This window comes from Aequitasia blattaphilus (assembly GCF_024721305.1).
GTDB classification, from domain to species: Bacteria; Bacillota; Clostridia; order Lachnospirales; family Lachnospiraceae; genus Aequitasia; species Aequitasia blattaphila.
In genome coordinates this window covers 1-57,671 of record NZ_JAMXOD010000005.1, presented here as the reverse complement: position 1 = coordinate 57,671, position 57,671 = coordinate 1, and the positions used below count along the sequence as shown (strand labels likewise).

Sequence of the window (57,671 nt, the reverse complement as noted above, 5' to 3'; positions counted from 1 at the left end):
GAGTAGGACCTGCTTGATTGCCAAGACCGTATCCAGCGTAACAGTTGATAAGAGTGAACACAGAAGCTCTGGAGGAACAAGTAAGCTTAGCATTTGTGGAACAGGTCTTGCTTATGGTGTGAGTGCAGCAGTCTTTCTAGAGGGAAATGCCACACCAATTACATCGATGTTAGGTGGTGATACATCCCAAACCGCCACCTATACTTTTCCGGCCAATGTGACAGCTGCTGATCAGATTTATACAATAAAAGTTTCTGTGGATGGAGGTACAACCTATCTCGATACTCCGACTGCAGAAGTGACGGTACATAGCGCTGTTTCACCTACGCTTATTGTGGATTTGCCAGAATCAATTACGACAAAGGCTACGGATTCTCAGATTACCCTTTCAGTTGTGGCAGAAGGTGACTATGCACTGAACTATCAATGGTACAAGAACGGAGCGCCTGTAGAGGGAGCAACAGAGAATCGTTTGGTTTTGCCGAAAGGAGAGGAGGGCAGTTCTTACTATGTGGTAGTAACAGACTCTGTGACGAGTCTTTCTGTTCAGAGTAAGACCTGCGCTGTACAGTGGGAAAAGGAAAAAGAAGAAAATGCAGACTCAAAGTCAAATAAGGAAGCAAAAGGAAATCCAAAAACAGGAGATAATAGCAATCTTAAAACAGGAGATAATAGCAATCCAAGAACAGGAGACAGTAGAAATTCTACTATAGGGCTATTGATTTTTCTGCTCTGTGTTACTTTGATTGTGTGGGTAATGATTATTAAGAGAAAAACTTTAAAATAACGAATACAAAAAATGATTACCAGATGTTCGCATAATTAATTATACCCCAAAAATCGCTCAGACCTCATGGCCTGGGCGATTTTTATGAATTTTTATGCGACTCCTGCATGATCCATAGGAACGTCATGATGTGCTGCAGTTCTATCGGCAGGCTTTTTATAATTTTTGAATACCAGGCTTCCTACAAAACCAGCCAAAAGACCGCCGAGAACAGCCAAGCCAATAGCTATTAATACTTTAACCGGAGGGTTGAAAGCAAAGGGAGCTAAAAGGCCAGGGATTGGAGAAGCTGTACCTGGTGCATTGTTAATAATTCCAAGACCAGCTGCCGCCATACCAGAAAGTCCGCCGCCAAAGAAATTGGAAGCATAAATTGGAATTGGATTGGATGTAATAATATCCGCTTGTGTTAAAGGCTCAAGCATGACTGCAAGGGTATTGCTCTTATCTCCAAGCTTTAAACGATGGAAAATCATACCATTTGTAAAGGAACCACCGACACAGGCAATTGCTGCAATTCCCATAGCAAGGCCATCCAGACCAAGCATGGCTGTAAGAGCCATTGAACTAAGGGGAGAGGTACAAATCATCTTCATGATACCTCCTAATAATAATCCCATTACAAGAGGAGATTGTTCCGTTGCTGCAGTAATCGTTGTACCAATTTGGGCAAGGACCACATCCACACCTGGATTTACAAAGATAACAATTAAACGGGCAATTGGTGCGATTAGTAAAGCGCCGCCAATAATATCCAGGCCTGTTGGTAGCTTTTTCTCAATCAGAGGTGCTAAAAATCCTACGACGTATCCTGCAATAAATCCAGGCAAAATGCCATAGCCCCCAACTGCAACACCTGCAACAACGGCCAATACGGGATTTGCCCCCATAGAAATGGGAACTAAGATTGCAGCTGCGACACCACCCAAACTGCCGCTGGTTGCGCCTAGTTCCTGAAAGAATTTGATTCCCAGCAAATCACCAGAAATATATTTATGCACCGCTTCAACAAGAAAAGTTGCAACGGCAGCATTTGCCATACCACTCATGGCCAGCTGGCCTTTCGGCATTTTTAAGCTGAAAAGTGAAAATGCAGAAAGTGCCAATAGTAACAAACCTACTCCAGATACGATAGTTAACATAAAACTACTCCTTTCGACATACCAATGTTATGTAGTACATCATATATCCGGAGTTTCAAAAAGTTTCAAAAAACTACAAAACAAGACGGGAATAATTAAAAATTTTGGCAATAAAGCACTAAAGAATTGATGAAGTTCCTGATTTTCACATTCCCTCTTGTAGTACTTATTCCTTTGATAAAGTCCATTTCCTTTCGAATCTGTTCAAAGCTAAAGAGGGTACTGGCATATTCAATAAAATATTCATTGGAATAATCCTCAAGGCCCAAATGAGCTAAATTAATCATGCCATTTGTAGCAGCTCTTCGGATTCGCTGCTCCATAGATTTGGGAGAATCACTTAAAATTTTACAGACCTCGTTTAAAGGAATTTCCCCAAGAGTAAGATTGTTTTTTAATAGGTAGTAGACAATTTCCTGAATATCTTTGCTTCCAACGTCACCAAAAATTCCTAATTTTTGCAAAATCCCTTTTAAGTAATCGGAAATTTCGGTATCTTGATTCTCGCGTGTAACGGGAGCGGAGATATTAATGCCGGAATCAAAGAGCCCCTTCATTTTTTTATAGGTATCCATAATCGTAATGTTTTTACCGATATTTTGAATCACCGCCTCTACTTCAACTGCATTGATCGGTTTTTGAATGAAAAACTCAATACCTTGTTCATACGCCTTGGCAATCATATCCTTAGAAGAAACTTGAGAAAGCATAATAATAGAAGGAGAAAGACGTTCCTCTTTCATTTTTTTGATAAAAGTAATACCGTCCATTTCAGGCATTAATAAATCCACGAAGACGATGTCAGGATCTATTTCACGAATATCTTCGAGAGCATCTACAGGAGAAACACTGGTCCCAACAACACTCCCTAACTTCCTGCTGATAATAATCTGTTTCAGCAAAAATAATACATTTTTATCATCATCTAACAAATAAAATTTCATTTAAACAACCTCCCCAACATCTAAAGAAACAAAAAATTCGGTTCCATTGGAATCACTTTTTACTTTGATTTCTCCTTTGAAATCTTTTTCAATCATATCTTGGACGAGAGACAGACCCAGTCCACGATTCACTTCCCCAGTTGCATAATTTATCTTTGTAGAAAATCCCGGCAGGAAAATAGCATCAATAGTGTCTGCCGGAATACCAATTCCATCATCAGAAACACGAAAGGTATAAAAGCCATTTTCCATGTGCTCTTCAACATGCATTGTGACGATTTTTCCAGGTGCAGCCTCCAGGGCATTAACCAGCAGATTCCGAAAGACGGAAAGAAGAAGATAATGTTTACTTGTATAGAAATTTTCTTCTATATTTAAAGTCACAATAAGCTCTTTGTTAAGCTCATCAGCGAAGGTCTTAACACTGTCCTTGATAAGAAACAGGATGTCTTTAATATACATGCCATCAGCCTCTTCTTCTGTCTTCAACACGACGGAAAGACCACGTAATATCAATAAATATTCCTTTTTGATTTCATGGATATCTTTGCTTACACTAAGAGCCATGGCAGCAAGTTTATTATCTTTGTCTGTGGTTTTTAAGGTTTCATAAAGCTGGTAAGAAGTTGACATGGTATGTTCGATGAGTTCCGTGTTTTTTTTGAGCCAAACCAGCTCCTCATTCAGCCGGGCAATAAAAATTAAAATTCGCTTATATCTATCCTCATGTTCTTGTTTTAACAAAAGAATTTTATAATATTCGATTAGCTTTAAAACAGAGATTGATACAAAGGTCCGCAAAAAAGCGACAAATAAAATACCTAAATGTGTTTCACGATTAAACATGTTACTTCCCATACGGATTAAAAGCTCTATACTGTTTGCTCCATAATCAATAAAAATGATAGGTAGAAAAGCAAAAAGAGAGGGAGCTTTCCGTTCTTTTTGCAGCCGGTGAAACAGAACAAAAAGAATTCCGTAGGTGAGGTAAAAGAATATTTCCGGGACATAAGCCCAACAGGAAAAAGCATCTTGGCTATAAAAGACAAGATGAACGATTATGCGCAGAAAAAACAGGCCTATTCCGGTTAATGCAAAGAGTAAAAAATTGTAAAGTGGCTGCATGGTATAAATAAAAATAAGAATTAAAATGACAGAGACAGAGATCTGGAAATCACTGTCAAAAAAGCGCATACTAATGAGCCCGCTAAATATAGACAATAATGCTAATAAAAAGGTCTTTTTGAGTTTACTATTCATTGCGATTGAATCCCCCCTAGTCTATATATACTATATTTAAAGTGGTTTCGCAAAGCTTTTTATTATTGACAGTGAAAAATAAGTGAGCTATGATGATAAAACTTATCTGAGAGAACAATTCTTTGGTGTTTCACCAATTATCCCAACAAATAAAAAAAGAAAGAAGGTGTGCTATGGCATTTGGCAAAGTGCTTTCTGCTTGTATTGATGGAATGCAGGTTCATTTAGTGCAGGTGGAGGTAGATATTAGCAATGGGCTTCCGCTATTTGAAATCATTGGTTGCCTTTCATCAGAGGTAAAGGAAGCGACCAAAAGAGTACGTACTGCGCTGCGAAATACGGGCATATATATGCCGGCAAAGCATGTGGTAGCAAACTTGTCACCAGGAACAATACGTAAAAGAGGGAGTTCCTTTGATCTTCCTGTTGCCATTGGAATTTTACAGGCTATGGAGCAGGTGAAGAAAGAAGAGAAAACCCTTTATGCAGGGGAATTAAGTTTGGATGGTAAAGTGAATGGAATCCCAGGAATTTTATCCATTGTAATGGAAGGAAAAAAGAAGGGTATCAAGAAGTATGTTATTCCAAGTGAAAATTATCGTGAGGCGGCACTGGTAAAAGGTGTCGAGATAGTGCCTGTTGAATTTTTATCTGAGATTATTATGGAAAATACCCCCCGATTGAAGACTGGAAGAGAAAGGAAAATCAAAGGAAATACGCGAAAATCCACGGTTGATTTCGGGGAGATAAAGGGACAGGAGGGGGCGAAACGGGCAATGGAAATTGCAGTAAGTGGTGGTCACAATATTTTAATGATTGGACCGCCGGGAAGCGGAAAAACCCTGATTTCCAGAGGAGTTCCGGGGATACTTCCACCTATGAATCAGGAGGAAATGCTAGAGGTGACAAAGATTTATAGTCTTGCAAAACTAATTAATCCAATGGCACCTCTTATTCAGGAGCGTCCTTTCCGAAAAGTGCATCATAATGTGACAAAAGCGGGGCTGATTGGGGGAGGAATGACTCCTAGCCCGGGAGAAATTACGCTATCCCATAAAGGCGTACTTTTTCTTGATGAATTATCTGAGTTTAAAAGGGGAGTATTAGAAGCTCTGCGAGAACCAATGGATGACCGGTCAATTAGCATTTTAAGAAGACAGACAGTGTATCATTTTCCGGCTGAATTCATTCTTGTGGGAGCATGTAATCCTTGCCCCTGCGGGTATTATCCAGATGTAGAGAGATGCAGTTGTAATGCTTATGAAAGAGAGCAATATCAGGCCAGAATTTCCAAGCCTCTTTTGGATCGCATTGATTTGTGTATTGAGACACCGAAAATCACTTTTGAAGAAATTCAATCGGAAAAACAGGCAGAGAGTTCAAAAGACATACAAGAGCGTGTAGTAAAAACAAGAAAAATTCAGGAGAGACGGTTTGAGAAGGAAAACATAGGAGTAAATGGAGAAATGAATATCAGTCAAATCAAAAAATATATCAACCTTCAGCCTGAAGATAAACCCTTAATGGAAAAAGCTTTTTTGCGACTGGGATTAACAGCTCGGAGTTATCATAAAGTCTTAAAGGTGGCTCGGACGATTGCAGATATGGAGGGACAAAAAGAAGTTGAATCCAGACATCTTAAAGAAGCCTTGGGATACCGCATCAGGTAGGAAAGGAGAAGTCAGTGTTATGAGTGAAGAATATGAAATCTGGCTTGCGGGAATTCGTCATTTAGGTGGAAAAAAGAAAAAACTGTTAAGGGAAAAATTGGGCTCTGCCCGAGAAGTATATAATATAGAAGAAACACAAATTGAGAAGGTTCCTTTTTTAACTGAAAATGAAAAAGAAGTATTAAAAATCGAGAAAAAGAGAGATATAAAAAGGATTAATGAAGAGATGAATGAAAAGGAAATTAATTTCCTTCCCTACTATAGTAAGAACTATCCCAAGAAGCTAAAAGAAATCTATAGTCCTCCCTATGCCCTTTATTATAAAGGGAGTTTGGATTTAGAGGCTGTATCTGTTGGGATTGTAGGAAGCAGAGCACCAACTCCTTATGGAGAGGGTGTGGCGCTAGAAGTGGCAGAGGCACTAGGAAAAGCAGGGGTGACAATTGTAAGCGGAATGGCAAGGGGAATTGACAGCATTGCTCATAGGGGAGCATTGAATGCAGGTGGATTGACCTATGGAATCCTGGGGTGTGGAGTCGATATTTGTTATCCCAGAGAACACAGAGGAATCTATTCGGACTTAATAAAATGTGGTGGAGTTCTATCGGAGTACCCACCTAATACGAAACCCTTCAAAAGCCATTTTCCGGCGCGAAATCGGATTATCAGTGGACTCTGCGATTCTGTTTTTGTAGTGGAAGCCCGTAAGAGGAGCGGCTCCCTTATTACGGCGGATATGGCATTGGAACAAGGGAGAGAGGTATATGCTTTGCCGGGACCAATTACAAGTCCTTTAAGTGAGGGGTGTAATAACCTGATTCAAGAAGGTGCAAATATCTTTTTGTCCGTAGAAAAACTCATGGAAGAAATGAAGATAAATGGTAAAATTTCAGATGGAAATAGTAAACAAAATAAAAAAACACTTGAAAGGACGGAATTTTTGTTGTATAGTTGTCTCGATTTCTTTCCCAAAAATCTCGAAGAATTAGTAAAAGTGACGAAGTTGGATATTGGAGAGGTTTTAAAGGGGTTGATTGAACTCGAATTAGAGGGAATTGTAAAAGAGATATCGAAGAATTATTATGTGAAGATTAAAGAAATATAAATGTACTTGAGAGGAGTTTTTAAATGGCACGTTATTTAGTAATCGTAGAATCACCAACAAAGGTTAAGACGATTAAAAAATTTTTGGGGAGTAACTATGTAGTTACCGCATCCAATGGACACGTTCGGGATTTGCCGAAAAGTCAGCTGGGTGTTGATGTAGAGAATGATTATGAACCCAAATATATTACAATCAGAGGGAAAGGAGAATTGTTGGCGAAGCTTCGAAAGGAAGCAAAAAAAGCGGACAAGATATTTCTCGCAACTGACCCTGACCGGGAAGGAGAAGCAATTTCCTGGCACCTGACAAAGGCTTTAAAAATTGAAGATAAAGATGTATATCGAATTAGCTTTAATGAGATTACCAAAAATGCCGTAAAAGCATCTCTTAAGAATCCGAGAGCTCTTGATATGAATTTGGTAGATGCCCAACAGGCAAGAAGAGTTTTAGACCGAGTGGTGGGATATAAAATCAGTCCCCTTTTGTGGGCAAAGGTGAAAAGAGGATTGAGTGCAGGTCGTGTTCAGTCTGTTACCCTTCGCATTATCGCAGACCGGGAAGAGGAAATAAATAGTTTTATACCGGAAGAGTATTGGTCTCTGGATGTTAATTTAAAAGTAGAAAAAGAAAAAAAACTGTTGAATGCAAAGTACTACGGTAAAGGAAGCAAAAAAGCAGTGATTCGCTCCAAAGAGGAGTTGGATGAGATTCTAAAAGAAATAGGCAGGAAGAAATTTCTTGTAGAGGAAGTGAAAACCTCCGAACGTATTAAAAGAGCACCACTTCCATTTACAACCTCTACCTTACAACAGGAGGCAGCAAAGGCATTAAATTTTGCAACTGCAAAAACAATGCGGGTTGCACAGCAGCTCTATGAAGGTATTGATATTAAAGGGAATGGAACCGTGGGTTTGATTACCTATCTTCGTACCGATTCAACGAGAGTATCAGAGGAAGCCGATCAGAGCGTAAGAGATTACATTGCGGCTCAGTATGGTAAAGAATACGTAACAGATGAAGATAAAAACAAAAGCAAGAAGAAAAACATACAAGATGCTCATGAGGCGATACGTCCATCAGACGTAGCGCGCTCTCCAATTGCAGTAAAAGAATCTTTATCAAGAGATCAGTTTCGTTTGTATCAGCTGATTTGGAGAAGATTTGTTGCAAGCCGTATGGAACCTACAAAATATGAAACAAAGTCTGTGCGTATTGGAGCGGGCGAACACAAATTTACTGCTTCAAGTTCGAAAATTGTTTTCGAAGGATTTAAGTCTGTTTATCAGGAAGCAGAGGAGGAAAAGGAAATTTCCAATGTGGTGGTAAATCATATTTCAAAGGATTCAAAACTTACAAAAGAAGACTTTGAAACGGAGCAGCATTTTACATCACCACCGGCACATTATACAGAAGCTTCTTTGGTTAAGACTTTGGAAGAATTGGGGATTGGACGTCCCAGTACTTATGCTCCGACAATTTCGACGATAATTGCCAGACGGTATGTAACCAAGGAAAAAAAGAATATTTATCTCACAGAAATTGGAGAAGTAGTAAATGGGATTATGAAACATTCTTTTCCATCGATTGTTGATGTGAATTTTACGGCTAACATGGAAAGTCTTCTGGACGGTGTAGAGGAAGGAAAAGTACGTTGGAAAACAATTATTGAAAACTTCTATCCGGATTTAGATGCCTCTGTAAAAACAGCAGAAGAAGAGCTGGAAGAAGTGAAAATTGAAGATGAGGTTACGGAAGAAGTCTGCGAACTTTGCGGAAAAAATCTAGTGATTAAATACGGTCCTCACGGTAAATTTCTGGCGTGTCCAGGATTTCCTGAGTGTAGAAATACGAAACCTTATCTGGAGAAAATTGGTGTTCCATGCCCGATTTGTGGAAAAGAAGTGGTAATTCGAAAAACCAAAAAGGGAAGGAAATATTTTGGGTGTGAAGACAATCCAGAGTGTGAATTTATGTCATGGCAGAAGCCATCTACAACAAAATGTGATGTATGTGGAAGCTATATGGTAGAAAAGGGAAATAAACTCATGTGCACAAATAAACAATGTGGACATATTCTGACTAAAACGCAATAATTATAAATATTTTGTAAATTAAATTGAATGTTAAGTAATTGTATGATAATATACATTCATGAGATGGAGGAACAAAGATGAGTGTGCAATTATTAGACAAAACCAGGAAAATAAACAAATTATTACACAATAACAATTCCAGCAAAGTCGTATTTAATGATATCTGTAAGGTGCTGACAGAGATACTTCATTCTAATGTTTTAGTTGTCAGTAAAAAGGGAAAAGTTCTGGGGATTAGTCAGTCTGAACTTGTACCAACCATCGATGAGTTCATCGGAAGCGACGTAGGAAGTTATATTGATGAGCTTCTGAATGAAAGATTGTTAAGCGTGCTATCCACAAAAGAAAATGTGAATTTGGAAACTCTTGGATTTAGTTCTGATTTGATAGCAGGTTATTTCGCAATTATTACACCAATTAATATTGCAGGAGAACGCTTAGGGACTCTCTTCCTGTATAAGAAAGATCAAACCTATACAATTGATGATATTATATTAAGTGAGTATGGAACCACCGTCGTCGGTCTTGAAATGCTTCGTTCAGTGAATGAAGAGAGCGCAGAAGAGGATCGAAAAGAACATATTGTTCAATCAGCAATTAGTACACTTTCTTATTCAGAACTGGAAGCGATTATCCATATATTTGATGAACTAAAGGGTACAGAAGGAATTCTGGTAGCAAGTAAAATCGCAGATCGGGTTGGAATTACAAGGTCTGTTATTGTGAATGCGCTTCGAAAGTTTGAAAGTGCAGGTGTGATTGAATCCCGGTCTTCAGGAATGAAGGGAACGTATATAAAGGTTATGAACGATCACGCATTTGTGGAGCTGGAAAAAATTAAGGCAGATCGAAGATAGTCAAAGATTTAGGGGATTGCTATTTACAGCAACGCCCCTTTTTTAAAGGAGTTGATTTGATGTTTGAAGGACAGCCGGTGGATTTAAGGATGACGGAAATGATCCTGGAAGAGGGATTTTTTGACGACACTACATACCATGGTGAAGTCTATAGCTATGATGAAAAAAAAGAAGTGATGTATATTGAAGTGAAAGAGGTATTGCCATTATTTTCCCTGGATGCCGTTTACGAGTGCAGCGTTGTAAATGATGAAGGTCAAATACAAGTTTGTGAAGGGGAAATTGAAGAGCGGTTTTGGAGTAAAGACAAAAATTTTATTCTGTTTTTAGTACAAAAAGGGTTTTACAAAAATTGTTGACAAAATATGGAGAGAGTGCTATTTTATATCTATGGGATTTAGCACTCTCTTTTTGTGAGTGCTAACAAAAAGTAAAAGGAGGAATTAATAATGAGATTAGAACCATTAAATGACAGAGTGATTTTAAAAGCTCTTATGGCAGAAGAGACTACAAAATCAGGAATTGTACTTCCAGGTCAGGAAAAGGAAAAACAACAACAGGCAGAGGTAGTTGCTGTAGGACCAGGCGGAATGGTTGACGGCAAGGAAGTAAAGATGCAGGTACAGGTAGGAGAAAAGGTTATTTATTCGAAGTATGCTGGAACAACAGTAGAGTTAGATGATGAAGAATATACTATTGTAAGACAAGACGACATTCTTGCAATAATAAAATAATAATTGATAAGTTGGAGGTAAAGAATCATGGCAAAAGAAATTAAACATGCAGCAGAGGCAAGAGCTGCTTTAGAAGCTGGGGTTAACACCCTTGCAGACACCGTACGTGTTACATTGGGACCAAAAGGAAGAAACGTTGTGCTGGATAAGTCATTTGGTGCACCTCTTATTACAAATGATGGTGTAACAATTGCAAAAGAAATTGAGTTAGAGGATGCATTTGAAAACATGGGAGCTCAGTTGATTAAAGAAGTTGCGTCAAAGACAAATGATGTGGCTGGAGACGGAACAACTACAGCAACTGTTTTAGCTCAGGCAATGGTTCATGATGGAATGAAGAACTTAGCTGCAGGAGCAAATCCAATTATCCTGAGAAAAGGAATGAAGAAAGCAACAGATGTAGCAGTAGATGCAATCGAAAAAATGTCCAGCAAAATCAATTCTAAGGATCAAATTGCAAATGTAGCAGCAATTTCTGCTGGAGATTTAGAAGTTGGTGAAATGGTAGCAGATGCAATGGATAAGGTTTCCAACGATGGTGTTATTACAATCGAAGAATCCAAAACAATGCATACAGAGTTAGATTTAGTTGAAGGTATGCAGTTTGACAGAGGATACGTATCTGCATACATGGCAACCGATATGGACAAGATGGAAGCGAACTTAGAAGAGCCATACATCTTAATTACAGATAAAAAGATTTCTAATATTCAGGAGATTCTTCCATTACTAGAGCAAATTGTTCAATCTGGTTCCAGACTTTTAATTATTGCAGAAGATATTGAGGGAGAAGCTCTTACGACATTGATTGTGAATAAATTACGTGGAACATTTAATGTTGTTGCTGTTAAAGCACCTGGATATGGAGACAGAAGAAAAGAAATGCTTCAAGACATTGCAATTCTTACAGGTGGACAGGTTATTTCTGATGAATTGGGAATGGACTTAAAAGAAACAACAATTGAGCAATTAGGTAGAGCGAAATCAGTAAAAGTTCAAAAAGAAAATACGGTTATTGTTGATGGTGTTGGAGATAAGAGTGCAATTGAAGATCGTGTTGCTCAGATTAAAAAACAAATTGAAGAGACTACATCAGATTTTGACAAAGAAAAACTTCAGGAAAGACTTGCAAAACTTGCAGGTGGAGTTGCCGTTATCCGTGTAGGAGCAGCAACAGAAACTGAAATGAAAGAAGCAAAGCTTCGTATGGAAGATGCTCTTAATGCAACAAGAGCAGCAGTAGAAGAAGGAATTATTGCAGGTGGTGGTTCAGCATATATTCATGCAGCGAAGGAAGTTGAAAAATTCGCAGAAGAATTAGAAGGAGACCAAAAGACCGGAGCAAAAGTTGTACTGAAAGCATTAGAAGCTCCTCTTTTCCACATTGCTGCAAATGCAGGACTGAAAGGCGAAGTTATTATTAACAAAGTGAAAGAATCAGAAGTGGGAATTGGCTTTGATGCCCTTACTGAGCAGTATGTAGATATGGTAAAAGAAGGTATTTTAGATCCAGCAAAAGTAACAAGAAGTGCATTACAAAATGCAACCAGTGTTGCATCTACCTTGTTAACCACAGAATCTGTTGTAGCGGATATAAAAGAAAACGAACCTATGATGGCACCTCCAGGAGGCGGAATGGGTATGATGTAATACCCATTGACAAATCAAAAAAAATTTTGTATGATAGCGTTTAAAACATATGAGATTTGAATTTGAAAGTGAGGAACTGTAATGGGAAAGATTATAGGAGAAGGCATTACCTTTGATGACGTTTTATTGGTGCCGGCATATTCTCAGGTTATTCCAAACCAAGTGAATTTAGCCACACAATTAACGAAGAAAATTAAACTGAACATACCAATGATGAGTGCGGGAATGGATACCGTAACCGAGCATAGAATGGCAATTGCCATGGCTAGGCAAGGTGGAATTGGTATTATCCATAAAAATATGGATATTGAGTCTCAGGCAGATGAAGTAGATAAGGTAAAGAGGTCTGAAAATGGTGTTATCACCGATCCCTTCTTTCTTTCGCCAGAGCATACTTTAGAAGATGCCAATAACCTGATGGCAAAGTTTCGTATTTCAGGAGTACCGATAACAGAAGGAAAAAAGCTTGTCGGCATTATTACAAATCGTGATTTGAAATTTGAAGAAGATTTTACTAAGAAGATCAAAGAGAGTATGACATCGGAAGGGTTGATTACTGCTCAGGAAGGAATTACTTTAAACGAAGCCAAGAAGATTCTGGCAAAGGCAAGAAAAGAAAAACTTCCAATAGTAGATAAGGATTTCAACTTAAAAGGTCTTATTACAATTAAGGATATTGAAAAGCAAATCAAATACCCTCTTTCAGCTAAAGATGAGCAAGGGCGACTTCTTTGCGGAGCTGCGGTAGGGATTACAGCAAACATTATGGATCGGGTGAAGGCTTTAGTGGAAGCAAAAGTAGATGTAGTTGTTCTGGATTCTGCCCATGGTCATTCAGATAATGTAATTAAAACTGTAAAGATGATAAAAGAAACATATCCGGAATTACAGGTTGTTGCTGGAAATGTTGCAACAAAAGCAGGTACCGAAGCTCTTATTAAAGCGGGAGCTGATGCTGTTAAAGTTGGAATTGGACCAGGTTCGATTTGTACAACACGTATTGTGGCAGGAATTGGTGTTCCTCAGGTTACTGCCGTTATGAATGCATACGAAATTGCAGATAAATACGGAGTGCCAGTTATTGCCGACGGAGGAATTAAGTACTCTGGAGATATGACGAAGGCAATTGCAGCCGGAGCCAATGTTTGTATGATGGGAAGTATTTTTGCAGGATGCGATGAAAGTCCAGGAACCTTTGAATTATATCAAGGTAGAAAATACAAGGTATACAGAGGTATGGGTTCAATCGCAGCAATGGAAAACGGCAGTAAAGACCGTTATTTCCAATCGGATGCAAAGAAACTGGTACCAGAAGGTGTGGAAGGCCGTGTTGCTTATAAGGGTTCTGTAGAGGATACTGTATTCCAACTGATAGGTGGTTTAAGAGCTGGTATGGGATATTGTGGTACAGCCACAGTAGAAGAATTGAAAAAGAATGGTGAATTTACAAAAATATCAGCAGCATCTTTAAAAGAAAGTCATCCTCATGATATTCATATAACAAAGGAAGCACCAAACTATACGGTGGATGAATAAAATTATTGCCCCTCACAGAAATGTGAGGGGTCTTTTTATGAAAAAATCAAAAAAATTAAGATTGTCACAAGAGGATGTCTAAATTTTAACGAAATAGAGGCTCTGTTGAACACAAAAACGAAAAAATGGCGGAGAAATCACATTAAGACAAAAAAAGTATGGAGTAAAGAGTAATGACTTGAAAAAAATCGAATAAAAACGTATTATATAGATATTAAATATAGTTATTGTTTGTGTCTATAAGAGAGAAGGAGGGTAACATGGCTGTATTAGAAAAAATAGTAAGTGTAGTAAATGGATTTTTGTGGGATTATTTGTTGATTTTCTTACTGGTAGGAACTGGTATCTGGTTTACATTTAATCTGAAATTCATTCAGGTAAGAAAGTTTACGGAAGGTTTTAAACGTACTTTTGGTGGTATGTTTAAGAAGCAAGGTGACGCTGGGAAAGATGGAATGAGCTCTTTTCAGGCCTTGGCAACAGCAATTGCAGCACAGGTAGGTACTGGAAATATTGCAGGTGCCGCAACAGCGATTGCAGTGGGTGGTCCAGGTGCGATTTTTTGGATGTGGATTAGTGCATTTTTTGGAATGGCAACGATTTATGCGGAAGCAACAATGGCTCAGAAGTATAAAAATGTTGACCAGGAGGGAAATGTTACAGGTGGACCAGTTTTCTACATTAAGGCAGCATTCAAAGGCGGAATTGGTAAGGTATTGGCAGCAATTTTTGCGGTATTAATCATTTTTGCACTAGGATTTATGGGAAATGCAGTACAGTCTAATTCAATTGGCGCGGCTTTTGAGACAGCTTTTGGTATTAGTCCAGTTATTATTGGTATTGTTGTTGCAGTCCTGGCTTTTATTGTATTTGCAGGTGGAATAAAGAGAATCGCGAAAGTAACAGAGCTTTTGGTGCCAATAATGGCGTTGTTCTACATCCTGGGCTGCTTGATTGTTATCATCGCTAATATTACAAATCTGCCACACGTTTTTTATGCTATCGTAGTAGGGGCATTTAAACCAGCGTCAATTGCTGGAGGTGTAGCAGGTGCTACCATTAAGATGGCAGTGCAAAAGGGTGTTGCCAGAGGATTGTTTTCTAATGAAGCTGGTATGGGTTCTACACCACATGCTCATGCGATTGCAAAGGTGAAGCACCCTGCAGAGCAAGGATACGTAGCTATGATGGGCGTATTTATTGATACATTTGTTGTTTTGAACTTAACAGCTTTCGTAATTATTATTACAGGAGTCTTGACTCCAGATGGCAGCTTAACAGGAACGGCATTATCTCAAGCAGCATTCTCATCAGTGTTCGGAAAAATGGGTGAAGTGTTCTTGGCGATTTGTTTGTTTTTCTTCGCGTTTTCCACGATTATCGGATGGTATTTCTTTGGAGAGGCAAATGTGAAGTACCTTTTTGGAGTAAAGGCGGTTAAGGTTTATGCTTTCCTTGTATGTGCGTGTATCGTAGTTGGATCAGCACTTAAGGTAGATCTTGTTTGGAATATGGCAGATTGCTTTAATGGTTTGATGGTTATACCAAACTTACTAGGTCTATTAGCCCTAACAGGAATGGTTAAAAAAATAGATAAGGAATCAAATTCTTTACCGAAGCTATAAAAAATAAGAATGAATAATGAAAGACAGGATTCGAAAAAAAGGAATCCTGTCTTTTTTCATAAAATATTCTAGATTTCCACATAAATATTACATGGACTAAGGGCAAATTAAAGGGTATTATGAGGGGGAACAAATAAATGGAGGTGGCAAACCTATGACGAAAGAACAGATGATAGAAAAATTTGAAGAAATGTATGGTAGTGGAGGCGATATAAAGGTTTATTTTGCTCCTGGAAGAGTCAATCTAATCGGTGAGCATACAGATTATAATGGCGGACACGTATTTCCATGTGCACTCACTCTGGGAACTTACGGAGCAATCCGTAAACGAGAAGATAAAACAATACAGTTTTATTCTTTAAACATACCCAATAAAGGTGTTATAAAAGTAGATTTAGAGAATATAGCACCGAGTGAAGCGGATGGATGGACGGATTATCCCAAGGGAGTATTTTGGACCTACCAAGAGAGAGGTTACAAAATTGACCAGGGAATGGATGTGTTAATCTATGGAGATATACCGAATGGATCAGGCTTATCATCTTCTGCATCTTTAGAGGTGCTTATGGGACTGATTATTCGTGATTCTTACGGATTTGCAGATGTTTCCATGGTGGATGTGGCCTTGATTGGACAGTACTCAGAGAATAATTTTAACAAGATGAATTGTGGAATTATGGATCAGTTTGCTTCAGCAATGGGAAAAAAAGATCATGCCATTTTTTTAGATACGAATACTTTAGAGTATGAGTATGCTCCTGTTAATCTGCCAGATGAAAAAATTGTTATTACAAATAGCAAGGTGAAACATTCCTTGGTGGATTCTGCATACAATGACAGAAGAAGTGACTGTGAAAAGGCTGTGGAGGAATTGCAAAAAGCAGTGAAAATAAAGTCTTTAGGTGAACTATCGATTGAAGAGTTTGAAAAAGTGAAATCAGTCATTACAGATGATACCGTAAGGAAAAGAGCAAAACACGCAGTATATGAAAACCAAAGAACGATTCAGGCAGAAGAGGCTTTGAAAAAGGGAGAAATCGCAAAGTTTGGCAAATTAATGTATGAGTCTCATGAGTCTCTTCGAAAGGATTACGAAGTGTCTGCTGAGGAGATTGATTATCTGGTTGACTTATCAAAAGACTTATCAGGAGTAATAGGATCACGAATTACTGGTGGTGGTTTTGGTGGATGTACCGTGAGTATTGTAAAAAATGACACAGTAGATACATTTATTCAAGAAATTGGTGCAAAATATAAAGAACGGTTTGGACTTGAGGCAGAGTTTTACGTTGTTGATATTGGAGACGGAGCGAGACAATTATGGTAAGCAGAAAAATTGATAAGCTGGTTGAATATGGAATTCAAAGTGGATTAACTCCAAAAAACGAAGCAATCTATACAAGAAATTTACTTCTGGATCTTCTTCAAGAGGATTTTTATGAAGAAACAGAGGGTGAGGCTGGGACGGATTCCGATTTGAATTTAGAATATATCTTAAAAGAGCTCTTAGATGAGGCAGTTGAAAAGGGGATTATAGAAGATACTATTACTCAGCGGGATTTATTTGATACAAAACTTATGAATACATTGCTTCCAAGGCCAAATCAAGTAATTGAAAAATTCTGGAATCAGTATCAGATTGCACCGAAGGAAGCAACCGATTACTATTATCAATTCAGTCAGGACAGCGATTATATTCGGAGATATCGTGTGTCGAAGGATTTGAAATGGAAAGTAAATACGGAGTATGGTGAAATTGATATAACCATTAATCTTTCAAAACCAGAGAAGGATCCAAAGGCAATTGCAGCTGCAAAAAAGGCAACAGTGAATACGTATCCAAAGTGCTTGCTTTGTATGGAAAATGAAGGGTATGCGGGAAGAATTGACCACCCGGCAAGAGAGAATCATCGTGTTATTCCGTTACAAATGAACTCCTCATTATGGGGGCTTCAATATTCTCCTTATGTGTATTATAATGAACACTGTATTGTTTTTAATGGCAAGCATCAGCCAATGAAAATTGAAAGAGATACTTTTGTAAAGCTCTTGGACTTTGTCAAACAGTTTCCCCACTACTTCCTGGGTTCAAATGCGGATCTTCCCATTGTAGGAGGCTCTATTTTGAGCCATGATCACTTTCAGGGAGGTCATTACGAGTTTGCTATGGCAAAAGCACCAATCAGCAGGAAAGTGGAAATAGAGGGTTATGAAGACGTATCAGCAGGTATTGTAAAATGGCCCCTGTCTGTTCTGCGTATTTCAAGTAAAAATCCAGAGCGTCTTATTGAGATGGCAAATCATGTTTTGGAGACATGGATAGAATATAAAGATGAAGAGGCTTTTATCTTTCCCTATACGAAAGAAGAACGCCACAATACAATTACTCCCATTGCAAGGTATGTGAATGATGCTTATGAGCTGGATTTGGTTTTACGTAATAATATTACCACAGAGGAAAGTCCCTTGGGAGTCTATCATCCCAGAAATAAATATCATCACATTAAGAAGGAAAACATTGGGCTCATCGAGGTTATGGGACTTGCGGTATTGCCATCCAGATTAAAAACAGAGATGGAACTTTTGGAAGGATATATTCTGGAAGGAAAAAGCATAGAAGAAATGCGTGAAAATAAAATTTTAGAAAAACATGCAGATTGGGTAAGTGAATTTCTGCCAAACTATGATACAATAACGAAAGATAACATTTCAGAAATATTACAAGAAGAAATTGGACAAGTATTTAAAGGTGTACTTGAGGACGCAGGGGTATTTAAGCAAAACAAAGAAGGAGAGACTGCTTTTCTTCGGTTTATCGCAGAGTTGTAGAGGAGTGAAGTATGATTACATTAAAGAATCAGCATGGTTTAGAAGTAACATTAAGTGAATTTGGAGGAACTTTGGTTAATCTATTAGTACCGGATGGAAATGGAAAGAAGATTGATGTGGTGCTAGGATACGATAGTGATGCAGAGTATGAAAAAGGAGGCACCTTTTTCGGTGCCATTGTAGGAAGAGTTGCAAATAGAATTGCAGGTGGAAAATTTTCATTGAATCAGAAAGAGTATACGCTTGACCAAAACGATCATGAAAATAACCTTCACAGTGGTATGAATTTTTACAGTAAAAGAAAATGGAACGTAAAAGAAGCAGATGAAAATCGAGTTACTTTTACTTTGTTTAGTCCAGATAAAGACCAAGGATATCCAGGAAATGTAGAAATATCAGTTACTTATGAGTTGACACCGGAGAATGAACTTTTGATTTCCTATGGCGCAGCCCCAGATGAGGATACGTTAATAAACATGACAAACCATAGCTATTTCAATCTTTCCGGGCATGATGGGGGAAGTGTATTAGAACAAAAGGTGTGGATTGATGCAGATGGTTTTACACCAACGAATGAAGATCTGATTCCAACAGGAGAAATCAGAAGTGTAGAGAATACGCCAATGGATTTCCGTAAAGAGAAGAAAATCGGGAAAGAGATTAATGAAGATTACGAACCGCTGAATATTGCTGGCGGCTATGATCATAACTGGGTATTAAACGGAAGTGGATACCGTAAGGTGGCATATCTTTATGCCGAGGATACAAATGTAAAAATGGAAGTGTATACAGATCTTCCAGGAATGCAGTTCTATACAGGGAACTTTATTGAGAAGGAAAATGGGAAAAATGGTGCAGTCTACAAAAAGCGTCATGGATTATGCTTTGAGACTCAGTATTTCCCTGATGCAGTGAATCAAGAAGCTTTTCAGTCACCAATCACAAAGAAAGGTGCTACCTATCAGACGAAGACGGGATATAAATTTTACTTTTAATGACAAATATGAAAAAAAACAAACCGAAGCAAACAAAAAAAGATTCTATGCAAGCCCTAATTAAAGTAGGGCTTTGTTTGCTTTGTGTATTAATGCTCTTTTTATTCATCTATCAAAGAATGAAAACGGAAAGAGAAGAAGAAGCAAAGGAAATTGATGCATCGAAACCAGCAATGACTGTTGCCCTATTGGATGTAAACCCGTACTCAAGACCAGGTATTGAGGTGACCGAAATTAAAAATGTTGTGATTCATTATACGGCAAATCCAGGGTCTACAGCTATGAATAATCGTGACTATTTTCAAGGCTTGAAAGACACTCATACAACCCAGGCAAGCAGTAATTTTGTGGTGGGATTAGAAGGAGAGATTGTTCAATGTGTTCCGACTTGGGAGGTTGCTTACGCATCAAACGACCGTAATATAGACAGTGTTTCCATTGAATTTTGTCATCCGGATGAAACGGGAAAACCGAAGGAAGCAACTTATGATTCATTGGTTCAGCTCTGTGGGTGGCTTTGTAGAAAATTTGATTTGACAGCAGAGGAAATCATTCGACATTATGACGTAACTGGAAAAAATTGTCCGAAGTATTTTGTGGAAGATGAAAAGGCATTTGTGGATTTTAAGACCGACGTCCAAAATGCAATTAACCGGGGAGGCACAGATGAATAATATTGTGATTGTGGGATTTATGGGAGCTGGGAAATCGACCATTGCAAGAAGGCTGGGAAAGGTACTTAAGCAACCGGTTTTGGATATGGATCGAGAGATTGTAAAGGCAGAAGGTATGGAGATTAACGAAATCTTCGCCAAGAAGGGGGAAGAATATTTTCGGAATCTGGAAACGAATTATCTAATCTCCCTAAAAGAGAAAGAAAATTGTATTATTTCCACAGGTGGTGGAACGATTATCAAAGAGGAAAACAGGAGACTGCTAAAAGAGATTGGAGTTGTTGTTTTACTTCAGGCATCTCTTGCAACCACGTATAAAAGAGTGGCCAACAATGACAGACGCCCTCTTGTTAATAGTCAAACCAATAAGAAAAAGTATTTAATCAATCTGTTCAATTCCCGTAAGGATCTATATAATGAGATTGCAGACATAAAAATAAGGATTAATCACAAAACAGTTAATATGATTGGTGATGAAATCATAAAGAAAGTGGAAAGGTTAAACAAATGCTAGAAAAATTCTATCCGAATGAATATCGAAATTCTGTTTATAATATTAATTTTGAGGAGTTTTATCGAAAAGGATATCGAGGGGTAATCTTTGACATTGATAATACTCTGGTGCCCCATGGTGCACCTGCAACAGAGGAGGTAAAGGTTTTCTTTGCAAAGCTAAAAGAAATAGGTTTTTCGGCATGTCTTCTCTCGAATAATAAGGAACCAAGAGTTGCTTCCTTTAATGAGGAAATCAAAGTAAATGCTATATGGGATGGAAAAAAACCCAGAAAAGACAACTACATAAAGGCAATGAGTCTCATGGGAACGAATCGTCAAACGACTCTGTTTGTAGGGGATCAGCTCTTTACAGATGTATGGGGAGCAAAGCGGATTGGGATTTATAATATTTTAACCAAACCCATCCACCCGAAAGAAGAGATTCAAATAGTGCTTAAGAGATATCTGGAAAGAATTGTTTTGCGTTCGTATCAGAAGAATAAATTGAAAAAAGGTTGAAAAAAAGCCAGGAGTATTATAGAATTGTAAGGTAAAAGCAATGATTAAGGAGGAATTTATGGTATCAGCAGGGGATTTTAAAAACGGATTAACTGTAAATATTGAAGGCACCGTCTATCAAATAATGGATTTTCAGCATGTAAAGCCTGGAAAGGGCGCTGCTTTTGTACGTACTAAGTTAAAAGATATTATCAATGGAGGAGTCGTGGAGAAGACATTCAGACCTTCTGAAAAATTTGACACAGCTCATATTGAAAGACAAGAAATGCAGTATCTTTATTCAGATGGAGATTTATTCCACTTTATGGATACAGAGAGCTACGAGCAGATTGCAGTAAACCAGGATACAGTTGGAGACTCATTGAAGTTTGTAAAGGAAAATGAGAATGTAAAGGTAATTTCTTACCAGGGCAGTGTATTCTCAATAGAGCCACCAATCACAGTAGAACTTGCAATTATTGAAACAGAACCAGGATTTAAAGGTGATACAGCACAAGGTGCGACAAAGCCTGCTATTGTAGAAACAGGAGCTCAGGTTATGGTGCCATTGTTTGTTGAACAAGGTGATATGTTAAAAATTGATACGAGAACAGGTGAATATCTGTCAAGAGCATAAAGAAAGAAAAACCTTGCAAATTCTGCAAGGTTTTTTTATAATAATAAGACCGTAATATTCATTTCTTTACTCCATAAGAATGCTGCCGAAAGGATAAGCATGAGTTCAATTGAATTAGAAGAAGTAAAGGACAGGATTATTTTTCAACTGATTAATCCTCATCGCAATCAGGAGCTATTAAGAGATACTCCTCATATCTTATATTTGGATCTGGCTATTGTTTTTTGTGTGTATTATGAACAAAGAGCTATGATTATCAAAGAAAATTTATCCCATTTATGGAAACTGAATACAGAAACCCTTTACCGTATCGCAAGGGAAAATACTGAAAGATTACTGCCATCAGATTTTACATCCATTGAAGAAGTTCTTACGAGACTGACCGGCTGTGAAATGAAACCAGAAGAAGAAATTATGTATATTTTAAGCAATAAGCAAGGCATTTGGGGAGCGGCATCTATTCTGTATCAAGGTGAGCTGAAAGAAATTGGGAAGACATTGGAAGAAGATTATTATGTTTTGCCCAGCAGTATTCATGAGGTGATTATTGTGCCGAAATCAAAGGCAATATCCAGAGAGGATTTGGATGCTATGATACAGGAGATAAACGAGACACAGGTAGGAGAGCAGGAAGTACTTTCGAATCACGCATATTATTACAATCGAGAGAAAGAGGAGTTGATGAGCTAGAAAGAAAATTGCCATGTCTTTTGTTTTGATGCAAAAGGCATGGCAGCATAATTCTGAATTTGGAATTGTTTCCAATTTCTGCTATAATGCTTATTAGAGGAAAACCGAGAAAGGATTACAGAGAAGATGAAAGCAACGATGAAGGACGTAGCAGCACTGGCAGAAGTGGGCGTTGGTACTGTTTCAAGAGTCATAAATGGTGTTAAAGTTAAAGATAAAACCTATGAGAAAGTAATGAGAGCAATTGAAGAGTTGGATTACAAGCCAGATGAGTATGCAAGAGGATTGAAAACGAATCGAAGCAATACGATTGCTTTAATACTTCCTACAATTTGGCATCCTTTTTTCGCCGAATTTGCTTACCACATAGAAGAAAGATTAAGCCGTAAAGGATACAGACTTTTTTTATGTAATGCCGACGGAAGTGCAGAAAAGGAAAATGAATACATTGAGATGGTGAAACAAAGTAAGGTGGATGGAATAATTGGTATTACGTATTCGGACATTGATAAGTACATCTCCTCGGACTTACCCTTTGTAAGTATTGACCGGCATTTTTCCGAACAAATTTCTTATGTTACAGCGGACAACTATTTGGGTGGACAGATTGCAGCCCAGGAATTGATTGATCGAGGTTGTAGAAATTTATGTTATATAGGAGGTGTGTCTCCTTTTCCAAACGAAACAAATAACAGAAAAGCAGGGTATTATAATGTATGCAAGGAAAATGGTATTCCAGTCAAAGTACTGGATATGGTAGAACCAATACAAGAATTGGAACAGCAGCTGGAACCCTTTTTAAAAAACAATCCGGAAATAGATGGGATATTTTCTGTGAACGACTTTATGGCATTGGATGTTATTGGCGTCATGAAGAAATTGGGACGTAAGGCTCCGGATGACTATCAAATTATTGGATTTGATGGAGTTAAGTTATCAAAAGAACGAGACTATTTAATCTCTACAATTGTACAGCCGATAGAAGAGATGGCGAGAGCGTCAGTGGATACAATGATGGCAATGATTTTAAAGAAAGAGGAGCCAAAAAGAGTTGTGATACCTGTTTCTTTTTATCAGGGGGAAACAACCAAAGAAAAAAATCGTTAACAGACGATTTTTTTTTGAAATCATATTGACAGAAAATGAATAAAATGATATCTTGGAATTAGGAAATGAAACGTTTCCAATTTTTAATAAAAATAAATGGAAACGTTTCAAAAAAAGAAGGAGGAGCGAAATGAAAAAGAGAAGCAGAATGATTGCTGCAGTTGCCGCGGTTCTAATGGGAATCATGACAGGTTGTGGTGGAGAAAAGAAGGAAGAAGTTAGTGGAAATCCTGGAGAAATCAAGGTATGGGTTCATTTTTCAGATGAGACCCCAGAGGGAAAAGCGTGGCAGGAAATAGTAGATAACTTCAATGAAGAGTACGAAGGAACTTATAAGGCAGTAACGGAATACATTCCACGCAGTGGTAGTGGCGGTGGCTATGAGGACAAGGTCAATGCAGCCATCACAACGAACAGTTTACCAGATGTGATTACTTTAGATGGACCAAACACAGCAGCTTATGCACATTCAGGAGTTATTGCACCATTGGATGAGTATCTGGAAGATGCAGATATGGATGATGTTTTAGACAGTATTATTCAGCAAGGAACATACGATGGAAAAATGTATGCCTTTGGATTTTCAGAGTCAAATGTTGGTGTGTATTATAATAAAGCAATGTTTAAAGAGGCTGGTATCGAAGAAGATCAGCTGCCAACATTGGAAGACCCATGGACATGGAGCGAATTCCAGAGTGTATGTAAGACTATTACAGAGAAATATCAGACTCCTGCAATTAATATGCAGCTGGCTTCCGGTGATGAGATGCTCACCTATGGCTATACGCCTTTTCTTTGGTCGAACGGTGGAAATGTGGTAAATGAAGACGGAACGAAAGCGGAAGGATATTTCAATGATGAAAAGACAGTAGAAGCACTTCAATTTATACAAGATTTGGTAAAGAACGGTTATACAACAATTAGTCCAATTGAAAAAGGTTTCGAGACTGGAAAATACGCCATGCTTTTAAGTGGATCATGGACAATGGCTGATCTGGAGGAAAACTACACAGATATCGAATATGGAATTCTTCCTTATCCAGTATCAGATACAACGAAGGAACTTGTATCTCCAACAGGAAGCTGGCAGTTGGCGATGACAACAAAGACTGAGGAAAAGGACGCCTCCTCAGAGTTTATTAAATATGCTACAAATACAGAGTCTAGCAAAATTATTAGTTTAGGAAATAGTGTATTGCCAATTCGTAACTCCACAATTGAGTTGATAAAAGATGAAGTATCAGATGGAATGAGAGTACTGATGGAGCAGAATCAAATGTCCGGGCATGCAAGACCGGTTGTAGTTGCGTATCCTCAGGTTTCGCGTGCATTCCAGCAAGCGGTACAAGACATTAGTTACTTTGAAGAAAATCCAGACATACAAAAAGTTGTGGATGCCAGAGCGACAGAGATGCAGCAAGCAATTGATAATTCATTGAAATAGTGCTTTGTGAGGGTGCTTCATTTTTAGGAAGTACCCTCTTTTACGAAGGGGGCGTACCTTATGTTTAAGAATAAAAAGGTTAAAGAAAATATAATTGGATATGGTTTTTTGGCACCGGCGTTGACACTGTTAATTATTTTTTTAGTAATACCGGTGTGTATGGTCATCTATTATGCATTTACAGACTACTATTTGTTGACACCTGAGGCAAGACAGTTTATTGGTCTTGAAAATTTCAAACGTCTATTTGCAGATCCGATTTTTATTAAAAGTATATGGAATACGGTTAAATTTGTTGTTTGGATCATTCCGGTACAGTTAGGAGCTGCCTTGGGAATGGCATTGATTGTCAATAAACAGCGCAAAGGAAATATGTTTTTTAAAGTGGCATTTTTTGCACCTGTTGTTATGTCCTTGGTTGTCATATCTATTTTGTGGCTTTACCTGTTAAATCCCAATGAAGGTCTAATCAATACCTTACTTGAGAAGGTTGGTATTGCATCACAGCCCTTTCTTACCAGTCCGAAGCAAGCAATGTATACGATTGTATTTGTCTCTGCCTGGCAAGGAGCGGGGTATCAAATGCTCCTGTTTTTAGGAGGTATGCAAAACATTCCAGGGGATGTTTACGAAGCGGCAGAAATCGATGGATTTACGAAATTTGAACAGTTTTGGTATATCACAATGCCCTTGTTAAAGCCTACCGTTATATTTGTTTTGCTTACAACGTTGATATCTGCCTTTAAATTGATTGTACAGCCAATGGTAATGACACAAGGTGGACCAATGAACTCAACGATGACTATGGTTTACTACATATATCAAACAGGATTTACGGATCGTTTGGGTGGTTATTCCAGCTCGATTGCTTTAATCTTTACCACAATGATAGGACTGATTACGATTGTTCAGAGAAAACTAGTGAAGGAGGATAAGGAAGTATGAGAAAGAAAATAAGGCCTCTGCGGATTTTTGAATATATACTTTTGATTCTATTAGCAGGAGTATTTATTTTTCCAATGTTATGGATGGTTGTATCTTCTATGAAGCCGGAAGCGGATGTATATTTAAATTTGTCTTCTTTGAAAGCATTTTTGCCAAGTTTCAATCCTTCTGAATGGTTTACGACATATAAGGAAGTCATTAAAAGGTTTAGTATTGGCACGTACTTAATCAATAGTATTATCTATGGTTTAACATTTTCATTTGGATCAATTATTGTGAATGCCTTGGCCGGTTTTGCTTTTGCAAAGGTAAACTTTGTAGGGAAAAAGATTATTTTTGGTATTTTACTGGCGCTTTTGATTATTCCGGTTGAGGTGGTCTTGATTCCTCAGTTCACTATTGTGAATTCTCTGGGATTGGTTAATAAAAGGTTGGCAGTTATATTGCCGGCAATGGCGAGTGCCTTTAACATCTATTTGTTTCGAAATTTCTTTATTGCGATACCAGAAGAAATTATTGAATCGGCGAAATTGGATGGAGCCGGAATTATACGGATTTTTTTCCGCATTATGTTACCGATGTCGAAACCGGCAGTTGCAACAGTAGGTGTTCTTTCTTTTATCGCAAGCTGGAATGATTATCTGTGGCCACTGATGGTATTAACAGATCGAAGTAAATTTTCTATGCAAGTAGCGATTACAACAATTAATACAACACAGCCGGTATATATTAACCAAGTAATGGCTGTTCTGACAATATCGACAATTCCTCTTATCATTGTTTATATTGTTGCACAAAAATATATCCTTCAGGGTCTAGGGGGCTCTGGAACGGGAATTAAGTAGGAGGAGTAATGACACAGAAGCTTATAAAAGCAAATCAGTATATAGAAAAAGAAGCAGCGGGAGTGAATCAGGAATATCGTAATAAATTTCATTTGATGGCTCCCATTGGATGGATCAATGACCCAAATGGATTTATCTATTTTCGGGGAGAGTACCATTTGTTTTACCAATACTATCCATATGATAGCGTTTGGGGACCAATGTACTGGGGACATGCAAAAAGTAAAGACTTAATGCACTGGGAGCATTTACCTGTGGCTTTGGCCCCAGGAGATTCTTATGATCGGGACGGGTGTTTTTCAGGAAGTGCCATTGAAAAGGATGGAAAACTGTATCTTTTGTATACAGGACACAACGTAGATGGAGAGAAAACCCGACAAGTACAGTGTCTGGCTGTTTCAGAAGATGGAGTAAACTTTGAGAAATATTCAAAAAATCCCGTTATTGATGAGAAACATTTGGAAGGAATCGCAGAATGTGAAGACTTTAGAGATCCAAAAGTTTTTCGAAAAGGAAACTTTTTCTATACCGTTGTTGCAGCAAAGACAGTCGACAGTCGAGGACAAATATTGCTATTTCAGTCAAAGGATTTAGTGGAATGGAAGTTCTATTCGGTTTTACTGGAAGGTGAAAAGAAACAAGGGATTATGTGGGAGTGTCCGGATTTGTTTCATTTGGATGGAAAGGATGTTTTGATTATGTCCCCAATACAAATGGAAGAGGAGGGATTGTCTTATAAAAATACAAGTTCAACAGTTGCTTTTATTGGAGAAGTAGATTGGGAGTCAGGGAGGTTTTGTACAGAAAACTATCATGAAATTGATTTTGGATTAGATTTCTATGCTCCTCAAACCTGTGAAAACAGTGTAGGTGAGAGGGTGATGGTGGCCTGGATGCAAATGTGGAATCGCCGTATGCCAACCAATGAATTAGGTCATGGATGGGCAGGTTCGATGACATTTCCAAGAAGGTTGTCGATTGTAGATAATCAGTTGTGTCAAAGACCGGCAACCTCTATCTATCAGGCAATTAAAATAGAGCATCAAATTAAGGACAAAGAAATGGTTAATCAGACCTTAGAGCTTAAGGATGAAGTGTGTAACCAGCATTATATGTCCTTGGAAATGGAAATGAGTAATCACACCAAGATAAACGTTCAATATGCTAAGGGATTAAACGAAGCAATTATTTTTTGTTATGATGTTGAGAAGGAACTATTCACTTTGTCAAGGGAAAGAGCTGGCCATGAAATTTCAGGAGCCGAAAAAGAATTGTTAACCCAAAGAAGTGTAGTTCTTCATGGAAATAAATTAAAGCTGGAGATCTTAAGAGATACCTCTTCAATTGAGGTGTTTCTAGACGGCGGGAAAGCTATGACTGTTACCTTTTTCGAGATTGAAAAGGGACGTGATTTTTCTCTCTCAGTGGAAGGAAGCTTAAAATTAACTTTGGAAAGCGGAAAAATAAATCAATAGATAACATTAATGAGCCATTTCATTTACCAAGAAATCCTGGTAAAGAGATGGCTTTTTATATATATCGCAAAAATATATACATAAAATGAAAAGATACCTTGACAGGCGAGGTATCTCGTGATAAGTTTATTTTAGAAGAAAGCAGGAAAGGAGATTGGAAATATGTCAATGACATCTGATATGTTGCGGGGACATACGGAAACAATTATATTAGCTCATCTTATGGAGCATGATAGTTATGGTTATCAGATTAATAAAGATATCCTGGAAAAAACCAATGGTATATATGAGCTAAAAGAAGCCACGCTTTATTCAGCATTTCGAAGATTGGAACAGATGGGTAATATCACCTCTTACTGGGGAAATGAAGGAAGCGGCGCCAGACGGCGATATTATGCCATAACTGAAGAGGGTAAAGAAGCGTATAAGAACCAGATAAGTGAATGGGAAAAAACGAAAAAAATTATTGATGAGTTGATAAAGTAGGAGGGAAAAAATGGTTGATGAATTAAGAAAATATATTGACAATTTGTTTGCTGATGCACCAAAAACACGGGCATCATATGAGTTAAAAGAAGAGTTGATGGCAAACTCGATGGAGAGATACTTTGACTTGGTGGAAGATAAGGTGGCAGAAAAAGATGCCTTTGACATTGTGATTCATTCAATTGGAGATGTGGAGCAGCTTTTTGCTCCAGAAGAATTGGGAAGAGAAATCCCTCAAAAGGATGAGGAGGTAATCAAAAAACTTGCACTCTATAGAGCAATTGCAGTTGGACTTTATATCCTGGGCGTTGTATTTGCTATCGCAGTAGATGAATTTACGTCCTTTGACAGCGTAGGGATAATGGGAATGCTATTGTTTGCGGCCGTTGCGACAAGTATTTTAGTTTACGTTGGAGCAGCTTATCCAAAATATAAAAGAGCAGATGACACAATGGTGGAAGAATTTAAAGAGTGGAACAGTAATGGGAAAAAGAAAAAGTCTGTTCAAAATTCAGTCAACACTATTATATGGATGGTTGTGTTGGTTCTCTATTTTGTAATTAGCTTTGCAACGATGGCTTGGCATATTACTTGGGTTATGTTTTTGATTGGAATATGTGCACAGGCAATTGTAAATCTATTGTTTCAGTTAAATGATAAATAGTCACGCAAAAAGGAGTAGCGAATAATGAAAAATATAATGAAGGGTTTAATTATCCTTTTTTCGGTCCTTTTGCTGGGATTAATAGGAATAATGACTTATGCATTGGTTCGGGGAACGGAGCAATTACCGGTTATCGGCGAAGCGTCGAATTATTTTACGGAAACAAAACTAATTAATACACAGCAAATTGCAATGAAAGATATTCAAAACATTGAAATTACGAATCGTAACTGTGATGTCTTCTTTCAATCAGGGGACACAAATGAGATGGTAATTAAAGAGTATGTTGGAAATAAAGCAATACAAAAGCCATTTGTAAATGTAGAAGAAAATAGTGATACACTGCGAATCAAAGCAAACGACGAGAGAGGAAGAACGTGGTTTGTCTTTGGCAATAACTACCGCTATTTTGAAATATATCTGCCACAGGATTACAGTGGAGCAATGGACATTAAGGCGAGCAGTGGTGATATTTTCGGAGAAAATGATTTAAAGCTGGCTGATTTCACCTTAAATGCAACGAGTGGATATGTTGAACTCCAAAGTGTAAAAGCGAAAAACATATTTATTAAAACCAGTAGCGGTGACGTAGACGCAGTGTATTTGGAAGGTGCAATCGAAATTTCCACCCAAAGTGGTTACGTGGAATTAGTAGAATGTGTCGGAGATACCCAGATTGCAACCAGCAGCGGTGATGTCACAGTGAAGAACCAGACAGGAAATTTTGAAGTGGGGACTTCCAGTGGATATGTAGAGGTGCAAGAGATTATTGGTGATACCTTAATTGCAACCAGCTCCGGGGATGTAGATATTAGTAAAATTGCGGGGAATCTTGACATTAGTACTACAAGTGGTTACGTAGAGGCGGGACAGATTGAAGGTGGCAGCAAAGTAGAAACCTCTTCAGGTGATGTGGATTTAAAATTCACAGATTTAACAGATAGTCTATCGATTAAGACGACAAGTGGTTACGTATCCTGTATACTACCAGAAGATATTAACTTTCAGTTCCAGGCAAATACCACCAGTGGAGAAATCATGACGGATTTTGACGACACTCTTAGCTTTGACCGGAAAGCAGAGAGGGCAACCGGTGTTGTGGGAACGAAGGAGAATCCGGACATAGAAGTACAAGTGAATACCAGCAGCGGTGATATTGATTTTATGTGGAGATGAAATAAGAGCCAAGAGGCATAAATTTCCTACGAAATATATGCCTCTTGGCTTTATACGTCTACAGTTTTAAAGTAAGAAAATACGGAGACAATATAGCAGAAAAGTAAAAATCCTAAAATGATTAAAACGCTGACTATGTTTACTGGGAGTAGATTGGCATACATTAATTTTTCCAAAGCGTGTATGGAAAAGTAACTGGAAAAACTCATTAGGATGAAGGGAAATAGGTAGGTAAATGTTTGTTCCTTTGCAATGGATAGCCGTAGAGCTTTTCCGTTGATGCCCATTTTCTTCAATACACCATAACGTTCGCGCTCTTCTAATCCATCTTCGTAGTTTTTCATGAATAGAACGCTTCCGCTTGCCTGAATGAAAACAATGAACATGAATATACATAAGGAATACAGGATTTTTACCCACTCGGTCTCTTTGTTATCAGGGTCGATGGTAACTCTCCCGGTAAAAGTATCTTCTTGATCACTTATAATAGATTCCAGCTCATCATTGGAAGCTGCAAAATTGTAAATATCAGAAATACGGTAGTTATAAGTATAATACTGCTGTCCTTGGTCTAAGAGTTTTTGGTAGTCTTGATCATTTACCATAAAAAATTCTGTTATTTCCTGCAAATAGCCCATGTATGGGATGGAGGTCTCATCAATTTGTGTATAACTCTCATCATTTATTTCAACCTTTATATCCGAAAGATCCGTAATAAGAGAGAGGAGATGGAGTTGACTAACAGCAATAACCTCTTTATCCTTGGGTTCTTTTAGCGAAAATTCTTGACGACTCTCCTTGGCAAGAGCTTTTAAGTTGCTATAGGAGAGTACGCCTTTATTATCTGAAAGAAATAAAAGAGGGGTAGTAGATTTCACTACAATATCATTATCCTTTTCAATTAAACTATCAATCTCATCCTCTAAATCAGAACGCACACTAAATACTTGGTAAGTATAGGTATTTCGGAAATGCATAATGTTGTCATATCGGGTCTTCATGGAAAAACCGGTTGCCAGTGCGGTTACGGCAGAGAGCATGAGGACACTTACAATCGCATAGGTACGATAGTTTCTCTGCATTCGGAAAATCATATTGTTAATCCAGAGTACACGTTGATTCTTATACAAAAACAATTTCTGCTTCGCAAGCTTCTGAAAAATAAGAGGGACAAGTCCGCCTAAAATAAAGTATGTTCCAAAAACTACTAATATAACAGCAAGGAGCAGGTTGGATATGACTTCTATACCACCGTCCTTCGTTGCAAAATAGAATCCCACACCCAATAACACAATCCCTAAGATGGTCTTGGAAATTAGGGAAAAAGAATTCTGTTTAACGAACTCGTTTTTCCGATTTGTGTTTACTAAATCTAAAACATTGCTTCTTACAATACTAATATATCCACTTAGGATAAAGAACAGATAGATAACAAGATAGATTAGGAGTGTAAGCAAAATGGGTTTCGGTATAAACTGGAAGTTTAGTTCAATGCTGATATCAGAAAGTCTTAAAAGGATCATTTGAAAGAGCTGTGTTGTCATAATTCCAAATACAATACCGATTCCGGTCGTTAAAATTCCGGTTATGAAGCATTCAATCATATACAGTTGTCCGATTTTCTGGTTCGTCAATCCCATAAAAACGAAAATACCAATTTCCTTTTTTCTTTTTTTAAGGAAAACGTTGGTAGAGTACCAAACGAAGAAAAACATAAAACATATTAAAATTACAGAGATTACATTTACAAGCACATCCAATTGGTTCTGGTTCTGCTCCCCTAATACTGCGAGGGAATCGGAAAATCTCAAATACTGAAAATTCAGTAGAATGGAGATGGAGAATGCCTGGGATAGAATCAATGCAAGATAGTTTTTGAACTGTTTCCGAAAGTTCTGAAATGCTAGTTTCCATAAACTCACGAGAAATCACCTCCTATGGAGGACTGTGTATTCACAATACGGTCAAAGAAGTCTTTTCGATCAGTTCCCTGGCTAAGCTTGCACTGGATGAGTCCATCTTTCAAGATGAATACATCTTTTGCATAAGAGGCACAGTAAGAGTCATGGGTCACCATAAGAATCGTAGCTTTTTTCTGTTCATTAACGCTTTGAAGGCATTGCATTAAGTCTTTACTTGATTTGGAATCCAAGGCTCCAGTTGGCTCATCAGCGAATATGATTTCTGGATCGGTAATAAGAGCTCTGCATGTTGCCCCGCGCTGCTTTTGCCCACCGGAAAGCTGATAGGGATATTTGTCCAAATGAGAGGATAATCCAAACATTTCCGCCAATTCTCCCGTTTTTTGGAGACAGGTTTTACCAGAGGCTCCATTTAAAGAGAGGGGCAGGGCAATGTTATCCCTTAGAGTAAGTGTATCAAGAAGATTATAATCTTGAAATACAAAACCAATTTTATCTCTTCGCAGCTTAGACATTTCTTTGTTTTTCATTTTTGTAATATCTTTTCCATCTAAAAGAACGGTACCTTTTGTAGGCTTGTCGATAGAAGACAGGATATTTAGCAGCGTGGTTTTGCCGGAACCGCTGGGTCCCATAATGCTTATGAAATCATGTTGATACACCGTAAGATCGATTCCTTTTAGCACCGGGGTTTGAAACCCTTTTAATCCGTAGCTTTTTATTAAGTGCTTAATTTCGATTACTTTTTTATTCGTCATTTTTAATTCCTCCTTACGATTACAATTATAGAATGAATCGAAGAAAGAATCCTTTCATTCATCTTACAAAACTTCTTGGTATCTTACATTTTTGTAAGATTAGTGAAGAAAGAATTCCCGGTTATCCTCAAAGCGGATTGTGAAACGTGTGTATTTGGTATAGACGCTTTCTACGAATATTTCATGCCCTAATTTGTCAATGATTATTTTGGCCATATAAAGTCCCATACCGGTAGATTCGTATTTGCCGTTATGGTAATTGCTGCCGGTAAATCCTTTCTCGAATACACGCCCTATATCATGTGATTTAATGCCTTCTCCATTGTCTTGGATATGTAGAGAAATGATTCCATCGGAAGAAGTCTCACTCCATATTTTTATAACGGGACTCTCATTTCCCTGATATTTCAGTGCATTACTAAGAAGCTGATCTAAAACATAGGTAAGCCAAGCGGCATCTGTATAGACGGTTTCGTTGTCGCTATTAATATCCAGTTCGAATTTTTTTCGAATCAAAAAGAAGCGATTATTCTTTATGGAAGCATTCACGCAGCTTAAAAGAGGAGTAGGACTGATTGTAAGATCAAGAAGGCTGCTTTGAATCTTTGTACCCAGTAAGGCTGTATTCAAAGAACGTGTGATTTTCTCTAACTGTTCTCTTAGGGCTGATTTTTGAAAGGAATCCTCGATCTGCTCCGTTAAAAGCAGAGACGCAGACAAAGGAGTCTTTATCTCGTGACACCATTTTGTGAAGTAGTCTTGCAAATCACACAGTTTATCATATTCTTCCTGAAGCTCCAGATTTAGTATTTCGATATCATGAAGAGCAATGTCCTTATTCTCGAATGCATTCATTTCAGAAGTGATGATAGTTTCTTTTGTTAGTAAATCTGTAATATGTTGTTCTCTTTTACGAAACTGATAGTATTCAATGCAAAAAAATATGAATAATATGAGAAAAAGCAGTATATTCAGATAAAGGAGATATTGCTTCCTTACAGTTGGAAGCAGAAATAAAAAGTAGAGGTTGAAAGAAAGAATTGTAAGGAAAATCAGGAATAGATATTTGAAGTATTTTTTGAAATAGGTCATTTTATGAAATATCCTTGTCCTTTCTTGGTTTGTATAAAATCATTTTTATAGTAATGGGCAATTTTTGTACGTAAACGTGAGATAAGGGTGGTTAAGGTACTGTCAGAGACAAACTCATCGGTGCTCCAAAGCTGATCCATTAGTTCCTCTCTGGTAACGACTTCTCCTTTATGCTCAATCAAATAGATAAGGATTCGCGTTTCTGATTTTGTCAGTTCGATTTTCCTATCCTGAAAGGTAAGGTCATGGGTTCCATAGTCGAAGAAAAGGTTTGTATCAAGAGAGAGAGTTTTCTTGATCCGATATTCGTATGTTCTTCTTAAAATGGCATCAATTTTTGCCCTTAGCAGTTCGAGATTAAATGGTTTTTCTACGTAATCATCTCCGCCTTGTGTAATGGCCATTATTTTATCCCTGTCATCATTTCGGCTGCTGATAAAAAGAATAGGAACTTTGGAAAACTCTCGGATTTTTTTGCACCAATAGTAGCCATCAAAGTAGGGGAGTCCGATATCCATCAGAACAACATGAGGATGAGGTTTATGAAATTCGGTGGTGATATCTTGAAGATCAACAGGTTCTGTGACTGCATACCCCCATTTGCACAAGTAGTTTCTTAATTCATTTTTCAGTACGTCATCATCCTCAACAAGCATGATGGTAATATTTTCATTCATATGTAAGACCTCGTATTATTTTTCGTTAATTAGAGTATAAGTGTCCGAATTATAAAATGCAAAATAAAAATGAAATCACATTGACAAATGATTTCTCCGATTATATCGTATGAGTAGTGGGGAAAAGGAGGAGACGGATGATTTATCGAACAGATTATAATTCACCAATTGGTATAATGACCTTGGCATCGGATGAAGAGAATCTAATTGGTTTGTGGCTAAAAGGACAGAAGTATCACGGGGAAGAGATTTTTGACGAGATGATTGAAAAGGAAGATATCCTTGTTTTTGCGAAAACAAAGGAATGGCTGAAGAACTATTTTGATGGAAAGAAGCCGGATATAAAATTATTACCTCTTGCGCCAATCGGAAGTGAGTTTCGTAAGGAGGTCTGGGAAATCCTGTGTGAGATTCCCTATGGAGAAACGATTACTTATAAAGAAATTGCCAGAAAGATGGCAGAGAAAATGGGGAAACCTACGATGTCTGCTCAGGCAGTTGGAGGAGCAGTGGGACATAATCCAATATCGGTTATCATTCCCTGCCACAGAGTGATAGGGACAGATGGAAGCTTGACGGGGTATGCAGGTGGAATTGAGAAGAAGAGACACTTATTGGAACATGAGGAGGGGACAGATAGCAATTAACAAAGCGTTATAAAGAGATGATGGATAATCTAATCAGATAAGAAAGTATAGGATAGAGCTTGCAGATGCAGGCTCTATTTTTTCTTAAGAAAATCTTCAGAAAGATGACAAAAAAATCTTTCGTTTTCCCTTCTATACTGAGAAACAGTAAGGAGAGAGAACATATGGAAGAAATTATCAAGGTTAAAAACTTATCAAAGCTCTATAAGGTTGGAGATGAGATTGTAAAGGCTTTATATGAGGTAAATTTCTCTATCGAGAAAGGTGAATTCTGTGCGATTGTGGGTACCTCAGGTTCTGGTAAATCAACTCTTCTTAATCTGCTGGCTGGCTTAGAACCTCCTACAAAGGGTGAGGTGATTATAAATAAAGAGCACATTGAAGGCAGAACAGAGGAAGAGCTGGTGAGTTTTCGAAGAGAGAATGTAGGCTTTATATTCCAGTCCTTTCATTTGATGAGTACCTTAAATGCCGTGGAGAATATAGCATTCCCCCTAAGCTTCATGGGAGTGTCCAAAAAGGAGCGTATGAAAAGAGCAGAAGAAATGCTTCGGCTCGTAAAGCTTACAAAACATGAAAAGCACATTCCAACCCAAATGTCTGGCGGACAGCAGCAAAGAATAGGGGTTGCAAGAGCATTGGTTGTAAATCCTAAGATTATATTTGCAGATGAGCCTACAGGGAATTTAGATTCTCAGACTTCAAAAGAGATTATGGAATTAATGCAGCGTGTTGTCCGGGAGAATAAGAAAACACTTATTATGGTAACCCATGATGAAGAGCTTGCAAATTATGCAGACCGGGTATTTCACATACGTGATGGACGGATTATTAAAATAATAGATCATAGGAGAAAAGAGGGAAACTAAATGAGAAGGATGAAAAGTATACTAGCAGGAATAATGGTTCTACTGTGTTTTGTAGGAGGCGCATTTCCCATGACGGCTTTTGCAGCAGCTGGACTTAGCTTAAGTGTTGTGGAGGAAAGAACACCTGAGGTGGTTTCGGGTGAGGCAATTCAAATTGGATTAAAAGTAAAAAATGAAACGGAAAATATAGTAGAAAATATAGAGGTACACCCGGATTTGGGAATGGATGGTTCCCAGTGGCCATTTGCCACAGAGTTTCAGGAATATAAAGAAGTGATAAAAAGCTTAAATCCAGGGGAGGAAGCGGTTGTATCCTTCAATTTGACAGGGAAAAACAATATTGAAAACAAAAGATATAATGTGGTTTTTGTAGCAGAAGCAAAAGACATGGAAGTAAGCCAGCGCCTTATCTATGTAAACGGAAAGGTACCAGAGCCCATTGAAGAACCTCAGCCTCAGGAAGAACCAGAAGGAGAGAGTGAAGGAGAGCCAGAAGAAGGGATGGGAGAAATGCCTATGGTTAGTAATGGGGAGCCTGTGTACAGCGGCAGTGGTTCTACTGGAAATAAGGCGGTGCCAAGAGTCATTGTCACCGGATTTCGTACGGAACCGGCAGAAGTGAGGACAGGAGCTAATTTTACTTTATTTGTTCAGTTAAAAAACACTTCGAAAACAACAACAGTTTCCAATATGCTTTTTGATTTTAATGCATCCTCAGAAGGCAAGGAAGAAAATGTAGCACCTGCATTTCTGCCTACATCGGGCAGCAGTTCGGTCTATATTGACAGTATAGGAGCGGGAGGTGCAGGAGAAGTTAGTATTAACTTAAATGCGAAAGCAGATTTGGTAAATAAGCCATACGGTCTGGGTCTAAAAATGGTTTATGAAGATGGAAGTGGAAATCAAATAGAAGGCAATTCTGAATTGGCTTTGTCTGTCAGGCAAAGCCCACGATTTGAACTTTCCGATTTTGACATTGCGCCAGATGAAATTACGGTTGGTGAAGAAAGCAATGTCATGTGTAATCTCTATAATCTCGGACGTATTAAGCTTTATAATGTAAAGGCCAGTTTTACCGGCGCAGCCATTGAAAAGGAAGAAATCTTTCTGGGGCACGTGGAATCCGGTGCGACCGCAAGTATTGATGTGATGCTAAAAGGAACGAAAGCAGCACCAAAAGGGGATGCAATTACGATGACGGTATCCTATGAGGATGAAGCAGGCAATCAGCAAACCATGACAAAAGAAATGACAATAAAGATTGAGAAAGGTGAAGACACAACAGTGTCTGAAATGGATGTTCCACAGAAAGAAAAAAGTGGAATTCCAATTGTACCAATCGTAGCAGGGATTGTTATTCTGGGAGTTTTTGTAACAATTATTTTAAAAGTAAAAAAGAAAAAGGGCAACGGAAAAGACCAAATAGAGGAGGAGTTATTGGATGCACTTGAGGGATATTCTGAAGATTAGTTTGGACAATTTAAGAAAAAGACGCCTTCGCACATTTTTAACAGTTTTAGGCGTTGTCATTGGAACAGCCTCAATTGTAACCATGATTTCCTTGGGTTTAGGATTACAGCAATCCATGCTTCAGGAGGTGGAAGAGTCGGGAGGACTAAAGACGATTACGGTATCTGGCGCTGAAGCGGGTGAGAGCTATTTTTATTCTGGAAATGCTGGTGAACAGGAGGATGTAGAGAAATACGTTACAGACAGTACTTTGGCGAAACTAAAAGAAATAGAACATATCAGCAGTATAAATCCTCAATACCAAATGACGGCAGTGGCACTGAAAGGAAATTACGAGGCCTATATACAATTATATGCTTCGACAAAGGAAGGCCTTGAAAATAAAAATCTAAAGCTTGGATATGGAAAAATGCCCACGCCAGGAGGCAGTCGGTTAGAGCTGGTTTATGGCAATGCAGTTTTGGCAGATTTTTTGGAAAAGGGAACGAATAAGGGGTATTGGGAAACGGGAGAAATTCCCAATATTGATTTAACAAAAGACTCTGTGTTTCTTATTCTGGATACTGATAATTATTTTAAAAGCCTTGAAAAATCCCAGAACGCAGAAACAGTTGATGAAGCCACAAAGGTGAAAACTGTAAACAAACAGGTGGTAAAGGCAAGTGGAGTAATGGAAGGTGGAATCGAAGCGTATTCGATGAATTCTTATTATGTGTACTGTGACATTGATGCTTTGAGAAAGGTGCTGAAAAAGGAGTTTCAAGGAAATGTGATTCCGGGACAGCCAACAACAAAATCGGGAAAAGCATATCGGGATTTTTGTTACACATCAGCAGAGGTTGTCGTAGATGACATAGAGAATGTGGATCAAGTGATAAATGAAATAAAGAATATGGGATTCAATGTTCAAACGAACCAAGATTATCTGGACAGCATGAAAAAGCAATTCTTTATGATACAAGCAGCACTTGGTGGAATCGGTGCAGTGTCCTTGTTTGTCGCAGCAATCGGAATTGCAAATACGATGATGATGTCCATCTATGAAAGAACGAAAGAAATAGGAGTCATGAAAGTATTGGGATGCAGTTTAAAGAGTATTCGCAGGATGTTTCTGTTAGAAGCGGCAAGTATCGGATTATTTGGAGGCGTTATTGGATGTACTCTCAGTTTTATTTTATCTGGCATTATTAATTTTCTGGTTGCCCAGGGAGGGGCAGCAATGGGGTTGAGCAGAGACATTTCGTATATCCCGATTTGGTTAGCTCTGGCAGCAATATTTTTTGCAGTTATTGTAGGTGTTTTGGCAGGAATGCTGCCGGCTTCACGAGGGATGAAGCTAAGTCCACTGGCAGCAATACGGGGAGATTAGTGGAAAATTCTTTCGAAAAGTGTATAATGAAAAAGTGCAATTTGAGAAAGGAATATAAATAAAATGGAATTAAGTGAGAAAATACAACTGTTACGAAAACAAAAAGGATGGACGCAGGAAGAACTTGCAGAAGCGTTGTTTGTGTCTCGTACGGCTGTTTCAAAATGGGAATCCGGCAGAGGACTTCCAAGTATAGAATCGTTAAAGGCAATTGCAAAACTTTTTGCAGTATCCATTGATGAGCTGCTTTCCGGAGAAGAAATAATCTCTCTTGCAGAGTCAGAGCAGAAAGAAAAAACCGGTGCGATGGGCAATCTGTTCTTTGGTTTATTGGATTGCATTACGGTGTTACTAATATTTCTGCCGTTTTTTGGGCAGCAGGAAGGGGAGAGAGTCAGAATGGTCTCCCTTTTCACGCTTCAGGATACAAAAGACTATGTGCAGATTATTTATTGCATCGCAATTGTCATAACCGTTCTATTCGGTATTGTAGAGCTGGCGTTACAAAATATTAAAAATCGAATCTGGGAGAAGTACAGAGGGATAATCAGTCTTGCACTGAATACATTTTTGCTTCTGTTTTCCATTGTAGCACGTCATCCTTATCCCGGATCATTTTTACTTAGTTTGTTGATAATCAAGGGGATATTACTTATAAAGTGGCAATGATACGGAAAGTATCACCCATGTGAAAGAGCGTTTCTAGCGCTCTTTTTTTCTTTTGTGCTATGTTTAAAAAAAACAAAGGAGAAATAGAAATTATGAAAATGAAAAGAAAGTTAATGCAAGCAAGTCTGTTAGGAGTACTATTTATTTTGTTCACAATAATCATGAAAACGATTGATGTAAGGGCAATTGGTCCGAAAGGGTCTTCCGTAGGTTTTGCGACACTTAATCAATATGTTTTTCAACTGTTTGGTGTAAATCTGATGTGGTATCACATAACGGATTGGCTTGGAATAGTAGCCCTTATTACAGCCTTCGGGTTTGCATGCCTGGGTACTGTTCAGCTTATAAAAAGAAGAGGGATTGGAAAGGTAGATAAAGATATTATTGCACTGGGAATCTTCTATGGTGCTGTGATTGGTGTATACATTTTCTTTGAAAAGTGGATTGTAAATTATAGGCCTATCTTAATGAATGGACATTTAGAGGCATCTTATCCTTCCTCACATACGATGATTGTTTTTTGTATCATGAGCACTGCAAAGATGCAGTTTCATATCAGAGTAAAGAATAAAAAGGTGAGAAAAATATTAGAAATCCTAGCCATAGCACTCATTTTGATTACAATTATTGGACGTCTTATTTCTGGAGTTCATTGGTTTACCGATATTTTAGGAGGAGTATTGCTAAGCCTATTTCTTTGCAAGCTATATTCGGCAACTATTCGGCCTAGAAAAACACTTTTGGAGTAGACGATTTGAGCAGAAGGCTGGAATATTAGCGCAGTGTAAGTTTTGTCTTGATAATCCATTTTCACCTCTATATAATGCTGTTATATAACAGTGTTATATAGAGGTGGTTTTTATGCCCGAAGAGTCGAAAACTTTGGAAAAGATTCACCAATATGCCGCAGAAGAGTTTTTGGAAAAAGGTTTTATGGGAGCATCTCTCCGGAATATTGTACAAAGAGCAGGAGTAACAACAGGAGCTTTTTACGGTTATTATAAAAGCAAAGAAGAGCTATTTGATGCACTGGTGGGTGAGCCGGCAGATTATATGTTGAATATGTTTGGAAAAGTGATAACAGAGTTTGCCAATCTTCCCAAAGAAGAACAACCCTCTCATATGGGAGAAACAGGGAATCAATATATGTTTGATATGCTTGACTATGCGTATGATTATAAGGATGCGTTTCGATTAATCCTCGGTGCAGCAGCCGGTACAAAATATGAAGATTATGTGCACCGAACCGTTGAGATGGAGATTGAGGCAACACATCGTTTTATGGATGTGTTAGAAGAGTTGGGACAGAGCGTAAAAAGGATGGATCCTTATTTTGAACATATGCTTGTAAGTGGGATGTTTTCCTCCTTTTTTGAGATTATTATACATGATATTCCAAAAGAGCGAGCCATCAAATGTATCGAGGAGCTGCATGATTTCTATACAGCAGGATGGTCGAAAACCATCGGGATTTAGGGCTATAATTTATAGCCCAATATTTAAGAGCATGAGTTAGCATTTGCTAACGAAAGAGAAATAAAATAGCAGGAGGTATCACATTGAAACAACAATCAAACTTTTCAAAACTTATGAGCTATGGGGGAGGACATAGGTATCTCACCTATATCTCATGGATTTTCTCAGCACTCAGTGCAATTTTGGGATTAGTGCCTTTTTGGTATATCTGGAAAATCATCAGAGAAGTATTGGAAACAGCACCCGATTTCAAGAATGCGACGAATCTTACACACAATGGATGGATGGCGGTTCTTTTCGCGATTTTGTCAGTTGTTATCTATATCATGGGATTATTGTGTTCTCACTTAGCAGCCTTTCGCGTTGCCACAAATATCCGCCTGCGACTAACGAGACACATCACAACACTGCCCCTAGGTAGAATTGAAACCTTAGGAAGTGGGCACCTACGTAGAATCATCACACAAACCAGTGGGGCGACGGAAACTTACCTTGCCCATCAGCTTCCGGATAAAGCAAAAGCATATGGAATGATTGCCGGCCTTTTGACTCTCTTGTTTGTATTTGACTGGCGTCTCGGTCTCTTGAGTTTTTTCCCTGTTATATGTGGATTTCTTGTAATGATGAAGATGGCTGGAAAAAGTATGCAGGAAAAGATTTCAGAATATCAGGGAGCACTAAATGATATGTCGAATGAGGCAGTAGAATACGTAAGAGGTGTTCCGATTGTAAAGACATTTGGGCAAACCGTTTTTTCTTTTAAGCGTTTTAAGGATTCCATTGATCGCTATAGTAAATGGGCAATTGCCTACACAAAGGAACTACGCATTCCAATGATGCTTTATACCTTAGGGGTGAATAGTGTATTTATCTTTTTAATTATTGGAGGTTTTGTGCTTTCTGGAAAGACGCCTGAGAATACGTTCTTGCTGAACCTGATTTTTTATATTATTATAACACCTATTATTTCGGTGGTTTTATCAAAAATGATGCATCAAAGTGAAAATGAAATGATTGTGTAGGACTCCATAAAACGTATCGAGTCGGTATTAGAAATGGAGCCCTTAGTTTCTACCAACACAGCACGGCCAAAGGATGCATCTGTAGAGCTTTCGAATGTTACTTTTAGCTACGATGGAAATAAGAACGCATTAGAAAACATATCCCTCCATGTGAAACCGGGAGAAACCATTGCATTTGTAGGTCCATCTGGAGGAGGCAAATCAACTCTCGCTAGTATTATATCCAGATTCTTCGATCCCCAAGAGGGCACTGTACGAATTGGAGGAGCAGATGTAAAAGATATTCCGAAGGAAGAACTTATGAACACGGTATCTTTCGTTTTTCAAAATTCGAGATTAATAAAAGGTACGATTCTGGAAAATATCCGCCTTGGAAATCCAGCGGCAAAGAAAGAGGAAGTACAAAATGCTCTTAAGGCCGCACAATGTATGGATATTATTGAAAAATTCCCTAAAGGATTAGAGACGAGGATTGGAACGGAAGGAATCTATCTCTCCGGTGGAGAACAACAAAGACTTGCAATTGCAAGAGCAATTTTAAAGAATTCTCCGATTATTGTAATGGATGAAGCTATCGCATTTGCAGATCCTGATAATGAAAACTTGATTCAAGAAGCATTCTCCCAGCTTGCAAAGGGCCGCACAGTTATTATGATTGCGCATCGCTTATCTACGGTAAGGCATGCAGATTGCATCTATGTGCTAAAGGAAGGTGAAATCAAGGAAAAAGGCTCCTTTGATGACTTAAATGCAATGAAAGGAATTTTCAGTAATATGTGGAATGACTATCAAAAATCAGCAGAATGGAAGGTGAATGCCATATGATTAAGAAACTTCAAAGAAGATTTGCCCTCTCAAAAAAGGGTGCAAAGGATACAATAATAGGAAGTATTGAATGTGCATTACAAAACATTGCGCTGATGTTTCCGGCAGGACTTTTATATATGTTAATTACAGATCTCATGGAGAATACCCTTAGAGAGCGTGCTTATTTTTATGTAGGTGGATGCATATTAAGTATTATTTTAATTTTAGTTACGACATGGTTCCAATATAACGGAACTTACCTGGCGACTTATTTGGAAACAGGGAAACGCCGTATCTCTATTGCAGAGAAATTACGGAAAATACCCCTGTCCTTCTTCGGGAAAAAAGATTTGTCCGATTTGACATCTGCTATCATGAATGATTGCGCAGTGTTGGAAACGAGCCAATCCCATTTTGTGTGTCCTTTGGTTGGATCTATTCTATCAACGGTTCTAATCGCGATTTCGTTATTTTTCCTTGAGTGGAGAATGGCAATTGCAGCCCTGTGGGTGCTTCCAATATCTTTTGGTATTGTAGGATTTTCCACTGGTATGCATAAGTTTCTTGGACGAAAGGCTATGGCTGCAAAGATGGCTGCAGAAGATGGAATTCAAGAATGTATTGAGACGATGAATGATTTGCGATCCAATAATGCAGAAGAAAAGGTTTTAAAGGAGCTGGAGAAAAAAATCAGAAATTTTAGATTACCCGATTCAAAAAGGTGTCGAAGCTTTAACAAATGAAGGATATGACATTGTTTTTTCAGATGTTTCTTTTTCTTATGACGACGGAGAGACCGTGCTTTCGGATGTATCTTTTACGGCGAAGCAGGGAGAGGTTACGGCTCTTGTGGGGCCTTCCGGAGGTGGGAAGACTACTGCCTCAAGACTTGCCGCTAGGTTCTGGGATATTCAGAAAGGAACCATTACCGTTGGAGGAATGGACATCTCGAAGATTGATCCGGAAACCTTGATGTCTCTTTATTCCATTGTATTCCAGGATGTAACACTTTTTAATAATACGATATTAGAAAATATTCGTATAGGGAATCCAAACGCGACAGATAAAGAGGTAAAGGAAGCAGCCAGACTTGCAAATGTAGATGAGTTCGCCGAGAAGCTTCCGGATAAGTGGAACAGCCAGATTGGAGAAAATGGTTGTGAACTTTCCGGTGGAGAACGTCAGAGAATATCCATTGCAAGAGCATTTCTAAAGCAAGCCCCCATTATTTTACTGGATGAGGCTACGGCATCTCTGGACGTAGAAAACGAGACTTTAATCCAATCAGCACTTTCCAGATTGATTCAGGATAAAACGGTTTTGGTAATTGCACATCGTATGCGAACAATTTCAGGTGCAGGCAAAATCGTTGTTTTAAAAGAGGGACAGGTAGTAGAAGAAGGAACGCCAGTAGAATTAGAAAAGAAAAATGGAATATTTGCCCATATGTCCAGACTGCAAAGAGAGAGTTCGGCTTGGGTGTTGGAATAGGAGCGTTTTTACGCTCTTATTCTTTTTTGGATTGCATATATGGATGAAAAGTGAGAAGATAGGAGTAATTTACAGATATTATAGGAGATACATGAAATGGATAAATATAAAGTTTTAAAACAATATTTCGGTTTTGATACCTTCCGGGAAGGTCAAGAGACACTAATCGACAGTATTCTTTCCGGCAAGGATACAATGGGAATACAAAGCACAGGACATGGAAAATCCATATGTTTTCAGGTTCCGGCAATGCTTATGAATGGAATTACTCTTGTTATTTCTCCGTTAATCTCACTGATGAAGGATCAGGTCTCGGCACTGAATCAAGCCGGAATTCACGCAGCGTTTCTAAATAGTTCTTTAACAGAAAATCAGTATTACAAGGCGCTTTCTTATGCAAAAGAAGGTCGCTATCCCATTATATATGTAGCCCCGGAGCGGCTGATGACAGCCGGGTTTCTGGATTTTGCACTGAATACTGAAATTGCCATGGTGGCGGTTGATGAAGCTCATTGTGTCTCACAGTGGGGGCAGGATTTCCGCCCCAGTTATTTGAAGATCGTAGATTTTATCAAACAGTTACCAAAGCGGCCGGTTGTCAGTGCATTTACAGCTACGGCAACGAAAGAGGTAAGAGAAGATATTATCGATATTTTGATGCTGCAGGAACCCACGGTTGTCACAACGGGCTATGATCGACCCAATTTGTATCTGGGAGTACAGGCGCCAAAAGACAAATACAGTATGGTTAAGAATTTCGTTGAAACCCATCCGAACCAATGTGGTATTGTATACTGTCTGACGCGGAAATTGGTAGAAGAAATTTGCGACCGTCTTGGGGATGACGGATTTTCGGTTACTCGTTATCACGCAGGGTTAAATGACTTGGAGCGTAAGGAAAATCAAGAGGACTTCATCTATGATCGAAAGCAGATTATGGTGGCAACCAATGCCTTTGGAATGGGAATTGACAAGGCAGATGTACGGTATGTTATCCATTATAATATGCCAAAGAATGTGGAGTCCTACTATCAGGAGGTAGGGCGCTGCTCAAGAGATGGTGAGCCGGGAGAATGTATCTTGTTGTATAGTGGACAGGATGTGGTCACCAATCAATTCTTTATTAATAACAATCAGGACAACCAGGAATTAGATGATATCACAAGAGAAATTGTGATGGAACGGGATCGTGAGCGGCTCCGAAAAATGACGTTCTATTGTTTTACCAACGAATGCCTGCGAGACTATATTCTTCGCTATTTTGGGGAATACCAGTCGAATTATTGTGGAAATTGCTCCAGCTGTTTGACTCAGTTTGAGACGATAGATATTACAGAAGAAGCCAAAATATTGATTGGCTGTGTGCAGTCCAGCCGCCAACGGTACGGTGTAAATGTGATTATCGATACAGTACATGGAGCGAATACCGCAAAAATTCGGCAATACCGTATGAATGAGAATCCTTTTTATGGCCAGCTGGCGAAGATACCGACACATAAATTGCGTCAGATGATGAACTATTTGCTGCTCAATGATTATCTTGCAATCACAGATGATGAATACAGTATTGTAAAACTGACGGAGACATCAAATGCAGTGGGAGAGCAGGAAGAAGCACTTGTTATGAAGATGGCAAAAGAACAAGAACGGGAACCGAAGGTATCGAAGAAGAAAAAGAAACGTAATTCTGCCGGCATTATTCTGTCTGAGGTTGAAGAGGCTGTGTTTGAGAAATTACGCGGTCTGCGAAGGAAAATCGCCAATGAAGAAGGGGTGCCTCCTTACATGGTGTTTTCGGATAAGACATTGACTTTGATGAGCCGGATGCTTCCAAAAACGAAGCAGGAGATGCTCACAATTAGTGGTGTGGGAGAATTTAAGTTTGAGAAGTATGGAGAAAGATTTTTGGAGGTATTAAAATAGTATGGGGAAATTAAGGATAGGCTGTCATTTATCTTCTGGAAAAGGGTTCCTTCATATGGGAGAGGATGCTGTGAAAATAGGGGCAAATACGTTTCAGTTTTTTACAAGAAATCCAAGAGGAAGTAAGGCAAAAGCAATTGACGAAGAGGATATAAAAAAATATAGAGCATATGCTAAAAAGCATGACATAGAGAAGATACTTGCTCACGCACCTTATACGCTTAATCCTGCTTCGGCAGACGAAAAGGTACGGGATTTCGCATATATGACCATAAAAGATGACTTGATGAGGATGGAATACCTTCCGGGAAACTGCTACAACTTTCATCCCGGTTCCTACACAAAGGCCACGAAAGAAGAGGGTATCGACAAGATTATCCGTCTTTTAAATAATGTCTTATATAAGGAACTACAAACAACTGTATTGCTGGAAACGATGTCCGGAAAGGGCACGGAAATCGGACGTACTTTCGAGGAGCTGGCAGAAATCATCGAGGGTGTGAGGTTAAAAGAGCACATAGGTGTCTGCCTGGATACGTGTCATATCTATGATGGTGGCTATGATATTAAAAATCATTTGGAAGATGTGATACAAGAGTTTGATAATATCGTTGGATTGGATAAGTTAAAAGCAATCCATTTAAATGACAGTAAAAATCCTTTTTCCAGTCATAAGGATCGACATGAAAAGCTGGGAGAAGGATCCCTCGGTATCGAAACATTTCGACATATCATTAATCATCCGAAGCTTCAAGGGATTCCATGCTATTTAGAGACACCAAATGAACTGGAGGGCTATCAAGAAGAAATCGCCAAGTTAAAAGGAATGTGGTATATTAGCTAGAGAAACGAAAAAGGAGATTAAAAAGATGATATGTCCAAGATGCGGAAGTAACCATATTACCTCTCAGGTAATTACAGAAACGACAAGTAATGAAAAAGTGAAGGGATTTGGTTGGATAAAGGCTTGCATTGGCTTTTTGCTTTTTAGCCTCCCGGGAGTCTTATGCGGACTTTGTGGTATGGGAAAAGGCAGAAGAAGCACGAAAACAAGTTCTAAGGTGGAGTATACATGTCAAAATTGCGGCAATCGATTTTAAAAACACTAAGAATTATTGGAAATCACAGTGGATGCCATCAACTGCCGGAAAGAAGCTTTTTCTATAAAGGAAAACAATTCCCCGTTTGTGCCAGATGTACAGGAGTAGCCATTGGACAGATGGTGGCAGTGATAGCAGGAGTATTCCTCCGTATCCCACTTGCCCTTTCACTAAGTCTATTAGGTATTATGGGCATCGACTGGGGAATACAGGAATTAAAGATAAAGAAATCCACAAATATACGCCGACTCATCACCGGAGCCTTAGGTGGCTTTGGAGTAGTAGGCGTATACTTTGCTATGTTTCGTTTTCTTATCGGAAAATTTCACAAATATTTTTCACAATAATGGAGTAATCCAGAGGATGCATCTCATGGCCGGCACCATCTAAGGTTAAGAGTTTGGCTCCGGGAATTGTTTTTGCCAGCATCTCACCATGAACATAGGGAATTACAATGTCTTTTGTTCCATGAATAACGAGGCATGGACAAGAGATTTCGCTGATACGAAGAAGCGCATCACCAGTTGCCGGTACAAAAGAATGATTGAGTCTGCTTGCATAGTTAGTGGCGCGACGGACATCCACATAAATCATTTTGCGAATATGGTCGATATCATGAGGAAGATCACTTTGATTCGTCATTTTCCATTGACTAAGAGCAAATTCAACGAGTTCGTCTGTGTCCGTTGGAGATTCTTTCATAGAGAGCTCTTCAAAAAACTGTGTCACCTCTGGTGAGGAGCCGGGGAGCCTGTCGGCGCCTTCGGCAAAATACATGGATGCTAAAAGGATAATTCCGGAAACTCTGTCGGGATGGCGAAGTGCGGCGATTTGTGTAATCACAGAACCGAGAGACATTCCCATAATAGTAGCCTTCGAAATTCCATATCCATCTAAAATCTTTATGGCATCATCTGCCATATCTTCCAAAGTATAATCAGGTTTTCCTACTGGATAACAGGTAGAAGCACCTGTATCCCGGTTATCATATCGTATGACAAAGAATCCATTTTCTGCTAATAATTCACAAAAGGGAACTTCCCACCATACCATAGAGCTTGCAGAGCCCATGATTAAAAGGATGGCAGGGTCTTCTGGTTTACCGAAGCTTTCTGTACAGAGCTTTATGTTGTTGAATTCAATTGTTTTCATTTTATTCCTCCATTAATAAGTTTATTTAATTGGCAGCATCTTTTCTAAGTTTCGATTCTTTGTCTAATTGCTTTAAAGCTTTTTTAGATCCCCGGTCTAAATCACGTCGCTTCTTTCTTTCTGAGAAATCTTCAAACAGGCTTTCAAAATCATAATCAGGGGGATATAGTTGATCCCGGCTTTCTAAAAGAGTTACTTTTTTAAGAGGCATTTCTAAGAACCCATGATTCATATAGACTCTTGCAATATGTGAATCTACCATATCATAAAAGAGTCCCCAGTCTTTCTGCTCGCTTATTTTAATACGGTCTCCCTTTTTAAGGAGAATCTCTGTTTTCAGGGGGCTTGTCTTCTCCTGAATCTTTTGAAATTCAAGTTTTTCTGTGGAGTAGGAGTTACTGTCTAAAAGGTTTTTTGCATTCTTCAGAACATCTCTTTGTATCCCCATTCTCTTTGCCACGCTGATGGCACCGCTTTCCCCGGTTTCTCCAAGGAGGAGCTTATATTTTGGTAACAGTGTATCGTGGTCAAAGTCCATTGCAGCAGTTTCGCAGTCTGCGTGCTTTCTGGCATACTCTTTGATTTCACCGTAATGTGTTGTGACCAGGATTAAAGACCCCTTTTGATAGAGAGAATCCAAGATGGAAATTCCAAGAGCAGCCCCTTCTTTTGGATCTGTTCCACTTCCAAGCTCATCCAATAGAACCAGAGTATTTCGTCCGGCACTATTTAAAATAGATGAGATATTACTCATATGGGCAGAGAAGGTACTGAGAGAGTTTTCCATACTTTGATTATCGCCAATATCAATCAATATATCATCAAAGATACAGATGTTTGTTTTTTCCTTGCAAGGAATTAGTAAGCCAAACATGGTCATTAAAGTTACAAGGCCTAATGTTTTAAGTGTGACGGTTTTCCCGCCGGCATTTGCTCCGGTAATTGCAAGGAGCCGGAAATCATTCCCAAGCTTTAGCGTAAGGGGAACAGCATTGGAATCAAGTAGTGGGTGAACAACTTGATCCAGATAAACGAATTCTTCTTTGTTCACCTGAGGTCTCTTCCCGCCAATTGAAATACTGTACCGTGCTCTGGCGAATATAATATCAATCTCGGATAAAATCTCCATAGATGCTTTGATCTCGTCGAGCTGTTCCGAGATTAATCCGGTTAGGTTCGCAAGAATCTGATACACAATCAGTTCTTCTTCTCCCTTTTTTATTTGAAGCTCAGCGTTCATTTTTGAAACGCTTGAAGGCTCCATAAATGTCGTGATTCCTTTTCCGGAGGTTTCGATTATATTTCCGGAAAAATGATTTTTAAACTCCGTCTTTATGGGAATGGTATAGTGTCCATTTTTTAAGGAAATAATAGGATCCTGTACAATAGACGAGTTGTTCCGCAAAAACTTCTGCAGTGTCTTTTGTATGGAAGCCTCTAAATCCTGAATCGATTTTCGTATCTTCGATAAAGGTTTGGAGCATTCGTTCCTTATTTGACGTCCTTGTATGGAACGGTATATTTCATCCTCTACCTCCTGAAACTCTTGTAAGCTAAGAGCGTATGAGAGGAGTATAGGAGCCTCGAAGGAATGCTTTGTAAAGAAGGTCTTCATCTGCCGAAATCCTCTTAAAAAATCGGCATACTCCAGAAGCTCTTCAACTTCTAAGATACTTCCTTTCATAATACGTGTTGTCAAATATTGTATTTGTCCAACACCGAGAAATGGAACCTGCTTCCCTGCATTTAATAATGTGACAGCCTCACTGGTTTCTGTCAAACGTTTTTGAACCGTATTTAAATGTGTGGAAGGTTCTTTTGTGTTCATAAGTTCTTTTCCCATATCGCTAATAGTAAGAGAAAGAAGCAAGTCTTTTATTTTGCTAAATTCTACTGCGTTTTGTATATCTTTATTCATGTTGTATCCTTTCGGTAAGAATACCTGTCGATTTTGAAAATAAATGATTCGAAAGTATAAAATTGGATATAAAAAAAGATAGCAGTACCCCACTATCCACAGAAACAATCGATTGATATAGACAGGTATCTAAAAGCACGACAAATAAACCTTGACTCCACAATGCTTACTCATCATCTATAAAGTTGCTTTAGTTAGATACCAAAAACACTCACCAAAATACCTCGTTTGTTCTTTCGTCATTTATTTTCTAACTCAGTGTATACCAATTTTGAATGAAAAGCAAGGGGATTCTCATTCTTTTGGAGAATAGGATAGATAGTAGAAGGCAGCTACAAATACAGAACCACCAACGATATTCCCAAGAAAAACAGGTAGGAAGTTCTGAATAAATGCAAGCCAGCTATAGTGTCCCTCCATAATCGCTGCAGATACTAAAAAGATATTGGCAACGCAATGCTGAAAACCAATGACAACAAAGGACATAACAGGAAACCAGATTGCTAGGATTTTTGCCCCGCCGGATTTGGCGCCATAGGAGAGCCACAGTGACAGACCAACGAACCAGTTGCATCCAATACCGGATAAGAAGCATTGAAGGAAGGTAGCATCCAGCTTATGGTGACAGAGACTCAATAGTTTTTCCAAATAAATTCCCTGACTGGTTAAACCTAATAAATGTCCGAAAAAGAGTGCAACAAAAAGAGCACCAAGGGCATTGGCAAGTGTGATAGTAGTTAGATTAAGAATCCAATCTTTTAAAGTGATTTTTCTCTCAAATAATGAGGAGGAAACAACCATCATGTTTCCAGTTACGAGTTCACCTCCAGCCAGCAGTATTATAATAAGGCCTATCGGAAAAATTGCAGAGCCAATCAGATGGCCTATTCCTTCCCAAGCTCCGCTGAATACAGCTGCGATACGAAGGTATGCAAGATACCCGAGAGATATCATTGCACCACCGATAAAACCTAATATGAGCTTTGAGAGAAGTGTTTTATGAACTTTTTTTACACCCATAGAGGTACAAATTTTTAGAGTATTTTCTGAACTATTCAAAGTAAGTTTTTCCTTTCGATTCATTTGCGGTTTTATTATACTGCAATAGGAACAAAACGGGTAGCGATAACTAACTATCGATAAATATTATCGAAATGAAATAATGGGTCGTTTATGACATAAAAATAGTCATTCATGACATAACCCGCCCAATTAAAAGAAAGCTCTTTTATAATCAATTTAGCCTTAAAAGAGACAAACCGCACAATGAAAGGAGGAAAGAATAAGAATCGTGATGACAAAAAAAGCAAAATATGTAATTATATAAAGAGTATATATTTTGAGAGAAAGTAGGGATTAAGAGTGAAAGTTGCTATATGTGATCATGATAATCAGGCGGCAGGAAAATATCGAAAGTGGCTGGAGGAAATTGCAGAAGAACATGATGTTCCAATTCAAGTGACGATATATCAAAAAGAGAGCGCATTACTTTTTGATTGGGAAGATGAACCTAAAAGAGCGGATCTTTTGTATATGGAAACTTCTATGCCTGAGGGTAATGGAATTGATACTGCAAAAAAGTTGAGAAAAGCTGGCTATAAAAATGAGATTATCTTCTATACAAATAGCGACAAGTATGTTTTTGAGGCATTTGACGTAAATGCATTTCATTACATATTAAAAGATAGAACAGAAAAAGAAAAGTCAGAGGAGATTTTTCTTAAATTCTATAACAGATACAAAGAAATGGGCAAGGAATATATATCTGTAAACTGCGCAGGAGAAAACAGAAATATAGATATAGAGGATATCAAATATTTTAAGGTTGATTTAAGAGTAATCACTGTCTACTACAAAAAGAGTGATAGTTTTGAGTTTTATTCGACTTTGGGAAAGATAGAAAATATGATTGGTGCCTATGGGTTTATAAAAATCCATCGATCTGTATTGGTAAATGTAGCATATGTGAAGACGTTTACCTCGTCAGAAGTCACCTTAAAAGACGGAACTGAATTGCCTGTGAGCAGGCAAGGTGTAAAACAGCTTCGTGAAGTCTTTGCTAACAGGACAGTATGAAAGGAGTAAAAGCATATGTCAAGAATTAATATGATTGGTATTTTAGTACTGATTTTTGCAATACTCCTAAATATTGGAATTCGAATTTTTCTGAATAAGAAGAAAAAGGAAATGGATGGATTAAGTGATGAGATTCAAAAGGGGAAGAGTCATTCGAATCACAGGATTCATTTGAAAAGTATTATAATTATATTTTTCATTGGAATCAGTTTTTTACATGGAGATAAAGCACGTGCTGGTGATGTGGATGTGGATGTCTATAGTAAAGTGCCGGCTTTTAGTATTTCGTATTACTCACAAGATGGGGAAGAGATTGACCCGGAAAACTGGGATTATATTAGAGATTATAATTATTATACAGAGATATCGGTAGAAGACTGTTGCTATCATGCTGGCTTCGAAACAGAGCTGGAGGCGCCGGAAGGAATGATATTTCATCTTACAGAGGCGGAATATGACAAAGATAATATAGAAGTTTACTGTTCCGAAGATGGCAAGAAGGTATCTATTAAATTTCAAAGCTTATGTACATGGCTGGATGGACCCTTTTCCATGAGATTTTTAACAACTTGTCAAGAGAGTGAAGATGGAGCAGCCATGCTTATAGGTGAGAAGATTGCTAACGCAGGCAGAAACGGTGAAGAGAGCCGGCCAGTGCTGTATACGAATGTGATACTGCAGCGTTGCCAGGGAATCGTCAGAGAAGATTGTTTTGTTTTAATACCTAAAATGTATGAAACAAAGCAAGTGTTTACAGGATTATATTATTATGTTGAAAATCCGAAAAATGAAGCAGAAGAGGTTAAGAAGCTGGAGCTGAATCAAAAGGGAGATATTGGTTCAAAACAGTCAGACGACCTGTTTTTAACTGGATACTTTTTTTATCTGCAAAACAAGGTAGAGCATGAGCCCTACTGGGATTTGGAAGTAAAAATAAAGATACCGGATGGTTTAGAGGCGGGAGAAAAGACGAAGAGCAGAGTAACTGTGATTGGACGAGACAGATATCTGATTTTTAACAAAGAAAATTATGTGCCGACAAATGAAAGTGTGTCAAAAATGAGTTCACCCTTAGCAGATTCTATTACGGCATATGGAAGTATGGGTGAAGAGAGAGACTGGCTGGGATATCAAAAGGGCAGTTGTGTTTTTGGCGCTGACTTGGATTTGCATTTAGCAGAGAAAGCCAGCCCTAACAAGACGTACAATTTACTGATTCAAATCAGTTATACAAATTTTGAGGGAAGACAGACTCAAGCAGAGCAGAGTTATTCGATTCAAACAGAGAATTTTCAGATAAAAGAGCCGGATAAAGAGAAGCCAGAGAAGGATACTCCTAAAACGGATATTCCTACAAAAGATACAACACAGGAGAATGAATCACCAAAGGCAAACATTCCCCAGGAGGTATTGGAAGAGAGTGTCCCTGAAGAAAAAAGTGAGAACAAAGAAAGTTTGGAAACGAAGTTACCTCAAGTAGAGACAGGTGCAAGGGGTTCGTCTCAGCAAATAGAAGAACCTCAGACAACTGTGCAGTCACAGCCGGTTGAGGCGGTGAGAACGACTTCCCAAGCTGAAAACAGAGTCCGTGTGCCGGGTGAGGAGATACCACAGGCAAAAGAGGCGGATGTAACAACGGAACAGGAAGAAGAGGAGAAACCATTTTTGAAACATCTATATGTTGTGACGTTTCTCTCATCTGCCGCAGTACTTGCGTCATGTGGCGTGGAAGTATTTCGAATGGTTAGATTAATAAAATGGTTTAATCAAAAGAAAAAGAGAAATCTAAGGAAAATGCTGAAATAAAGAGTATATAAAGGAGAATAAGCATGTATAAGTATGAGGAAGAACAGATCATGAAGATCCCAATGCTGATGTTTAGAGATTATGCAAATCCTCCAACGACAAATGAATTGTGTCAGAATCTTGGAATGAGCAAGACGACACTAAGAGAAGGATTTAAACGACTGTACGGAACAACGATATATAATTATTACAGAAAAGAAAAGCTATCAAATGCAAAAATGATGTTGGAAAAAAGCGGTATGACAATATCAGACGTTTCGTTGCATTGTGGATATAGAAGTTTGAGCCATTTCAGCTCTATGTTTAAAGAGGAGTTTGGAATTACGCCGTTGAGATATAGAAAAAATTACTTTGCAACGATGAAATATGAAGAGGGAGAGTAAATTTAAGCCATAGAATGAGAAGTAGACAATTGTTGAAGAGATTCAACAGTTGTCTACTTCTTTATTAACTTAAGGTGCACCAGGATGGCTCTTTTCTTATCATCTACAATCTTCATAGCAATTCGCGTATAGAGACCTAGTTTTTTTGATAATAGTTTCCGGGCATCCTTGAAAAACGCGTGTTCTTCAATCAAAGAGGTGTTAGTTCTTTTTGCAAATACCAGACTGTTGTTAATGAAGAAATACATAAGTGCATTTTTATTTCCCGTTTTTTGTACATACTTATTTGCATATTTAATACCAGTTTCGTTCGTGGCATCAAAAAGAAGCTGGCCAAATTTGAAAGTGCTTTTGAGATCAGAAATACATTTTAAAATCTTTTCTTCTGTAAAATATTGAAAAACACCAGAGACAACGATGAGGGTAGGAAGAGAAGTGTCGATTTGCGCTGTCCATTGTAAAGAGAACAAATCACCGCCGATCAAAAAATCATTTTTAGTTTCACCTAAGACAGAATGTCTTGCTGCTATGACATCCGGTAAGTCAACCTCATAGAAGAGTGCCTTACTTGTATTGAGCCGATAATAGGCCGTTTCGAGTCCAGCTCCAAGATAGACGATGTTACAGAGTTCGTGTTTATCAATAAAGGTTTTTACAATTTGATCCATGTTATAATATCTGGCAACAGAAGCCATCATGGAATATTCAGAGGAATTTTTGCGAATACTATTATCGGGAATGTACTTCTCTAGTTCCAATGCTTTCGCATCATAAAAGTATTCCGGATAGTTCTTTGATACAAAAATGCGAGCTTCTAAGGGAATAAATAATGTATCAGCAACACCATGTAATTTTCTCATAGTTTATCTCCAATCCAATGTTTGTTAGTCACAGCTTACTTGACAATAAGATTTTAACATGTAAATCAAAAAAATTCCAGAATACTTTTGTTGACGTGAACGTTTTCTGAAAGTACAATTGTACAGGGTGAGCAGACAAGGAAAGAAGGAGTAAAACAGTCTATATGAAAAAGAAGAAAATCCAGGAGCCATACGTACCAGATACGTTAAAGTTGTTGAAAGGAACGAAGGATACGCTATGGGATGCATCACTTTCGGACCAGGCAATAGAAGAAAGTTTTTTTGAAGATTTAAACAATGAGGAAGAGGACTATAAGAATATTGTGATAAGCCAGTCAATGTTTGAAGGATGCAGTTTTCACAAGTGCGGCTTTGAAAATGCTGAATTTAGTAACGTTTTATTCTCGAGATGCGATTTTTCTGGCTGTAACCTGAATAATATATACATGAGTAAAGTTCGTTTTGCTAATTGCAAGGGATTGGGTACGCTGTTTACCAACGGAGTATTCAAAGATGTGCGTATGGAAAGCAGCAATTTTGCTATGGCCAATTTTGATTATTCGAAATTTGAATATGTAGCATTTTCAGAATGCAATCTGTCAGACAGCAATTTAGCATACAGTAGATTTAACAAAAACATCAAGAATTCTCCTTCCTCTATAGGGAGTGAGATGAATTGATTTACTTGCCTGTCGGCAATGAAAAAGTTTTTGACTGAAATCTGATTTTGGAAATATCTTGGCGTAGCTACCATAAACTATTACAAAAAATAATACAAAAACGACATCAGAACACTTGTTCTGATGTCGTTTTTGTGATATAATAAACTCAGTAGAAAAGATGAAGGAGTTGATAAAATGAAGAAATTGGATAATAATTCACATTCAGTATTTCTGCTCTATTATCATCTGATTATGGTCATCAAATATCGCCATCCAGTGATTGATACGGATATTTCCAATCGTGCCAGAGAGATTTTTTCTTATATTGCACCAAATTATGGAATCACGTTGGAAGAATGGAACTATGATAAAGACCATGTTCATGTGATGTTCCGTGCACAGCCAAAAACGGAACTCAGTAAATTTATCAATGCATATAAAAGTGCCAGTAGCCGGTTGATTAAAAAGGAATATCCCGAAGTACGAAAGAAATTATGGAAAGAAGCTTTTTGGAGCAAGAGCTTTTGTCTCCTTAGTACCGGTGGTGCACCCGTTGAAACCATTCGGAGTTATATTGAAAGCCAGGGTAGGAAAGATGAAGCAAGAAAAGAGAGAGAACAAAGCAATCAAAGTTCGCCTATACCCAAATAAAGAGCAGGAAGAACAATTAAAGAAAACCTTTGGATGCTGTCGTTTCTTGTATAATCAGATGCTGGCAGATAAGATTGAGGAATATAAAAAGAATCAAAAGATGTTAAAGAACACTCCGGCATCTTATAAGAGGGAGTATTCATGGTTAAAGGAAGTAGACTCCCTTGCATTAGCAAATGTACAACGTCACCTGGAAAAGGCATATCAGAATTTCTTCAAACAACCAAAAGTGGGATTCCCAAACTTCAAATCCAAACATCACAGTAAGGCAAGTTATACTACTAATCTTGTCAATGGCAATATCCGAATCGAAAAGCATAGATTAAAACTTCCAAAAATTTCATCCATCCGAATGATTCTCCATCGAGAGATTCCAAGCAATTATCAGCTGAAATCCGTAACCATAAGTCGGGAACCCTCCGGGAAGTACTATGCCAGTCTTTTGTTTTCTTATGAAAGCCAAGTAAGAGAAGGAAAAGAAAGAGCAGAAAATATCTTGGGGATTGAT

General features: G+C 38.3%; 54 protein-coding genes and 2 pseudogenes (1 of these 56 running past the window's edge). 45 read left to right on the top strand and 11 right to left on the bottom strand.

Annotation, left to right across the window (positions count from 1 at the left end; genetic code table 11):
* A protein-coding gene (locus NHH15_RS04990; RefSeq protein WP_262065556.1) for a hypothetical protein crosses the window boundary here: on the top strand, nucleotides 1-787 show its end. The gene continues 1,967 nt to the left of window position 1, outside the view; the window shows 787 of its 2,754 coding nt (coding positions 1,968-2,754); its start codon lies off the left edge, out of view; it ends in the stop codon at nucleotides 785-787.
* Nucleotides 788-879: 92 nt separating this feature from the next.
* On the opposite strand, the gene NHH15_RS04985 is transcribed toward NHH15_RS04990, so the two are convergent.
* The 3 genes from NHH15_RS04985 to NHH15_RS04975 all read right to left on the bottom strand — a co-directional run bounded on the left by NHH15_RS04985 (nucleotide 880) and on the right by NHH15_RS04975 (nucleotide 4,133).
* Nucleotides 880-1,929 carry a PTS sugar transporter subunit IIC gene (locus NHH15_RS04985; RefSeq protein WP_262065555.1) on the bottom strand — a complete coding sequence of 350 codons (1,050 nt, stop codon included), beginning with the start codon at nucleotides 1,927-1,929 and terminating at the stop codon, nucleotides 880-882.
* Nucleotides 1,930-2,024: 95 nt separating this feature from the next.
* On the bottom strand, nucleotides 2,025-2,873 hold the full coding sequence (locus NHH15_RS04980) for a response regulator (RefSeq protein ID WP_262065554.1): 849 nt from the start codon (nucleotides 2,871-2,873) through the stop codon (nucleotides 2,025-2,027).
* Nucleotides 2,874-4,133 (bottom strand): sensor histidine kinase, encoded by a 1,260-nt coding sequence (locus NHH15_RS04975; protein ID WP_262065553.1) that lies wholly within the window; start codon nucleotides 4,131-4,133, stop codon nucleotides 2,874-2,876.
* Nucleotides 4,134-4,306: 173 nt separating this feature from the next.
* On the opposite strand from NHH15_RS04975, the gene NHH15_RS04970 reads away from it, so the two are divergent.
* The 25 genes from NHH15_RS04970 (at nucleotide 4,307) to NHH15_RS04850 (ending at nucleotide 30,363) form a co-directional block, all read left to right on the top strand.
* On the top strand, nucleotides 4,307-5,803 hold the full coding sequence (locus tag NHH15_RS04970; protein ID WP_262065552.1) for a YifB family Mg chelatase-like AAA ATPase: 1,497 nt from the start codon (nucleotides 4,307-4,309) through the stop codon (nucleotides 5,801-5,803).
* Between the two features lie 19 nt (nucleotides 5,804-5,822).
* The gene (gene dprA / locus NHH15_RS04965; protein WP_262065551.1) at nucleotides 5,823-6,908 is read left to right on the top strand and encodes a DNA-processing protein DprA; all 1,086 of its coding nucleotides are present in this window, start codon (nucleotides 5,823-5,825) and stop codon (nucleotides 6,906-6,908) included.
* A gap of 23 nt (nucleotides 6,909-6,931) precedes the next feature.
* Nucleotides 6,932-9,001 carry a type I DNA topoisomerase gene (topA, locus tag NHH15_RS04960; protein WP_262065550.1) on the top strand — a complete coding sequence of 690 codons (2,070 nt, stop codon included), beginning with the start codon at nucleotides 6,932-6,934 and terminating at the stop codon, nucleotides 8,999-9,001.
* 77 nt (nucleotides 9,002-9,078) lie between these two features.
* Nucleotides 9,079-9,858 carry a GTP-sensing pleiotropic transcriptional regulator CodY gene (gene codY, locus NHH15_RS04955; RefSeq protein ID WP_262065549.1) on the top strand — a complete coding sequence of 260 codons (780 nt, stop codon included), beginning with the start codon at nucleotides 9,079-9,081 and terminating at the stop codon, nucleotides 9,856-9,858.
* 59 nt (nucleotides 9,859-9,917) lie between these two features.
* Entirely contained in the window at nucleotides 9,918-10,217 is a 300-nt protein-coding gene (locus NHH15_RS04950) for a hypothetical protein (RefSeq protein WP_262065548.1), read from the top strand.
* Nucleotides 10,218-10,307: 90 nt separating this feature from the next.
* Nucleotides 10,308-10,592, top strand: a complete 285-nt coding sequence (locus tag NHH15_RS04945; RefSeq protein ID WP_262065547.1) for a co-chaperone GroES — start codon at nucleotides 10,308-10,310, stop codon at nucleotides 10,590-10,592.
* A 27-nt stretch (nucleotides 10,593-10,619) separates the two neighbouring features.
* The gene (gene groL / locus NHH15_RS04940; protein ID WP_262065546.1) at nucleotides 10,620-12,242 is read left to right on the top strand and encodes a chaperonin GroEL; all 1,623 of its coding nucleotides are present in this window, start codon (nucleotides 10,620-10,622) and stop codon (nucleotides 12,240-12,242) included.
* A gap of 81 nt (nucleotides 12,243-12,323) precedes the next feature.
* Nucleotides 12,324-13,778 (top strand): IMP dehydrogenase, encoded by a 1,455-nt coding sequence (guaB, locus tag NHH15_RS04935; RefSeq protein ID WP_262065545.1) that lies wholly within the window; start codon nucleotides 12,324-12,326, stop codon nucleotides 13,776-13,778.
* A 260-nt stretch (nucleotides 13,779-14,038) separates the two neighbouring features.
* Nucleotides 14,039-15,403 carry an alanine/glycine:cation symporter family protein gene (locus NHH15_RS04930; protein WP_262065544.1) on the top strand — a complete coding sequence of 455 codons (1,365 nt, stop codon included), beginning with the start codon at nucleotides 14,039-14,041 and terminating at the stop codon, nucleotides 15,401-15,403.
* Between the two features lie 154 nt (nucleotides 15,404-15,557).
* Nucleotides 15,558-16,730, top strand: a complete 1,173-nt coding sequence (locus tag NHH15_RS04925; RefSeq protein ID WP_262065543.1) for a galactokinase — start codon at nucleotides 15,558-15,560, stop codon at nucleotides 16,728-16,730.
* Nucleotides 16,724-18,232 carry a UDP-glucose--hexose-1-phosphate uridylyltransferase gene (galT, locus tag NHH15_RS04920; protein WP_262065542.1) on the top strand — a complete coding sequence of 503 codons (1,509 nt, stop codon included), beginning with the start codon at nucleotides 16,724-16,726 and terminating at the stop codon, nucleotides 18,230-18,232. The genes NHH15_RS04925 and galT overlap by 7 nt, the downstream gene beginning before the upstream one ends.
* A gap of 11 nt (nucleotides 18,233-18,243) precedes the next feature.
* Entirely contained in the window at nucleotides 18,244-19,227 is a 984-nt protein-coding gene (locus NHH15_RS04915) for an aldose epimerase family protein (protein WP_262065541.1), read from the top strand.
* Between the two features lie 77 nt (nucleotides 19,228-19,304).
* Nucleotides 19,305-19,901, top strand: coding sequence for a peptidoglycan recognition protein family protein (locus tag NHH15_RS04910; protein ID WP_316044067.1), 597 nt, complete (start codon nucleotides 19,305-19,307; stop codon nucleotides 19,899-19,901).
* Nucleotides 19,894-20,415 carry a shikimate kinase gene (locus tag NHH15_RS04905; protein WP_262065539.1) on the top strand — a complete coding sequence of 174 codons (522 nt, stop codon included), beginning with the start codon at nucleotides 19,894-19,896 and terminating at the stop codon, nucleotides 20,413-20,415. Before NHH15_RS04910 ends, NHH15_RS04905 begins: the two co-directional genes overlap by 8 nt.
* Nucleotides 20,409-20,915, top strand: coding sequence for a YqeG family HAD IIIA-type phosphatase (locus NHH15_RS04900; RefSeq protein WP_262065538.1), 507 nt, complete (start codon nucleotides 20,409-20,411; stop codon nucleotides 20,913-20,915). The genes NHH15_RS04905 and NHH15_RS04900 overlap by 7 nt, the downstream gene beginning before the upstream one ends.
* Nucleotides 20,916-20,973: 58 nt before the next feature.
* A complete protein-coding gene (efp, locus tag NHH15_RS04895; RefSeq protein ID WP_262065537.1) occupies nucleotides 20,974-21,531 on the top strand; it encodes an elongation factor P in 558 nt (185 codons plus the stop codon).
* A gap of 54 nt (nucleotides 21,532-21,585) precedes the next feature.
* A complete protein-coding gene (locus NHH15_RS04890; protein ID WP_316044068.1) occupies nucleotides 21,586-22,221 on the top strand; it encodes a DUF5688 family protein in 636 nt (211 codons plus the stop codon).
* 126 nt (nucleotides 22,222-22,347) lie between these two features.
* Complete coding sequence (locus tag NHH15_RS04885) at nucleotides 22,348-23,328, top strand: LacI family DNA-binding transcriptional regulator (RefSeq protein WP_262065536.1); 981 nt, start codon at nucleotides 22,348-22,350, stop codon at nucleotides 23,326-23,328.
* A gap of 130 nt (nucleotides 23,329-23,458) precedes the next feature.
* Nucleotides 23,459-24,772, top strand: coding sequence for an ABC transporter substrate-binding protein (locus NHH15_RS04880; RefSeq protein ID WP_262065535.1), 1,314 nt, complete (start codon nucleotides 23,459-23,461; stop codon nucleotides 24,770-24,772).
* Nucleotides 24,773-24,832: 60 nt separating this feature from the next.
* Entirely contained in the window at nucleotides 24,833-25,717 is an 885-nt protein-coding gene (locus NHH15_RS04875) for a carbohydrate ABC transporter permease (protein WP_262065534.1), read from the top strand.
* Nucleotides 25,714-26,562 carry a carbohydrate ABC transporter permease gene (locus NHH15_RS04870; RefSeq protein WP_262065533.1) on the top strand — a complete coding sequence of 283 codons (849 nt, stop codon included), beginning with the start codon at nucleotides 25,714-25,716 and terminating at the stop codon, nucleotides 26,560-26,562. Before NHH15_RS04875 ends, NHH15_RS04870 begins: the two co-directional genes overlap by 4 nt.
* Before the next feature lie 8 nt (nucleotides 26,563-26,570).
* The gene (locus NHH15_RS04865; protein ID WP_262065532.1) at nucleotides 26,571-28,037 is read left to right on the top strand and encodes a glycoside hydrolase family 32 protein; all 1,467 of its coding nucleotides are present in this window, start codon (nucleotides 26,571-26,573) and stop codon (nucleotides 28,035-28,037) included.
* A gap of 162 nt (nucleotides 28,038-28,199) precedes the next feature.
* Nucleotides 28,200-28,523, top strand: a complete 324-nt coding sequence (locus tag NHH15_RS04860) for a PadR family transcriptional regulator (protein ID WP_262065531.1) — start codon at nucleotides 28,200-28,202, stop codon at nucleotides 28,521-28,523.
* 10 nt (nucleotides 28,524-28,533) lie between these two features.
* On the top strand, nucleotides 28,534-29,187 hold the full coding sequence (locus NHH15_RS04855) for a hypothetical protein (RefSeq protein WP_262065530.1): 654 nt from the start codon (nucleotides 28,534-28,536) through the stop codon (nucleotides 29,185-29,187).
* 24 nt (nucleotides 29,188-29,211) lie between these two features.
* Complete coding sequence (locus NHH15_RS04850) at nucleotides 29,212-30,363, top strand: DUF4097 family beta strand repeat-containing protein (protein WP_262065529.1); 1,152 nt, start codon at nucleotides 29,212-29,214, stop codon at nucleotides 30,361-30,363.
* Nucleotides 30,364-30,413: 50 nt separating this feature from the next.
* Here NHH15_RS04850 and NHH15_RS04845 read toward each other — a convergent pair whose 3' ends face one another.
* The 4 genes from NHH15_RS04845 to NHH15_RS04830 form a co-directional block, all read right to left on the bottom strand.
* A complete protein-coding gene (locus NHH15_RS04845) occupies nucleotides 30,414-32,285 on the bottom strand; it encodes an ABC transporter permease (protein ID WP_262065528.1) in 1,872 nt (623 codons plus the stop codon).
* Nucleotides 32,282-33,043, bottom strand: a complete 762-nt coding sequence (locus NHH15_RS04840) for an ABC transporter ATP-binding protein (protein WP_262065527.1) — start codon at nucleotides 33,041-33,043, stop codon at nucleotides 32,282-32,284. Before NHH15_RS04840 ends, NHH15_RS04845 begins: the two co-directional genes overlap by 4 nt.
* A 99-nt stretch (nucleotides 33,044-33,142) precedes the next feature.
* Nucleotides 33,143-34,135, bottom strand: a complete 993-nt coding sequence (locus tag NHH15_RS04835; protein WP_262065526.1) for a sensor histidine kinase — start codon at nucleotides 34,133-34,135, stop codon at nucleotides 33,143-33,145.
* A complete protein-coding gene (locus NHH15_RS04830; protein WP_262065525.1) occupies nucleotides 34,132-34,812 on the bottom strand; it encodes a response regulator transcription factor in 681 nt (226 codons plus the stop codon). Before NHH15_RS04830 ends, NHH15_RS04835 begins: the two co-directional genes overlap by 4 nt.
* Before the next feature lie 137 nt (nucleotides 34,813-34,949).
* On the opposite strand from NHH15_RS04830, the gene NHH15_RS04825 reads away from it, so the two are divergent.
* The 13 genes and pseudogenes from NHH15_RS04825 to NHH15_RS04765 all read left to right on the top strand — a co-directional run bounded on the left by NHH15_RS04825 (nucleotide 34,950) and on the right by NHH15_RS04765 (nucleotide 48,002).
* Complete coding sequence (locus NHH15_RS04825) at nucleotides 34,950-35,459, top strand: methylated-DNA--[protein]-cysteine S-methyltransferase (RefSeq protein WP_262065524.1); 510 nt, start codon at nucleotides 34,950-34,952, stop codon at nucleotides 35,457-35,459.
* A gap of 164 nt (nucleotides 35,460-35,623) precedes the next feature.
* Entirely contained in the window at nucleotides 35,624-36,328 is a 705-nt protein-coding gene (locus tag NHH15_RS04820; protein WP_262065523.1) for an ABC transporter ATP-binding protein, read from the top strand.
* Nucleotides 36,329-37,798 carry a COG1361 S-layer family protein gene (locus NHH15_RS04815; RefSeq protein WP_262065522.1) on the top strand — a complete coding sequence of 490 codons (1,470 nt, stop codon included), beginning with the start codon at nucleotides 36,329-36,331 and terminating at the stop codon, nucleotides 37,796-37,798. It begins immediately after the preceding gene.
* Nucleotides 37,770-39,167 (top strand): ABC transporter permease, encoded by a 1,398-nt coding sequence (locus NHH15_RS04810; RefSeq protein WP_262065521.1) that lies wholly within the window; start codon nucleotides 37,770-37,772, stop codon nucleotides 39,165-39,167. The genes NHH15_RS04815 and NHH15_RS04810 overlap by 29 nt, the downstream gene beginning before the upstream one ends.
* Nucleotides 39,168-39,230: 63 nt before the next feature.
* Nucleotides 39,231-39,836: a helix-turn-helix domain-containing protein gene (locus tag NHH15_RS04805; protein WP_262065520.1), complete on the top strand. Its 606-nt coding sequence runs from the start codon at nucleotides 39,231-39,233 to the stop codon at nucleotides 39,834-39,836.
* Nucleotides 39,837-39,928: 92 nt separating this feature from the next.
* Nucleotides 39,929-40,585 carry a phosphatase PAP2 family protein gene (locus NHH15_RS04800; RefSeq protein WP_262065519.1) on the top strand — a complete coding sequence of 219 codons (657 nt, stop codon included), beginning with the start codon at nucleotides 39,929-39,931 and terminating at the stop codon, nucleotides 40,583-40,585.
* 112 nt (nucleotides 40,586-40,697) lie between these two features.
* Complete coding sequence (locus tag NHH15_RS04795; protein WP_262065518.1) at nucleotides 40,698-41,312, top strand: TetR/AcrR family transcriptional regulator; 615 nt, start codon at nucleotides 40,698-40,700, stop codon at nucleotides 41,310-41,312.
* Between the two features lie 83 nt (nucleotides 41,313-41,395).
* A pseudogene (locus tag NHH15_RS15740) lies at nucleotides 41,396-43,159 on the top strand (ABC transporter ATP-binding protein).
* A pseudogene (locus NHH15_RS15735) lies at nucleotides 43,156-44,632 on the top strand (ABC transporter ATP-binding protein). Before NHH15_RS15740 ends, NHH15_RS15735 begins: the two co-directional pseudogenes overlap by 4 nt.
* A gap of 96 nt (nucleotides 44,633-44,728) precedes the next feature.
* Complete coding sequence (recQ, locus tag NHH15_RS04780) at nucleotides 44,729-46,555, top strand: DNA helicase RecQ (protein ID WP_262065517.1); 1,827 nt, start codon at nucleotides 44,729-44,731, stop codon at nucleotides 46,553-46,555.
* A gap of 1 nt (nucleotide 46,556) precedes the next feature.
* On the top strand, nucleotides 46,557-47,399 hold the full coding sequence (locus NHH15_RS04775; protein ID WP_262065516.1) for a deoxyribonuclease IV: 843 nt from the start codon (nucleotides 46,557-46,559) through the stop codon (nucleotides 47,397-47,399).
* Between the two features lie 25 nt (nucleotides 47,400-47,424).
* The gene (locus NHH15_RS04770; RefSeq protein ID WP_262065515.1) at nucleotides 47,425-47,655 is read left to right on the top strand and encodes a hypothetical protein; all 231 of its coding nucleotides are present in this window, start codon (nucleotides 47,425-47,427) and stop codon (nucleotides 47,653-47,655) included.
* Nucleotides 47,628-48,002 (top strand): DUF2085 domain-containing protein, encoded by a 375-nt coding sequence (locus NHH15_RS04765; protein WP_262065514.1) that lies wholly within the window; start codon nucleotides 47,628-47,630, stop codon nucleotides 48,000-48,002. Before NHH15_RS04770 ends, NHH15_RS04765 begins: the two co-directional genes overlap by 28 nt.
* Here the strand turns inward: NHH15_RS04765 and NHH15_RS04760 are convergent.
* The 3 genes from NHH15_RS04760 to NHH15_RS04750 form a co-directional block, all read right to left on the bottom strand.
* A complete protein-coding gene (locus NHH15_RS04760) occupies nucleotides 47,968-48,807 on the bottom strand; it encodes an alpha/beta fold hydrolase (RefSeq protein ID WP_262065513.1) in 840 nt (279 codons plus the stop codon). The genes NHH15_RS04765 and NHH15_RS04760 overlap by 35 nt on opposite strands.
* Before the next feature lie 25 nt (nucleotides 48,808-48,832).
* On the bottom strand, nucleotides 48,833-50,725 hold the full coding sequence (locus NHH15_RS04755) for an endonuclease MutS2 (RefSeq protein WP_262065512.1): 1,893 nt from the start codon (nucleotides 50,723-50,725) through the stop codon (nucleotides 48,833-48,835).
* Between the two features lie 294 nt (nucleotides 50,726-51,019).
* Nucleotides 51,020-51,784, bottom strand: a complete 765-nt coding sequence (locus NHH15_RS04750) for a formate/nitrite transporter family protein (RefSeq protein WP_262065511.1) — start codon at nucleotides 51,782-51,784, stop codon at nucleotides 51,020-51,022.
* 303 nt (nucleotides 51,785-52,087) lie between these two features.
* Here NHH15_RS04750 and NHH15_RS15580 point away from each other — a divergent pair, with 303 nt between their 5' ends.
* From NHH15_RS15580 to NHH15_RS04735, 3 genes are read left to right on the top strand one after another with little or no spacing between them, the layout of a single operon-like run.
* Nucleotides 52,088-52,801 carry a LytR/AlgR family response regulator transcription factor gene (locus NHH15_RS15580; protein ID WP_262065510.1) on the top strand — a complete coding sequence of 238 codons (714 nt, stop codon included), beginning with the start codon at nucleotides 52,088-52,090 and terminating at the stop codon, nucleotides 52,799-52,801.
* Between the two features lie 15 nt (nucleotides 52,802-52,816).
* Nucleotides 52,817-54,607 carry a hypothetical protein gene (locus NHH15_RS04740; RefSeq protein WP_262065509.1) on the top strand — a complete coding sequence of 597 codons (1,791 nt, stop codon included), beginning with the start codon at nucleotides 52,817-52,819 and terminating at the stop codon, nucleotides 54,605-54,607.
* A gap of 23 nt (nucleotides 54,608-54,630) precedes the next feature.
* Nucleotides 54,631-54,990 carry a helix-turn-helix transcriptional regulator gene (locus NHH15_RS04735; protein ID WP_262065508.1) on the top strand — a complete coding sequence of 120 codons (360 nt, stop codon included), beginning with the start codon at nucleotides 54,631-54,633 and terminating at the stop codon, nucleotides 54,988-54,990.
* Nucleotides 54,991-55,043: 53 nt separating this feature from the next.
* Here the strand turns inward: NHH15_RS04735 and NHH15_RS04730 are convergent, their stop codons facing one another.
* A complete protein-coding gene (locus NHH15_RS04730) occupies nucleotides 55,044-55,850 on the bottom strand; it encodes a class I SAM-dependent methyltransferase (protein ID WP_262065507.1) in 807 nt (268 codons plus the stop codon).
* A 164-nt stretch (nucleotides 55,851-56,014) separates the two neighbouring features.
* Here NHH15_RS04730 and NHH15_RS04725 point away from each other — a divergent pair, with 164 nt between their 5' ends.
* The 3 genes from NHH15_RS04725 to NHH15_RS04715 form a co-directional block, all read left to right on the top strand.
* Nucleotides 56,015-56,530, top strand: coding sequence for a pentapeptide repeat-containing protein (locus NHH15_RS04725; RefSeq protein ID WP_262065506.1), 516 nt, complete (start codon nucleotides 56,015-56,017; stop codon nucleotides 56,528-56,530).
* Between the two features lie 177 nt (nucleotides 56,531-56,707).
* Complete coding sequence (tnpA, locus tag NHH15_RS04720; RefSeq protein WP_262065505.1) at nucleotides 56,708-57,163, top strand: IS200/IS605 family transposase; 456 nt, start codon at nucleotides 56,708-56,710, stop codon at nucleotides 57,161-57,163.
* Nucleotides 57,108-57,671: helix-turn-helix domain-containing protein (locus NHH15_RS04715; RefSeq protein WP_262065504.1), on the top strand; the 564-nt coding region annotated here is incomplete at its 3' end. The genes tnpA and NHH15_RS04715, both read left to right, overlap by 56 nt.

What these genes read in the sequence shown, in the direction of transcription:
- NHH15_RS04985 (WP_262065555.1), bottom strand. Translation starts at nt 1,929, where the DNA reads ATGTTAACTATCGTATCTGGAGTAGGTTTGTTACTATTGGCACTTTCT.
- NHH15_RS04980 (WP_262065554.1), bottom strand. Translation starts at nt 2,873, where the DNA reads ATGAAATTTTATTTGTTAGATGATGATAAAAATGTATTATTTTTGCTG.
- NHH15_RS04975 (WP_262065553.1), bottom strand. Translation starts at nt 4,133, where the DNA reads ATGAATAGTAAACTCAAAAAGACCTTTTTATTAGCATTATTGTCTATA.
- NHH15_RS04970 (WP_262065552.1), top strand. Translation starts at nt 4,307, where the DNA reads ATGGCATTTGGCAAAGTGCTTTCTGCTTGTATTGATGGAATGCAGGTT.
- dprA (WP_262065551.1), top strand. Translation starts at nt 5,823, where the DNA reads ATGAGTGAAGAATATGAAATCTGGCTTGCGGGAATTCGTCATTTAGGT.
- topA (WP_262065550.1), top strand. Translation starts at nt 6,932, where the DNA reads ATGGCACGTTATTTAGTAATCGTAGAATCACCAACAAAGGTTAAGACG.
- codY (WP_262065549.1), top strand. Translation starts at nt 9,079, where the DNA reads ATGAGTGTGCAATTATTAGACAAAACCAGGAAAATAAACAAATTATTA.
- NHH15_RS04950 (WP_262065548.1), top strand. Translation starts at nt 9,918, where the DNA reads ATGTTTGAAGGACAGCCGGTGGATTTAAGGATGACGGAAATGATCCTG.
- NHH15_RS04945 (WP_262065547.1), top strand. Translation starts at nt 10,308, where the DNA reads ATGAGATTAGAACCATTAAATGACAGAGTGATTTTAAAAGCTCTTATG.
- groL (WP_262065546.1), top strand. Translation starts at nt 10,620, where the DNA reads ATGGCAAAAGAAATTAAACATGCAGCAGAGGCAAGAGCTGCTTTAGAA.
- guaB (WP_262065545.1), top strand. Translation starts at nt 12,324, where the DNA reads ATGGGAAAGATTATAGGAGAAGGCATTACCTTTGATGACGTTTTATTG.
- NHH15_RS04930 (WP_262065544.1), top strand. Translation starts at nt 14,039, where the DNA reads ATGGCTGTATTAGAAAAAATAGTAAGTGTAGTAAATGGATTTTTGTGG.
- NHH15_RS04925 (WP_262065543.1), top strand. Translation starts at nt 15,558, where the DNA reads ATGACGAAAGAACAGATGATAGAAAAATTTGAAGAAATGTATGGTAGT.
- galT (WP_262065542.1), top strand. Translation starts at nt 16,724, where the DNA reads ATGGTAAGCAGAAAAATTGATAAGCTGGTTGAATATGGAATTCAAAGT.
- NHH15_RS04915 (WP_262065541.1), top strand. Translation starts at nt 18,244, where the DNA reads ATGATTACATTAAAGAATCAGCATGGTTTAGAAGTAACATTAAGTGAA.
- NHH15_RS04905 (WP_262065539.1), top strand. Translation starts at nt 19,894, where the DNA reads ATGAATAATATTGTGATTGTGGGATTTATGGGAGCTGGGAAATCGACC.
- NHH15_RS04900 (WP_262065538.1), top strand. Translation starts at nt 20,409, where the DNA reads ATGCTAGAAAAATTCTATCCGAATGAATATCGAAATTCTGTTTATAAT.
- efp (WP_262065537.1), top strand. Translation starts at nt 20,974, where the DNA reads ATGGTATCAGCAGGGGATTTTAAAAACGGATTAACTGTAAATATTGAA.
- NHH15_RS04885 (WP_262065536.1), top strand. Translation starts at nt 22,348, where the DNA reads ATGAAAGCAACGATGAAGGACGTAGCAGCACTGGCAGAAGTGGGCGTT.
- NHH15_RS04880 (WP_262065535.1), top strand. Translation starts at nt 23,459, where the DNA reads ATGAAAAAGAGAAGCAGAATGATTGCTGCAGTTGCCGCGGTTCTAATG.
- NHH15_RS04875 (WP_262065534.1), top strand. Translation starts at nt 24,833, where the DNA reads ATGTTTAAGAATAAAAAGGTTAAAGAAAATATAATTGGATATGGTTTT.
- NHH15_RS04870 (WP_262065533.1), top strand. Translation starts at nt 25,714, where the DNA reads ATGAGAAAGAAAATAAGGCCTCTGCGGATTTTTGAATATATACTTTTG.
- NHH15_RS04865 (WP_262065532.1), top strand. Translation starts at nt 26,571, where the DNA reads ATGACACAGAAGCTTATAAAAGCAAATCAGTATATAGAAAAAGAAGCA.
- NHH15_RS04860 (WP_262065531.1), top strand. Translation starts at nt 28,200, where the DNA reads ATGTCAATGACATCTGATATGTTGCGGGGACATACGGAAACAATTATA.
- NHH15_RS04855 (WP_262065530.1), top strand. Translation starts at nt 28,534, where the DNA reads ATGGTTGATGAATTAAGAAAATATATTGACAATTTGTTTGCTGATGCA.
- NHH15_RS04850 (WP_262065529.1), top strand. Translation starts at nt 29,212, where the DNA reads ATGAAAAATATAATGAAGGGTTTAATTATCCTTTTTTCGGTCCTTTTG.
- NHH15_RS04840 (WP_262065527.1), bottom strand. Translation starts at nt 33,043, where the DNA reads ATGACGAATAAAAAAGTAATCGAAATTAAGCACTTAATAAAAAGCTAC.
- NHH15_RS04835 (WP_262065526.1), bottom strand. Translation starts at nt 34,135, where the DNA reads ATGACCTATTTCAAAAAATACTTCAAATATCTATTCCTGATTTTCCTT.
- NHH15_RS04830 (WP_262065525.1), bottom strand. Translation starts at nt 34,812, where the DNA reads ATGAATGAAAATATTACCATCATGCTTGTTGAGGATGATGACGTACTG.
- NHH15_RS04825 (WP_262065524.1), top strand. Translation starts at nt 34,950, where the DNA reads ATGATTTATCGAACAGATTATAATTCACCAATTGGTATAATGACCTTG.
- NHH15_RS04820 (WP_262065523.1), top strand. Translation starts at nt 35,624, where the DNA reads ATGGAAGAAATTATCAAGGTTAAAAACTTATCAAAGCTCTATAAGGTT.
- NHH15_RS04815 (WP_262065522.1), top strand. Translation starts at nt 36,329, where the DNA reads ATGAGAAGGATGAAAAGTATACTAGCAGGAATAATGGTTCTACTGTGT.
- NHH15_RS04810 (WP_262065521.1), top strand. Translation starts at nt 37,770, where the DNA reads ATGCACTTGAGGGATATTCTGAAGATTAGTTTGGACAATTTAAGAAAA.
- NHH15_RS04805 (WP_262065520.1), top strand. Translation starts at nt 39,231, where the DNA reads ATGGAATTAAGTGAGAAAATACAACTGTTACGAAAACAAAAAGGATGG.
- NHH15_RS04800 (WP_262065519.1), top strand. Translation starts at nt 39,929, where the DNA reads ATGAAAATGAAAAGAAAGTTAATGCAAGCAAGTCTGTTAGGAGTACTA.
- NHH15_RS04795 (WP_262065518.1), top strand. Translation starts at nt 40,698, where the DNA reads ATGCCCGAAGAGTCGAAAACTTTGGAAAAGATTCACCAATATGCCGCA.
- recQ (WP_262065517.1), top strand. Translation starts at nt 44,729, where the DNA reads ATGGATAAATATAAAGTTTTAAAACAATATTTCGGTTTTGATACCTTC.
- NHH15_RS04775 (WP_262065516.1), top strand. Translation starts at nt 46,557, where the DNA reads ATGGGGAAATTAAGGATAGGCTGTCATTTATCTTCTGGAAAAGGGTTC.
- NHH15_RS04770 (WP_262065515.1), top strand. Translation starts at nt 47,425, where the DNA reads ATGATATGTCCAAGATGCGGAAGTAACCATATTACCTCTCAGGTAATT.
- NHH15_RS04765 (WP_262065514.1), top strand. Translation starts at nt 47,628, where the DNA reads ATGTCAAAATTGCGGCAATCGATTTTAAAAACACTAAGAATTATTGGA.
- NHH15_RS04760 (WP_262065513.1), bottom strand. Translation starts at nt 48,807, where the DNA reads ATGAAAACAATTGAATTCAACAACATAAAGCTCTGTACAGAAAGCTTC.
- NHH15_RS04755 (WP_262065512.1), bottom strand. Translation starts at nt 50,725, where the DNA reads ATGAATAAAGATATACAAAACGCAGTAGAATTTAGCAAAATAAAAGAC.
- NHH15_RS04740 (WP_262065509.1), top strand. Translation starts at nt 52,817, where the DNA reads ATGTCAAGAATTAATATGATTGGTATTTTAGTACTGATTTTTGCAATA.
- NHH15_RS04735 (WP_262065508.1), top strand. Translation starts at nt 54,631, where the DNA reads ATGTATAAGTATGAGGAAGAACAGATCATGAAGATCCCAATGCTGATG.
- NHH15_RS04730 (WP_262065507.1), bottom strand. Translation starts at nt 55,850, where the DNA reads ATGAGAAAATTACATGGTGTTGCTGATACATTATTTATTCCCTTAGAA.
- NHH15_RS04725 (WP_262065506.1), top strand. Translation starts at nt 56,015, where the DNA reads ATGAAAAAGAAGAAAATCCAGGAGCCATACGTACCAGATACGTTAAAG.
- tnpA (WP_262065505.1), top strand. Translation starts at nt 56,708, where the DNA reads ATGAAGAAATTGGATAATAATTCACATTCAGTATTTCTGCTCTATTAT.